51 protein-coding genes and 2 pseudogenes (2 of these 53 only partly in view) are annotated in these 57671 nt (G+C 58.2%); 28 read left to right on the forward strand and 25 right to left on the reverse strand.

Annotation, left to right across the window (positions count from 1 at the left end; translation table 11 throughout):
- The 5 genes from HP556_RS15860 to HP556_RS15880 form a co-directional block, all read right to left on the reverse strand.
- Positions 1–883, reverse strand: partial view of an ABC transporter substrate-binding protein gene (locus HP556_RS15860; protein WP_175367880.1) — the 5' portion only. The gene continues 425 nt to the left of window position 1, outside the view; only the first 883 of its 1308 coding nucleotides appear in the window; it begins with the start codon at positions 881–883; the stop codon falls past the left edge of the window.
- Positions 884–1088: 205 nt separating this feature from the next.
- Positions 1089–1490 carry a nuclear transport factor 2 family protein gene (locus tag HP556_RS15865; RefSeq protein ID WP_175367692.1) on the reverse strand — a complete coding sequence of 134 codons (402 nt, stop codon included), beginning with the start codon at positions 1488–1490 and terminating at the stop codon, positions 1089–1091.
- Between the two features lies 1 nt (position 1491).
- Positions 1492–2385, reverse strand: coding sequence for an MBL fold metallo-hydrolase (locus tag HP556_RS15870; protein WP_175367693.1), 894 nt, complete (start codon positions 2383–2385; stop codon positions 1492–1494).
- 75 nt (positions 2386–2460) lie between these two features.
- The gene (locus HP556_RS15875; RefSeq protein ID WP_175367694.1) at positions 2461–3063 is read right to left on the reverse strand and encodes a nitroreductase family protein; all 603 of its coding nucleotides are present in this window, start codon (positions 3061–3063) and stop codon (positions 2461–2463) included.
- A gap of 64 nt (positions 3064–3127) precedes the next feature.
- Positions 3128–3784 (reverse strand): DsbA family protein, encoded by a 657-nt coding sequence (locus HP556_RS15880; RefSeq protein WP_246297756.1) that lies wholly within the window; start codon positions 3782–3784, stop codon positions 3128–3130.
- A gap of 139 nt (positions 3785–3923) precedes the next feature.
- Here HP556_RS15880 and HP556_RS15885 point away from each other — a divergent pair, with 139 nt between their 5' ends.
- On the forward strand, positions 3924–4313 hold the full coding sequence (locus HP556_RS15885; RefSeq protein WP_338117576.1) for a winged helix-turn-helix transcriptional regulator: 390 nt from the start codon (positions 3924–3926) through the stop codon (positions 4311–4313).
- A gap of 169 nt (positions 4314–4482) precedes the next feature.
- Here the strand turns inward: HP556_RS15885 and HP556_RS15890 are convergent, their stop codons facing one another.
- The gene (locus HP556_RS15890) at positions 4483–6072 is read right to left on the reverse strand and encodes a GMC family oxidoreductase (RefSeq protein WP_175367695.1); all 1590 of its coding nucleotides are present in this window, start codon (positions 6070–6072) and stop codon (positions 4483–4485) included.
- A 179-nt stretch (positions 6073–6251) separates the two neighbouring features.
- Here HP556_RS15890 and HP556_RS15895 point away from each other — a divergent pair, with 179 nt between their 5' ends.
- The 7 genes from HP556_RS15895 (at position 6252) to HP556_RS15925 (ending at position 13577) form a co-directional block, all read left to right on the forward strand.
- Positions 6252–6584, forward strand: a complete 333-nt coding sequence (locus tag HP556_RS15895) for an NIPSNAP family protein (RefSeq protein ID WP_175367696.1) — start codon at positions 6252–6254, stop codon at positions 6582–6584.
- Between the two features lie 129 nt (positions 6585–6713).
- Positions 6714–8150, forward strand: coding sequence for an NAD-dependent succinate-semialdehyde dehydrogenase (locus HP556_RS15900; protein WP_175367697.1), 1437 nt, complete (start codon positions 6714–6716; stop codon positions 8148–8150).
- 125 nt (positions 8151–8275) lie between these two features.
- Positions 8276–8983 carry a GntR family transcriptional regulator gene (locus HP556_RS15905; RefSeq protein ID WP_175367698.1) on the forward strand — a complete coding sequence of 236 codons (708 nt, stop codon included), beginning with the start codon at positions 8276–8278 and terminating at the stop codon, positions 8981–8983.
- A 352-nt stretch (positions 8984–9335) separates the two neighbouring features.
- Positions 9336–10640, forward strand: a complete 1305-nt coding sequence (locus tag HP556_RS15910; RefSeq protein WP_175367699.1) for an ABC transporter substrate-binding protein — start codon at positions 9336–9338, stop codon at positions 10638–10640.
- A 27-nt stretch (positions 10641–10667) separates the two neighbouring features.
- Entirely contained in the window at positions 10668–11642 is a 975-nt protein-coding gene (locus tag HP556_RS15915) for a carbohydrate ABC transporter permease (protein WP_175367700.1), read from the forward strand.
- On the forward strand, positions 11639–12478 hold the full coding sequence (locus HP556_RS15920; protein ID WP_210269209.1) for a carbohydrate ABC transporter permease: 840 nt from the start codon (positions 11639–11641) through the stop codon (positions 12476–12478). The genes HP556_RS15915 and HP556_RS15920 overlap by 4 nt, the downstream gene beginning before the upstream one ends.
- Positions 12479–12482: 4 nt before the next feature.
- Positions 12483–13577 (forward strand): ABC transporter ATP-binding protein, encoded by a 1095-nt coding sequence (locus HP556_RS15925; RefSeq protein WP_175367702.1) that lies wholly within the window; start codon positions 12483–12485, stop codon positions 13575–13577.
- A gap of 596 nt (positions 13578–14173) precedes the next feature.
- Here HP556_RS15925 and HP556_RS15935 read toward each other — a convergent pair.
- Positions 14174–14806, reverse strand: a complete 633-nt coding sequence (locus tag HP556_RS15935; protein WP_175367704.1) for a TetR/AcrR family transcriptional regulator — start codon at positions 14804–14806, stop codon at positions 14174–14176.
- 173 nt (positions 14807–14979) lie between these two features.
- Between HP556_RS15935 and HP556_RS15940 the strand changes: the two genes are divergently transcribed.
- From HP556_RS15940 to HP556_RS15950, 3 genes are read left to right on the forward strand one after another with little or no spacing between them, the layout of a single operon-like run.
- Positions 14980–16152, forward strand: coding sequence for an ABC transporter substrate-binding protein (locus HP556_RS15940; protein WP_175367705.1), 1173 nt, complete (start codon positions 14980–14982; stop codon positions 16150–16152).
- A gap of 50 nt (positions 16153–16202) precedes the next feature.
- The gene (locus tag HP556_RS15945) at positions 16203–17777 is read left to right on the forward strand and encodes a linalool dehydratase/isomerase domain-containing protein (protein ID WP_175367706.1); all 1575 of its coding nucleotides are present in this window, start codon (positions 16203–16205) and stop codon (positions 17775–17777) included.
- A 4-nt stretch (positions 17778–17781) separates the two neighbouring features.
- Entirely contained in the window at positions 17782–18348 is a 567-nt protein-coding gene (locus tag HP556_RS15950; protein ID WP_246297758.1) for an SCO family protein, read from the forward strand.
- A 42-nt stretch (positions 18349–18390) separates the two neighbouring features.
- Here the strand turns inward: HP556_RS15950 and HP556_RS30395 are convergent.
- Positions 18391–18702 (reverse strand): annotated as a pseudogene (locus HP556_RS30395) (NAD(P)H-dependent oxidoreductase); the annotation flags it as partial.
- Between the two features lie 83 nt (positions 18703–18785).
- Positions 18786–19721, reverse strand: coding sequence for an alpha/beta hydrolase (locus HP556_RS15955; RefSeq protein ID WP_175367707.1), 936 nt, complete (start codon positions 19719–19721; stop codon positions 18786–18788).
- Positions 19722–19818: 97 nt separating this feature from the next.
- Between HP556_RS15955 and HP556_RS15960 the strand changes: the two genes are divergently transcribed.
- Positions 19819–20706, forward strand: a complete 888-nt coding sequence (locus HP556_RS15960; RefSeq protein WP_175367708.1) for a LysR family transcriptional regulator — start codon at positions 19819–19821, stop codon at positions 20704–20706.
- Positions 20707–21404: 698 nt separating this feature from the next.
- Here the strand turns inward: HP556_RS15960 and HP556_RS15965 are convergent.
- Genes HP556_RS15965 through HP556_RS15990 form a run of 6 tightly spaced genes read right to left on the reverse strand, consistent with a single transcriptional unit; the run spans position 21405 to position 29086 of the window.
- The gene (locus HP556_RS15965) at positions 21405–23723 is read right to left on the reverse strand and encodes a LamG domain-containing protein (RefSeq protein ID WP_175367709.1); all 2319 of its coding nucleotides are present in this window, start codon (positions 23721–23723) and stop codon (positions 21405–21407) included.
- A gap of 36 nt (positions 23724–23759) precedes the next feature.
- Positions 23760–25409: a branched-chain amino acid ABC transporter permease gene (locus HP556_RS15970; protein WP_175367710.1), complete on the reverse strand. Its 1650-nt coding sequence runs from the start codon at positions 25407–25409 to the stop codon at positions 23760–23762.
- Positions 25410–25412: 3 nt separating this feature from the next.
- Positions 25413–26294 (reverse strand): branched-chain amino acid ABC transporter permease, encoded by an 882-nt coding sequence (locus HP556_RS15975; protein WP_175367711.1) that lies wholly within the window; start codon positions 26292–26294, stop codon positions 25413–25415.
- The gene (locus tag HP556_RS15980) at positions 26291–27031 is read right to left on the reverse strand and encodes an ABC transporter ATP-binding protein (RefSeq protein WP_175367712.1); all 741 of its coding nucleotides are present in this window, start codon (positions 27029–27031) and stop codon (positions 26291–26293) included. The genes HP556_RS15975 and HP556_RS15980 overlap by 4 nt, the downstream gene beginning before the upstream one ends.
- Positions 27031–27768, reverse strand: a complete 738-nt coding sequence (locus HP556_RS15985; RefSeq protein WP_175367713.1) for an ABC transporter ATP-binding protein — start codon at positions 27766–27768, stop codon at positions 27031–27033. The genes HP556_RS15980 and HP556_RS15985 overlap by 1 nt, the downstream gene beginning before the upstream one ends.
- Before the next feature lie 22 nt (positions 27769–27790).
- Positions 27791–29086 carry an ABC transporter substrate-binding protein gene (locus HP556_RS15990; RefSeq protein WP_175367714.1) on the reverse strand — a complete coding sequence of 432 codons (1296 nt, stop codon included), beginning with the start codon at positions 29084–29086 and terminating at the stop codon, positions 27791–27793.
- 229 nt (positions 29087–29315) lie between these two features.
- Here HP556_RS15990 and HP556_RS15995 point away from each other — a divergent pair, with 229 nt between their 5' ends.
- Positions 29316–30257: an AraC family transcriptional regulator gene (locus HP556_RS15995; RefSeq protein ID WP_175367715.1), complete on the forward strand. Its 942-nt coding sequence runs from the start codon at positions 29316–29318 to the stop codon at positions 30255–30257.
- On the opposite strand, the gene HP556_RS16000 is transcribed toward HP556_RS15995, so the two are convergent.
- The 5 genes and pseudogenes from HP556_RS16000 to HP556_RS16015 form a co-directional block, all read right to left on the reverse strand.
- A complete protein-coding gene (locus HP556_RS16000; RefSeq protein ID WP_175367716.1) occupies positions 30212–30676 on the reverse strand; it encodes a hypothetical protein in 465 nt (154 codons plus the stop codon). The two genes, HP556_RS15995 and HP556_RS16000, sit on opposite strands and share 46 nt — an antisense overlap.
- A 326-nt stretch (positions 30677–31002) precedes the next feature.
- The gene (locus HP556_RS30590; RefSeq protein WP_210269219.1) at positions 31003–31131 is read right to left on the reverse strand and encodes an autotransporter outer membrane beta-barrel domain-containing protein; all 129 of its coding nucleotides are present in this window, start codon (positions 31129–31131) and stop codon (positions 31003–31005) included.
- A gap of 68 nt (positions 31132–31199) precedes the next feature.
- Positions 31200–33252, reverse strand: a pseudogene (locus tag HP556_RS16005) (efflux RND transporter permease subunit); the annotation flags it as partial.
- A 162-nt stretch (positions 33253–33414) separates the two neighbouring features.
- Positions 33415–33951 carry a DUF1269 domain-containing protein gene (locus tag HP556_RS16010; protein ID WP_175367717.1) on the reverse strand — a complete coding sequence of 179 codons (537 nt, stop codon included), beginning with the start codon at positions 33949–33951 and terminating at the stop codon, positions 33415–33417.
- Between the two features lie 70 nt (positions 33952–34021).
- Entirely contained in the window at positions 34022–34585 is a 564-nt protein-coding gene (locus tag HP556_RS16015; RefSeq protein WP_175367718.1) for an HdeD family acid-resistance protein, read from the reverse strand.
- Between the two features lie 1030 nt (positions 34586–35615).
- Between HP556_RS16015 and HP556_RS16020 the strand changes: the two genes are divergently transcribed.
- Positions 35616–37442 carry a metallophosphoesterase family protein gene (locus HP556_RS16020; protein ID WP_175367719.1) on the forward strand — a complete coding sequence of 609 codons (1827 nt, stop codon included), beginning with the start codon at positions 35616–35618 and terminating at the stop codon, positions 37440–37442.
- Positions 37443–37618: 176 nt separating this feature from the next.
- Positions 37619–38089 (forward strand): DUF992 domain-containing protein, encoded by a 471-nt coding sequence (locus HP556_RS16025; RefSeq protein WP_175367720.1) that lies wholly within the window; start codon positions 37619–37621, stop codon positions 38087–38089.
- Between the two features lie 502 nt (positions 38090–38591).
- Here HP556_RS16025 and HP556_RS16030 read toward each other — a convergent pair.
- Positions 38592–39275 (reverse strand): hypothetical protein, encoded by a 684-nt coding sequence (locus HP556_RS16030; protein WP_246297760.1) that lies wholly within the window; start codon positions 39273–39275, stop codon positions 38592–38594.
- A gap of 1063 nt (positions 39276–40338) precedes the next feature.
- On the opposite strand from HP556_RS16030, the gene HP556_RS16035 reads away from it, so the two are divergent.
- On the forward strand, positions 40339–41778 hold the full coding sequence (locus HP556_RS16035; protein WP_175367721.1) for a basic amino acid/polyamine antiporter: 1440 nt from the start codon (positions 40339–40341) through the stop codon (positions 41776–41778).
- 16 nt (positions 41779–41794) lie between these two features.
- Here HP556_RS16035 and HP556_RS16040 read toward each other — a convergent pair whose 3' ends face one another.
- The 4 genes from HP556_RS16040 to HP556_RS16055 all read right to left on the reverse strand — a co-directional run bounded on the left by HP556_RS16040 (position 41795) and on the right by HP556_RS16055 (position 45250).
- Positions 41795–42895: an AI-2E family transporter gene (locus HP556_RS16040; RefSeq protein ID WP_338117577.1), complete on the reverse strand. Its 1101-nt coding sequence runs from the start codon at positions 42893–42895 to the stop codon at positions 41795–41797.
- Positions 42896–42934: 39 nt separating this feature from the next.
- Entirely contained in the window at positions 42935–43570 is a 636-nt protein-coding gene (locus HP556_RS16045; protein WP_175367723.1) for a response regulator, read from the reverse strand.
- Positions 43571–43701: 131 nt separating this feature from the next.
- Positions 43702–44331, reverse strand: coding sequence for a response regulator transcription factor (locus HP556_RS16050; RefSeq protein WP_175367724.1), 630 nt, complete (start codon positions 44329–44331; stop codon positions 43702–43704).
- Between the two features lie 121 nt (positions 44332–44452).
- Complete coding sequence (locus tag HP556_RS16055; RefSeq protein ID WP_338117578.1) at positions 44453–45250, reverse strand: sensor histidine kinase; 798 nt, start codon at positions 45248–45250, stop codon at positions 44453–44455.
- A 525-nt stretch (positions 45251–45775) separates the two neighbouring features.
- On the opposite strand from HP556_RS16055, the gene HP556_RS16060 reads away from it, so the two are divergent.
- The 12 genes from HP556_RS16060 to HP556_RS16115 form a co-directional block, all read left to right on the forward strand.
- A complete protein-coding gene (locus HP556_RS16060) occupies positions 45776–46897 on the forward strand; it encodes an efflux RND transporter periplasmic adaptor subunit (protein WP_175367726.1) in 1122 nt (373 codons plus the stop codon).
- Positions 46894–49959, forward strand: coding sequence for an efflux RND transporter permease subunit (locus tag HP556_RS16065; protein WP_175367727.1), 3066 nt, complete (start codon positions 46894–46896; stop codon positions 49957–49959). Before HP556_RS16060 ends, HP556_RS16065 begins: the two co-directional genes overlap by 4 nt.
- Before the next feature lie 362 nt (positions 49960–50321).
- Complete coding sequence (locus tag HP556_RS16070; protein ID WP_068729654.1) at positions 50322–51752, forward strand: basic amino acid/polyamine antiporter; 1431 nt, start codon at positions 50322–50324, stop codon at positions 51750–51752.
- A gap of 20 nt (positions 51753–51772) precedes the next feature.
- The gene (arcA, locus tag HP556_RS16075) at positions 51773–53026 is read left to right on the forward strand and encodes an arginine deiminase (RefSeq protein WP_068730411.1); all 1254 of its coding nucleotides are present in this window, start codon (positions 51773–51775) and stop codon (positions 53024–53026) included.
- A 210-nt stretch (positions 53027–53236) separates the two neighbouring features.
- Complete coding sequence (locus tag HP556_RS16080; RefSeq protein WP_246297763.1) at positions 53237–53941, forward strand: outer membrane beta-barrel protein; 705 nt, start codon at positions 53237–53239, stop codon at positions 53939–53941.
- 23 nt (positions 53942–53964) lie between these two features.
- Positions 53965–54213 carry a hypothetical protein gene (locus tag HP556_RS16085; protein ID WP_089263537.1) on the forward strand — a complete coding sequence of 83 codons (249 nt, stop codon included), beginning with the start codon at positions 53965–53967 and terminating at the stop codon, positions 54211–54213.
- A gap of 10 nt (positions 54214–54223) precedes the next feature.
- Entirely contained in the window at positions 54224–54763 is a 540-nt protein-coding gene (locus HP556_RS16090) for a Na+/H+ antiporter subunit E (protein WP_175367728.1), read from the forward strand.
- Entirely contained in the window at positions 54756–55031 is a 276-nt protein-coding gene (locus tag HP556_RS16095) for an MrpF/PhaF family protein (protein ID WP_175367729.1), read from the forward strand. Before HP556_RS16090 ends, HP556_RS16095 begins: the two co-directional genes overlap by 8 nt.
- A gap of 7 nt (positions 55032–55038) precedes the next feature.
- Positions 55039–55332 carry a cation:proton antiporter gene (locus HP556_RS16100; protein ID WP_175367730.1) on the forward strand — a complete coding sequence of 98 codons (294 nt, stop codon included), beginning with the start codon at positions 55039–55041 and terminating at the stop codon, positions 55330–55332.
- Positions 55329–56270, forward strand: a complete 942-nt coding sequence (locus tag HP556_RS16105) for an MnhB domain-containing protein (protein ID WP_175367731.1) — start codon at positions 55329–55331, stop codon at positions 56268–56270. The genes HP556_RS16100 and HP556_RS16105 overlap by 4 nt, the downstream gene beginning before the upstream one ends.
- Entirely contained in the window at positions 56267–56599 is a 333-nt protein-coding gene (locus tag HP556_RS16110; protein WP_175367732.1) for an NADH-quinone oxidoreductase subunit K, read from the forward strand. Before HP556_RS16105 ends, HP556_RS16110 begins: the two co-directional genes overlap by 4 nt.
- On the forward strand, positions 56599–57671 hold the 5' portion of the coding sequence (locus HP556_RS16115) for a complex I subunit 5 family protein (protein WP_246297765.1). The gene runs 451 nt beyond the window's last position; 1073 of the gene's 1524 nt are visible here — the first part of the coding sequence; it begins with the start codon at positions 56599–56601; the stop codon falls past the right edge of the window. The genes HP556_RS16110 and HP556_RS16115 overlap by 1 nt, the downstream gene beginning before the upstream one ends.

Here is a 57671-nt window from a genome sequence, read left to right on the forward strand (position 1 = left end):
CACCGCGTGCGCCGATGATGGTGCCGTCAGGCATTTTTTCGCCGAGCGGCGGCAACACGTGGTCGGCGGCACTGAACACGAGCTGGCTGCGCTTCGGCAGCCCACGTGGGGCCGATTGCAGGACGAATGCCTGCAGATCGCCGCCCCATAGGCTCGAATAGACCACGTCCGAGCCTGCCCCAACCAGCGCAGAGATTTCGGTGCCGTATTGACCAGCGCCGAACTTGGGCAGCAAGTCGGTCTGAATCTTGACGTTGGGATAGAGCTGCTGGGCGGCGGCGATGAAGTCGGCCCGGCTGTCCTGCCCCCAAGCATAGTCCTGGTTGATAGCCGACAACGTGTCCATCTTGACGTTTTTGGCCTTCATGTACCTGATGAGGCCAACGTTATCCATCGTCGCGTGGGCGGCGGTGCGAAACACATAATTGTATTTGGCTTCCTCGAAGATGCGCGGTGTGCCGCAATCCATCAGGACCAGCATCTTTTTCAACTCTTCTGCGATAGGCGCTACCGCCAGGCAGTCGCCTGAGCCGATATAGCCGAGCACGACGTCAACATTGTCGCGTTGATAAAGGTTACGCAGTTCCTGCACCTGCTTGGTGGCGCCACCGTTCTCGTCGATGATCACGGGCTCGATCTTGATGCCGCCGAAACCTGCCTTTTCGTAAGGTGAAGGAGCGGCGCCCTTGTTCAATTGATCGATGACGAATTGAGCGCTGTTGCGGGCGGGAACGCCAAAACTGTCTGCGGCCGGTCCGGAGAGGAACGTCACGATACCGAGCTTGAAGGATTCTTGCGCAGATGCCGGCCCCGCCGGGGCGAGTGATGTTGCAGCGACAGATGCAGCCAAGACAGCCCAATGAGCCCGCCAAGAATGGTCCATTATTTCCTCCCCATATATCGGCGGCTTTTCCGCTCGATTATTCCGCGCCATTTGATTGTAACCGGCGTCGGCCGTCATTGTCGCGAGTCTAGGCAATCTTCCGGAGCGCGTCTATACGCGCTCGCCGAGAACAGAGGACTGGGAGCCGTGCCCGATTGTCCGGCTGTACATGTTTGCGCCTTGACGCAACTCCCGTAAGCACCGGTTATAGATTCAGCGTCAGGGCCTGCTGTACCATCAGCGTATCGACATATTGCGTCATGCGCACGATCTTTCCGTCCCTCATCGCGTAGAGATGAGCAAAGTTGGCGCGCATGGATTTGCCCGTGGCCTTGTAGGTGCCGGAATAGACGCCGAAGGCGGCGACGCGGTCGCCGTCTTCGAGGTAGGTGTGCACGTCGGCGCGGTAGCGGGTCCACTCGGTGGCGAGGCGCCGAAAGACGCCTGCCACGATGGCCTCCGGCCCGACATAGGTTCCAGCATAAGGGAATCCCTCCGCTTCGGTCCACTCCGCATTGGGTGCGAGAACGGCCAGCAGGTTGCGGCCGTTCTCGTCCGATGATGACCCTTCATAGGTGGCGCGGATCAGATCGAGATTGGCGCCCATCTCAGCCCCACTTCATCTCGCCGGTCGCAACCTTGGAACCAATGTCGAGCGCAACGCCCATCCCCAGGCCAGGGAAGCGGGCTGCCATGGCGCTCTTGAGCGTGGCCGAGTCCTTGGCCTTCGCCAGTTCTTCCTCAAAGGCAACAAGGTAAGCCTTGGTGTGCGCAACGCCCGAAAGGTCGGTGGGAGACTCCGGCGTCATGTGGCCGGGCACGACGATCGCCGGCTTGCGAGCGGCAATCTTGTCGAGGTTAGCGACCCACGCGGCACGCTGTTCCTTTGTCGGTGTATCCGCAGTCCAGACATACACGCCCGCAAAGATCATGACCCCGCCAAACACCGCGTTGAGCGACGGCACGAACAGATAGCGCCGGTTAGTGAGGCCTTCAGCATCGACGATCTCGATGGTCTCACCATCGACGCTGAACGTCTTCTTGTCGAAGACATCGGGGACGACGACGTCGGCGAGCGTCTGCGGGCCATTCTCCTTGAGCTGCGGACCCCAGACGGCGAGCTTTTTTTCCACACTGCTCTTGATGGTGGCCACCGTCTCCGGTGCGGCAATCACCTGCACCTCGGGGAAAGCGGTCTTGATCGGCTTGAGGCTGAAGTAATAGTCCGGGTCGGATTGGCTCACATAGATGGTGGTGAGCTTCTTGCCGGTGGCCTTGATCGCGTCGGCTACGGCCCGGCCGTCGGGGTAAGTAAAGCCGCCATCGATCAGGACAGCCTCGGAAGCGCCGGAGATGAGCACAGGGGCGCGAAAAAAGCCCTTTTCGCCGGCGGGAATATGTTTCCAGGAAAGCCCACCGGCTGCATGGAGCTCCTCGGGAGCAAAGACAGCAGCCGTTCCGGCAGCGAGGGTGGTCTTCATGATGTCTCTCCGCGTGAACATAGATATCTCCTGTTGATGAATGGATAAGTTCAGGCCGCCTTCAGTCCCGCGAACAGGACCTCCTTGTTGATCATCTCAAGCGTTCGCAAAGCGACCCTCCGATATGAGTTCTGACAGAGGCTTGCGCGAACTCGGCTGCTCACGCGCCTGCAGAGGCTCCGGAAGCTGCGATTTATCGCCCGGGCGGCCGATCGCAATGGCGGCTTCGATCCGATACCCCGCAGGCACGTTGAGTTCCTTCACAGCTCTTTCGAAATCGACGCCAACCATCCCATGGGCCTGCCAGCCCGAGCGGGCGGCCTGCAATGCGAGAGAGCCCCAGGCGGCTCCGGTATCGAAAGAGTGGCTGCGCGATGGGATATCCTGTTCAGCGCCGGGCGGACGCATCATGGGATTGGAGACGGCGAACACCAGTGCAGCTGCATTCTTCGCCCAGCTCTGGTTGAAGGGGTTCAGAAGACCGACAAAAACGTCCCAGTGGGCAGAACCGCGCTGGGCATAAATAAACCGCCAAGGCTGCGAGTTGTAGGAGGACGGCGCCCAGCGCGCGGCCTCGAACAACGTCAAAAGGTCGGTCTCGGAGATCGCCTCGTCAGTGAACGCGCGAGGGGACCAGCGATCGAGAAACAACGGGTCGATGGCGTGGCCGGCAGCGCGGGAATTGGCAATCGTGGTCATAAGAAACCTTTCATCCGGCTATGTTGGTAACGGAGTGCGTTCGTTCTGGCTGATGCTGGAGAGCTCAGGCCGCTTTGACTTGCGCCAGCAGCGCGTCGAGGTCTCCGAACAAAGAACCCGCTGCGATGGCGCGCGTCCCTCTTTCGTCGGACAGAACCAGGGCCGGCACGCCATTAATACCGATGGTCGTCATCAACCGACGTCCCCGCGCGATTCGATCTTCATTGGCAGATAGCAGTGCCGGATCAGGCGCTTGGAGACGGGAGGCAGCACCTGCAAACCCAGCTCCGGCCAACACGCTGGTCACCAGCGGTAGCGAGGCGACATCTCGGCCATCGACATATCGGGCCTCCTGAATCAGGCTTAGGGCGTCGAGTTCCCGCGCTTCGTCCTCCAGGGCGACGGCGGTGAGCGCCAGGGTGGCCGGTCCGGAATCGAAGCGCGATCCAGCAATTAGTACCTTGTGCCGATAGGCTTCCGTGAAGCGCTGTCCTGATAGGCGGGCGATCTTTTGGTCATTTGACCAGGCATAAGCGGCAAATTGATCATCCATGGTCCGGGCACCGTGGTCGGCAAAGAGGCCGGTGGGGACCGGCGTGACCACGAGGCCTGCATCGCGCAGCCGGCGGGTTGCGGGGGTGGCGCCGTAACACCAACCGCAGAGCGGGTCGAAAAGGTATACGGCCGATTGCATCGCCATTGGCTTGCCTGCCTGGTTCATATCGAGACCAAAACTGATTGTCAGACTTGGTTCGCTCGTCGATATGCAATAGCCATTGAGAGTAACTGCGCAAGAAGTCACCAAAAAATGCCTTAGTCACCGCGGTGTGACTTGTTGGCTGCAAATGGGAGCGCCAGGTGTGAGAGACAACTTTGAACATCAGGAAGACCTGCAAGGCGCGCAGGGGTGTCCGATCCGGGATGTGCTCAACCGCATCGGAGATCAATGGACTCTGCTGGTGCTGGGCGCGTTATCGAAGAAGACGCTGCGCTTCAACGAATTGAAGCGGGAGATTGGCGATGTCTCCCAGCACATGCTGGCGAGAACCTTGAAGCGGCTCGAAGAGGATGGCTTGGTGTCGCGGACATTGTTTCCAGTTATCCCACCGAGAGTCGACTATGCCCTGACGCCGCTTGGACAATCGTTGCTCCAGCCACTCGATATTTTGATCGCTTGGGCAAATGCCCATCATCGAGTGATATTAGATGCTCGGCGCAACTATGGCCGGGGTCATGTCGAGGGGGCCTGATCAACGAGGAATGTCTGCTCCAGCGCAGCACCAGCTTGGTCCTTTTCCGGATTTCGCCTGACGATCCTTCAAAGGATTCTTGAAGGCTTGGGAGAGGTGCGCGCTTGAGGAGAAGACACGGGCGAGGGCTATTCAATAGTCGTAATTCGAGAGCAATAGCTGCGACTATCTACCTTTGATCCTCGCGTATAAGTTCGGCCGCTTTCTCGGCAATCATCAGCACGGCTGCCATGGTGTTTCCGGAGACCTGAGTTGGCATGATGGAAGCATCGACAACACGAAGCCCGGTAATTCCACGAACCTTTAGACGCTCGTCAACAACGGCATCCGCCCCATGACCCATTCGGCAAGTGCCGACCGGATGATAAATGGTCTGCCCGTTGGACCGGGTGAAGGATAGCCAATCGTCGTCTGTCTGCACTTCGGGGCCGGGACTCGTTTCAAAGGAGATAAATTTTTTGATCGGGTCTTGGTCCATAATTTTCCGAACAAATTTCATTCCATCGATCAGAACCTGCTGATCCACCCGCGAAGCCAAGAAATTTGGACTGATCTTCGGCGGCTGCATTGGGTCGGGAGATTTGATGTGAATAGTGCCAACCGATTCCGGGCGTAACTGAGTGACACCGACTGTCATTCCAGGCCGGTGATCCAGAACACGATCGGCAGCGTTCGCGTAGCTCGCGTGCATAAAGAAGTACTGCACGTCAGGTGAGACCAGTTCAGGGCGCGTCCGAACAAAGCCGTATGCAAGCGCGGTCGCCAGGGACAAGATGCCTTTTCTGGTAAGAAAATACTTCGCGACTGCGCGAGCGAGAGGTAGGCCGCGGGTCTGCTCGTTTAGCGTAATCGGCTGATTTATACGCCAGTTCATCCGTGTGCAGAAATGATCGGCATAGTTCGCGCCGACTCCAGGCAAGGCATGCAAAACATCGATTCCTGCTTTCTTCAGGACGACCGGATCACCGATACCTGATAGCTCCAATATCTGCGGAGTTTGGACAGCGCCTGCGGATAAGATGGTTTCGCGGCTATGAACACACTCTGTGATTCCACCACGAATGAATTCGACGCCGGTTACCTGATTTCCAGATATAAGAAGCCGCTTTACATGAGCCCCTGTAAAGACCGTTAGATTTTTCCGTTGCCGGGCCGGCTTGAGATATGCCGAAGAGGCACTCCAGCGACGTCCGTTCTTCTGATTCGTCTGGTAGTATCCGAAGCCCTCCTGGGATGCTCCGTTGTAGTCGGCGTTTCGAGCGTAGCCGGCGTTTGTCGCCGCAGTGATAAACGCTTCTGCAAGAGCTGGCCGTTCGCTCAGTTCGACGACGTTGAGCGGGCCGCCGTTTCCGCGAAACTCGTCTTCGCGGTGAAAGTTTTCGAGCTTCTTAAAATACGGCAGTACGTCAGGAAAGCTCCAACCGCGATTGCCGAGTTGCGCCCAAGTGTCGAAATCTTCTGCTTGGCCTCGGACGTAAAGCATGCCGTTGATCAGGGTGGATCCGCCTAGACCCTTGCCTCTCGGAATAACGATAGAGCGATTATTTGTCGAAGATTCCGGCTCGGTGCTAAAGCGCCAGTTGAACTTGGCGTTTGTCAGTAGTTTGCCGAACCCGGCTGGAATGTTGAGCCAGAAGCCACGGTCCTCGCCTCCCGCTTCAAGCAGAAGAACCCGGATTTTTGGGTCTTCGGTGAGTCGATTTGCCAGCACGCATCCGGCCGTACCGCCGCCGACAACGATGTAATCGAACTCATCCATTGCTAATCCTTGCGCAGCTAAGCATGTTATTTGTTATAACACATTACAAAAAAATGAGTTTGCCGTCAACGGAGCTCGCGCGGCGGCTCGCTCTAACGGCAGAGGCCTATTGACAGAGGCGGAAATCAAGTTTTATTTGTTATAACACATAACATCAAGCTGCGCGGGGGTGATTGTTGATGCTTTTTGATCTCAGAACCTACGGAGTAAGGCCAGGTACGATTTCAAATCAGCTGGCCCTCTACCAAGCGAATGGCTTTGAGGTGCAGCGCAAATACCTGGGCGATCCACTTTTTTACGGAGTTGTGGAGACCGGTGATGTCAACTCTTACGTTCATCTCTGGCGTTACAAGGACGCAGCCGATCGAGAAGCACGTCGGTCCGCGCTTTATCTCGACCCGGCCTGGCTATCTTATCGACAAGCAAGTGCAGCTGCTGGATTCCAGACTGCTCAGACCAATACTTTGCTGAAGCCCGCATCTTTTTGGCTGCCTGGTGAAGGTGAGGCCTAACCTCACGACCGCGGGCAAAGACAGCTCGATGTTTTCGTAGCTCTTGCGAATGGGCGGCGATCCACAGCTTCGCACACTAACATTTTTAGCAGAATTTCGGCCAGAGTGCCGCCGCCTGGAGAGCAAGCAATGAACTACGGAACACCGCAGCTATTGATCGGCGGCAAATGGTCTGATGGATCTTCAGGCCAAGGGCAAGCTGTGATCAATCCGGCTAATGAAGAAGTCTTGGCGCGGGTTCCGCATGCCGATATCGGCGATATGGACCGAGCGCTAACGGCAGCACAAACAGGTTTCACTGTCTGGTCTTCGATGACTGCGTACCAGCGGCAAGAGATTATGGAGAGAGCGGCGCGCCTCATTGAAGAAAGGCGCGAGCAGTTTGCGACCGTATGCAGTCTTGAGATGGGCAAGCCTATCCGCGAAAGTCGTATGGAAGCTGATTTCGTCGCCGGTGTTACTCGATGGTACGGCGAAGAGGGCAAGCGGGCTTACGGCAGAGTGATCCCCAGTCGTATTCCAGGCGCCCGACAGCTTGTTCTCAAAGAACCCGTGGGTCCGGTCGCTGCATTCACCGCGTGGAATTTCCCGGGAACAAACGCGATCCGCAAAATTGCCGGCGCTCTTGGAGCCGGGTGCTCGATCATCATCAAGCCGTCGGAAGAAACGCCGATGACTGCTGTCCTGATCGCAAAAGCGTTTCAAGATGCGGGATTGCCTGATGGTGTGATCAACATCATTTTCGGCGAACCTGACTTGGTATCGCGTCATCTTATTGCATCTCCGATTACGCGAAAGCTAACGTTCACCGGGTCCGTTCAGGTTGGCAGGCACCTTCAGAAGCTGGCAGCGGAAAGCCTTATGCGCTGCACTTTGGAGCTCGGCGGCCACGCACCGGTCCTGATCTTTGATGACGCTGATATCGAGCTTGCTGCTAGTCAAATGGTTGCATCAAAGTTTCGCAACGCGGGCCAAGTCTGCATTTCGCCGACGCGCTTCTACATCCAACGCAAAGTATATTCAGATTTCGTGGATGTATTTGTCGAGAAGGTCAGAACCCTCAAAGTCGACGATGGTATGAAAGACGATACCGACATGGGTCCCCTCGTAGCCGAGCGCCGGCTTGGCGTAATGGACCGTCTGGTCCAGGATGCCGTAAGCCGAGGGGCGACGGTCGCGACCGGCGGCGAGCGTATTGGAAATCGCGGCTTCTATTACAAGCCGACGGTGCTGAGAGACGTTCCGGAAAACGCGGCGATTATGAATGACGAGCCCTTTGGGCCGCTGGCTCCGATGACGCCTTTTGACGAAGTGGACGAAGCCATTAGCAAAGCCAACCGCCTGAGCGTCGGTTTGGCCGCTTATGCGTACACTCGCAACAACGCGACCGCCGAGAAACTGACCAATCGCATTAATGCTGGTGTTCTTGGAATCAACAATTTCGCGGTCGCGCTCCCGGAAACGCCCTTCGGTGGGGTCGACGAGTCGGGCTACGGATCTGAAGGCGGAATCGAGGGTTTGGAGGCATACCTGCGAACCCGCTTTGTTACGGAGGTTCGGACCTGACCATGGTTCGCCGCTTCTAGCCACCTTCGGCTTGGCCAAGCGGCGTGATCGCGAGTGTGCTATTCTTAAATGGTTAAAGTCCACCGCCGGTCGAATCATAGCGGTGCCATGGGAGCTGCACCGTAATGTCAATGCAATCAGATACCCCCATCGACTTGCGCCCGACTTGGGATTCCAAGCTTACGAAGGAAAACCTGAGTGAACTAGCCTATGTGGCGTTGCGCGAGGCTTTGATGCGGGGGAATCTGCTTCCGGGAGAGCGGTTGTTGCTGCGTCCCATGTCGAAGCGTTTCGGCATCAGCGCGACGCCGATGCGTGAAGCGTTCTTGCGGTTAGTCTCGATAAACGCTCTTCGACTCGATGCCCGGGGCACGGTGTACGTGCCGACCCTTTCGCGTGCCGAGTTGATTGAAATTCGGAACATCCGGATGGATCTGGAGGGTAGGGGGGCTGCTGAAGCTGCGCGAATTGCAACCGCAACGGAGATTGACGCCTTAGAAGCGATCCATGCCAGAATTTCGGCTTGTCATAAGACAGAGTCTTTTGCTGAAGCTGTAGAATACAACACTCAGTTTCATGTTGAACTATGCCGAATGGCTCGGCTGCCGATCCTCCAGGATATCATTGAAAATCTTTGGGTCCGCTGTGGTCCGATTTTATCTCACCTCTACGACGGCGGCTTACCGGACTGGAACCCACATCCGCACGAAAACGTGCTGCTTACGCTCCGTTCGCGAGATCCTGAAGGATGTAGAGCAGCGATTCAGAAAGACATCGAGAACAGTGGGCACGGACTTCTGCAATACGTATCCAATGCTGACTCCGCTTCCTGAACTTTTGCGTTCGGTTTGCTGAAGAGCCAAGCCTAACGCCGCCCCGCGATCTGTTGCGCAAAGGGAAAGCACCGGCAAAGCCACCGTTTTTCTCTGCGCGGAACCATGATCAGGCGTGAGCGATCGACGTAAATCGTCCGTATCGCGTCCCGAACTGACAGAAGCGCACGCAGATATGCAGCATTCCCCGGAATGTAGTGCCGCCGACTAGCCATCCCGCCAAAACCGCCGAACTCAGTAGGTAGCAATTGACATGACGTAACTTATGTTTTATTTGTTATAACACATAACGTGGACTGAGGTCGTATTGGCTCGCAGGTCCCACAAAAACATTCAGAGGGAGGGTATATCAATGGATCGTCGTCAATTTTTACAGTCCTCTGCCGCCGCTGCTGGACTATTGGCGTGGGGCACTGAGACGGTTTCAGCCCAGCAAGCTGCCTTGCGTTTTTCGACGCCCGAAGCAGATCCGCAGCAAATCAAGACCTGGGAAGCCATTTTCGCAGACTTCAAAACAGCGAAAGGCATCGAGACCAAGGGTGAGTATGGGCTCTGGGATGATCTCGTAAAAAAAATCTCATCTGATCTCGTGGCCGGCACGCCCCCTGACATCATCGCTGGAGGAAGCAAGCCTGGATTCGTGCAGGATCTGGCAAAGCGTGGACTTACGGTTGACCTGCGCGAGTTGGTTGACGAAATCGGGCGTTCAGATTTCGATCCTGCCGCGCTCGCGCAGTGGCAGTACAAAGGTCAACAAGTCGCTATTCCCTATGGACGTCAAACGTGCGTGCTCTGGTGTCGCACCGACTTGTTTGCCGAGGCCGGAATTAGCAAGCTCCCGGTTACGTGGGACGACTACATGGCCGCAGCAGAAAAACTGCATAAGCCTGAGAAGGGCATTTACGGTGCTGTGTTTCCTGCCGGCCGTACTTGGAATACCCACATCCAATTTATAGGCCACATGTGGAGCGCTGGCGGTTTCTTCTTCAACGAGAAGCTTGAGGTGGTGCTTGACAGTCCTGAAACGGTACGCGCGGCCAAATACTATACGGAGATGGTCAAGCGCTTCTCGCCACCCGACGCCACAACCTATGGATTTCGGGAGGCGGCCGCTGCCTACACAACCGGTAAAGCTGCAACGACGTTCTACTTCGGGCGTGTTCTGACTCATCTTTATCAGCAAAATCCGGCCCTGTTAAAGGTTAGTGAGACGGTCCACATTCCTCGGGACAAGCAAAACCGAGTCTGGGATGGTCAAGACGAATTTGTTGTTATGAAAACTCCAAAATCGTCTCGGTCGATCGATCTGGTCCGGTTTATCATGTCAGATCCGAACCAGCTTTACCGCGTATTCGGCCCGGTGATCAGCCATGTGGTTCCCACGCGCAAGTCGGTGGTACCGAAACTCCAAGAACACGAATGGGTTCGTGACAATCCAAAGATCGTTAATACACTTATTCAGCCGCATGATTATGCGGTTTCCGATGTTCTCGAGAGCAGCAAGCACCCATTCAACTACAAAATGGATGCGATGATATCCAAGAACGTGTTGCCTGACATGATCCAGCGGATCGTCGTCGGTGGGGATTCAGTCGAGAAGGCCGTGTCTGCTGCGCACAAGACCGCAGTCGAGATCGCAAAAGACATCAAATCCTAATTCGCGTCGCAAAGAGGCAGAGTAAGCATGACGCGAATTTATGATCGAAACGTAGCCGAACCGGCAGAGGAGCACCGTGCGTCACCGAGAGCTGTTGGCGGAGTTGGCCCAACGATAATCCCGGACCGCTGGCTCGGTGCGGCAATGTTAGCGCCGAGCGTGTTGGTCTTTCTCGCACTGTTGATCTTCCCGTTGGGGTACGGAATTTACACAAGTTTCTTCCGGATCGACACGCTTGATCTTTCTACCGGCGGGACATTTGTCGGCTTTGAAAATTACCTATGGCTGCTCGGAAACGAGCAGTTCTGGCACGCGCTCAAAACGTCGACAATGTTTTCAGTTGTCGTCGTCTCGCTACAAATCGTTCTCGGGACGGCTGTCGCGCTGCTTCTCAATTCGTCATTCAAAGGGCGCACACTAGTTCGTGGTCTGATTTTGTTTCCATACATGATGCCCGTTGTTGCCGTGGTGTTGGTGTGGCTGCTTTTGTACAATGCAATCTTTGGCGTCATTAATTACCTGATCTTTTCGGTCGGATTTATTCCGCGCGTTGACAGTATTGCCTGGCTCGCCAATCCGACGAGTGCCTTCATCGGCGTGGTGCTGGTCGCCGTCTGGAAATATTTTCCGTTTGTAGTCGTGATCGTTCTGGCGCGACTGCAGGTCATTCCGCAAGATCTATACGAGGCTGCCAAGATCGACGGGGCCGGTCCCATAAGCCGGTTCTTCGACATCACGCTGCGCGAACTGCGCGATGTTCTTCTCGTCGTTGCGCTGTTGCGGACGATCTTCATTTTCAACAATTTTGAGATTGTCTACCTGATGACGCATGGCGGACCGATGCAGGCCACGTTAACGCTCCCGATCCTGGTGTATGAAACTGCATTGGATGGTGACCGCTCCTTCGGCAGAGGTTCTGCGATCGCCGTAGTAATGTTCGCCATACTTATGTGTGTCATGACGGTCTACTTCCGCTTTCTCCGCAAGGAGGACCAAAAATGATATCTCTGTCGATGCGAAAGAGGTTCACGTCAGTACGGACCTACTTGCTTGTTGCGCTTCTTCTTATGTTTGTTGGCTTTCCGCTTTACTGGATGCTGATGAGCTCCTTGAAAAATTCGTCCGATATCGTTCGCCTGCCGCCGGTATGGTGGCCTCTCCCCACTTGGGAACATTATGATGAGCTTTTCTCGGTAACAAAGTTTGGCCGTTGGTTCCTCAACAGCCTGATAGTCTGTTCAATGTCCACCGTGATTGCTGTGTTTTTGGGAGTCATTGGGGCGTACTCTCTGGTGCGGCTCAAGGTTCCTGGAAAAGAAGTGCTCGCTCGCTCCGTGCTGCTCGCCTACATGTTCCCTGGCGTTCTTCTGGTGATACCCCTCGTGCTGGTGTTTTCGCACTTGGGGCTGATCAACTCCCAATTCGGGTTGTCGTTGGCATACCTCACGTTTGCCTTGCCCTTTGTTATGTGGGTGATGCGAGATTTCTTCGGATCGGTACCGGTTGATCTGGAGGAGGCGGCAATGATTGACGGTGCTTCGCGGCTGGAGGCTCTTCGCGACGTCGTCATACCTCAGGCGTATCCTGGCATTATCGCTACTTCAATTTTCGCTTTCCTCTTTGCGTGGAACGAATACCTGTTCTCCGCGATTCTGGTGCGAGACCATGATTTGATGACGCTCCCGCCCGCGATGGCCAATTTTGCATCGGCTATGGATACTCGTTGGGGGTTGGTGATGGCAGCATCCACTGTTGCAACGCTACCGATGGCAATGGCATTCGCCTTTCTTCAGAAATATCTCGTTACCGGCATTGGTGCTGGTGGTGTCAAAGGGTAGTAACATGGCTAGCGTGAAGTTTGATAAGCTGCGCAAGGTTTATGGCAAGGACGTAGTCGCCGTCGCGGGGCTAGACTTCGAAATTCCTGATGGCCTTTTCGTGTCATTGGTAGGGCCGTCGGGCTGTGGGAAGTCTACCGCGTTGCGCATGATAGCCGGACTAGAAGAACCGACATCTGGCCGCCTGATCTTTGGGGATCAGGATGTAACAGACCGGGAGCCACGCAATCGCGATATCGCGATGGTGTTTCAGTCTTATGCGCTTTATCCCCACATGACCGTAAGCGAGAATCTTCAGTACGGTCTCAAGAAGCGCGGCGTTTCATCGGAAGAAAGGTCGATCAGTGTAAAGCGCATCGCGCATATGCTGCATATCGAGACGTTTCTTGACCGTAAGCCCAGGCAACTTTCAGGTGGTCAGCGTCAGCGAGTGGCCCTTGGCCGTGCGCTCATTCGTGACCCGGAGGTTTTCTTGCTCGACGAACCTTTGTCGAACCTGGACGCTAAGCTGCGAGTTCACATGCGCGCCGAACTGGCAACGCTTCACCAGCGGCTGCGCAAGACGATGATCTATGTGACACACGATCAGTTAGAGGCGATGACGCTTTCAGATCGAATCGTTGTAATGAACCACGGTGTGGTTCAACAGATTGGAAGTCCGGCCGAGATATACAATTCCCCGTCAAACCGCTTTGTGGCCGAGTTCATGGGCACACCGTCTATGAACATGATACCGTGTACGCTGAAGCAGGAGAACGGTGAACCTCGCTTGATCGCCAAAAACCTGTCGATCCCGTTGTCTAAGCAAGTCGCCTCTCTCGCCAGTCGTACTGAAGTCGCGCTTGGTGTTCGTTCTGAGGATTTTGAAATTGGTGCACCGGGTATCGTTGGAGGGGTGGATGCCCGCGTCCTGGTTGCGGAATTAACTGGAGCTGAGAAATACATATATCTCGAACTAGCTGACGCTAAAGTTATTGCGCGGGCACCGGCTGACTCGCCTATCTGTGCCGGAGATAACGTGTCTCTATCATTCAAACCGCACCAGATGCACGTGTTTGATGGTCGGGGAGACGAGGCGGCAGCGTTGCGAGCGGCGTAATGGCCACATGGAATTAGGGGCAAGGGAAAAACGACGCGGTTGTTGGCGAGTCTAACCAGACGCTGGTCACCATGCTGAAATGGGACTCTCTGCCGGATCGCGACCGGAAATGGTCAGCTTTCCAGCGCGATCCCAATTGGGTCTTGAAGCGAACGGAAAGCGGGCAGCGGGGCAGATCGTGCAGAACATCCGCAGCAGCATCCTCGCGCGCGTTGAGATGCAGTAGTGATGGGCGGTGGCAGCTGAAACAACGCACCCTGATCACCCATCCGATTGTGTGAAGGGAAATAGATGAAGTCCATTTCGGGCCGAACGGCAGTCTGGGCGATACTGGCTGATCCGATCGTAAAACCCTTCAGATTTTGAAGGGTCCGCAAACCAACTACGGCGTCGTTGAATCTGTCCAAGCTAGGTACAACGGCACCATAACGCCATCGACGTCACGTTTCCGCTGATCTCCTTGACTACCGCCATGGCGTCCTCCTTCAATATTGAAATGCGCTAGTGGGATTTTGCGCTTTGTCCGGAACCGAAGCCGGTCAGGGCTCGGACCTGAAGTATGGTGAAACGTTCTTCGCTGGTCGATTCCCTCGCGGTCAGCGCGGTGCCGAGCCAACCGGCGAAGAATCCGGTCGGAATACTGATGATGCCGGACCGCCGTCGGGCAGAGGTGCTGCGCTAAGGCGCCTCGCCTCGCTGCTGGCGACGCCGAGCGCGAGCAGCAGCATGCGGCACAGTGAGTCTGCGTAAGTCGCATCCCTCTCCTCCTCAAGCAGCGCCCGCAGCCCGCCTCTCATCGTCCCGACGACAAGATCCACGGCCGCCTTCTCGTCATCGTATTTGAAACGCCCGGTCCGCTTTGCTTCCCGGAGGTCTGGCACCGGGTAGGCGCGAAGGTCTTCCGTCAGCGTCGCTTCGCTCGCAGAAAGAGCGACGACCAGCCACCCCCATGTCGAATCTCCGAGAGCCCGCCTGAGGACCATTCGGGACGTCGCCGCGAACCGCGCCGCAGGGCATTCAATCCGGCCTGCGATTGTCCCGATATCACGGAACGGATCCCTACCTGCGATGCGCCACAATTCATCGAGCAGCGCCTGACGGCTTTCGAAATGATTGTAGAACGTGCCGCGCGAAGCGCCAGCGGCGATGATGAAATCGTCGATTGTGGTGCGATCTGTACCGTTCCGGCCGATCACTTGGGCGGCCGCCTGCAGAATGCGGGCGCGCATGCGAAGGCGACGGCTCGCGCCGATCTCGTCCCTCCGAAGCGCCCGGGACGGTGTTGACCTAAGCCCCTTCGCCGCAATCTTTGAATTGGGCATAATCAATCCATATTGACATTACATGACCATTTTGAGCAGATATCTGTCTAAATCAAGAGCAATCTAAACGGGAAACGAAAATGCCCATCAAGGTGCGATATGTGATCGCGGCAACCGGCTTGATCCTGGCGGTGAATACGCCGGTCTGCGCGCATGCGGAAGACGCCTTGAAGATCGGATTGATCGCGCCGATGACGGGTATTGCCGCATCAACCGGTCGGCAGATCGACAATGCCGTCAGGCTCTACATGCGTCAGCACGGCGACACGGTTGCCGGACGGAAGATCGAGATCATCCTGCGCGACGATGCCGCGATCGCGGAAAACACCAGACGCGTCGCACAAGAACTCATCGTCAATGACAAGGTCGATATTCTCGCCGGCTTCGGCCTTACGCCCGGCACCCTCGCTACCGCCCCGCTCGCGACTCAGGCGAAGATTCCCATGGTTGTGATGGCGGCCGGAACATCCATCATCACCGATAAATCTTCCTACATCGTCCGCACGAGCTTCACGTTGCCGCAGTCGGCATCTGTGATCGGCGCCTGGGCGTCAAGGAACGGCATCAAGACTGCCACCGCTATGATCTCCGACTACGCGCCAGGAGTGGACGCGCTTACCTTTTTCAAGAAAGGTTTCGAAGCTGGCGGCGGGAGGATGATCGAGGAAGTCAGGGTCCCGATGAGCAACCCTGACTTTGCACCGTTTCTGCAGCGCATGAAAGATGCCAAGCCCGACGCCATTTTCGTCTTTGTACCTGCCGGACAGGGCGGAGCATTCATGAAGCAATATGTCGAACGCGGGCTCAATAGCTCGGGGATCAAGGTGATCGGAACAGGCGACATCATGGACGACGATCTGCTTGCCGACATGGGGGATGCCACCCTGGGCATGGTGACCGCGCACATCTACTCCGCCGCGCACCCTTCCGCGAAGAACGAGGAATTCGTCGCTGCCTACCGACAGGCATTTAAGGCGCGTCCCGGCTTCATGGCGGTCGGCGCCTACGACGGAATGCACCTCATCTACGAGGCACTTAAAAAAACCGGCGGCGCGAGCGGCGCCGCTCTGGTGACGGCGATGAAAGGGATGGCCTGGGAAAGCCCGCGTGGGCCGGTCGCGATCGATCCGGACACGCGCGACATCGTGCAAAACGTTTACGTCCGTAAGGTCGAGAAGGTGAACGGAGAGCCGTACAATGTGGAATTCGACGTTGTGCAGGCCGTCAAGGATCCCGGCAAAAACAAGGACTAACAGGCCGTCACGGAGCGGCGCCGCCGGCGGCAGCAATTGAGGACGAATCGATGACCAACCCTGCCGAACCCTGCCGAAACGGTGGCTCCTGCTATCCGTCGACAGGCCTGGACCGCCTCCAAGTCGGTCATCTCCGGCATTTCGCGAATCTGTCCCGTCAGCCGCCGAACCAATGGGATTTGATGAAGGGCAAGGGATACGGGCAGGAAGATTTCGGCGGATACCGTTTCCAGCTGGCCTATATGGCCTATGCGCTTGCCCTTACTCACCGGCACAGGCTGCCGGCCGCTCCAGGCGTGTTCAAGCCGATCTTCGAACGGTTGATCGGCAAGATGCTGCTGCCCGAAGTGTGGATGTACTGGCGCGATGTCAGCCGGGGCGGCAGCATCTTCAACGCGCATCTCAGTCCCGGATATGTCGAGCAATGGGACCCGGTGATCCGAGATAACATCATGTACAGCGCATACCTTCAGTCGACGGCGCTGATGTACCACTATCTGTTCGACGACGCCCGCTACGCGCAGCCCGGCGCGCTTGCGCTTCGGTTCTGGTCGTATTTCTGGGGCGGCGAGGAGAAGCGCTTCGTCTATGACGAGAAATCGCTCAACACGCATATTTACTGGCAGATGGTCGAAAGCGGATATCTGGGGGTCGCCTGCGAACCGAACTGCACGTTCCAGATTTGCAATCAGCCGGCGATCCTCGGCTTCCGACTCCATGATTTCGTCTACGGCGGATCGATCGCAACCGATGTCGTCAGTGGATACGAACAAGCCTGGAGGGATTTCGGGCGGATCGGCGACAACGGCCATTACAACATCATGCTTGCTCAAGATACTAAATCCGTGCGGCCGAACGTCGGCAAGGCGGCTTGGGCCGACGCATGGTGCGGAACGCTGATGAATATGTGGAACCGGGATTTCGTCCACGCGCACTACGCCGGGCAGGCAAAGGATTTCCTGAAGCCGGGGCCTGATGGCACGCTCTCGGTGATTGCAGGTGAACGCCCCCTCGTCATGGGACAGACCATCGTCAGCGACAGCTGCGATTTTGGATGGATGGCCGCATGGGCTTCCGAGATGGGCGACAACGCAACGCTTTGCGGTCTGTTCAAGCACGCCGAACGGCACATGTCGCCACGTTGGAGTGACGGGGGTCTGTATTACCCGCGCAACGACAACGCGACGGACGCGGACGGAAACGCCACGATGATCGAGCCGATGTCTGGCAACGTGCTGATGGGATACGCAAGGCTCAACGTTCCCGACGGCCTGTGGCGATTCTACAACGAACCTTGGAACGCGTCGCGCTTCGCCGAGCCCGCCTTGACGCGCGTATCGGACGACCTCGACGTATCGAAGGCCTGGTTCGACGCGACCGCCAACCGGCTGGAGTTTGCACTGGACGGACGGGGCATCGCTTCCGACGGTGCGGTGGTGCTCGGCAATTTGCGATCGCGGGGACGCTGGATCATGCATCGGGACGGCGCAGAGATCGCGCGCGGAAACGCGAACATTTCGGAATACACGGTCGGCGACGTGGAGCTGCGGCAATCCGAAGACGGACTCTTGCTCAGACATGTCGATCCGCGACCTGCGGCTTATGCCATGACTTTCGAGGCGTGATCGCATGACCGTACCCATGTTCTCCGAAATGCCGATGGTCAACGGCACCTTCCATTTGACGGATCACAACGATCGCAAGGTTAACACCGAAACCTTCCGTGGCAGCTTTGTGCTCGTCTTCTTTGGCTTTACGCATTGCCAGGTCGTATGCCCGCGGGCCCTTACAAAGCTCTCAGCTGCACTAGATGCGATTGGCGACGCCCCGATACCGGTAACGGGGTTGTACATCACGGTCGATCCGGCTCGAGACAGTCCGCAGGTCATGCGCGACTTCCTGCGGTCCTATCCTCGCTTTCTCGGATTGACGGGGTCGCAGACAGAAATAGAGAACGCTAAAAGGAGTTTTCGCGTTTTCGCCACGCGCAGCGCTTCGTCACTCGACGACGGAGGCTACGACGTGCCCCATACCGCGTTCACATATCTATTGGACCCCGCAGGACAGTTCATCGCGCACTTCGGCGACGCAATCAGCTTGAGCGAACTGGTCGAGCGGCTTAGGCGATGTTTCATCAGCAGCAGTGCGACTGGAAAAACGATCAATGACCGATTGCCCGCGCATGGCGGATGCTGAATTCCGGACGAAGCGCTTTGCCTTGTTGGAATCCAGATAGCCGCGTTTGGCGTAGGTAGCGCCGCCGGCTCCGCCCAGTGCGATCAGTTGCACCTTCAGTCGACCGAGCTTCTTGACGAGGCCGTTGTCAGCGTCCTCCTGGAAGGCCCATCCGGAGATGAACACCCGGTCAATCCAGCCTTTGAGCTGCGCTGGCCACCAATACACCGGATAGACCAGGATCAGATGATTGGCTCGGTCAAGGGCGATGTAATCAGCGATGCTGCTTACGGCGGCGGCGACGCGAGCGAGCGGCAGTTTACACGCGAGTATGGCGGCATGTTTGGGAAACCCCCAGCACGCGATATCCGGCAGGCGCGCGCCCTGACGGACGCTGCCGCATAGTTGCTAACCAAAGAAATGCGCCACGCCTGATCAATGCGTGGCGCGTTGCTTACCTATCTGGCGGAAGCCGTCTTGACGGCCTGATCCAGGAAGGCCGTCGCATTTGCGATCGCTTCACGACCTTCGGCCAGCTCGGCATGAAACATATGCCAGACGTGGAACATGCCCGGCCACACCTCCAGCGAGACACGGACCCGATTCTCACCCAAATGCGACGCGAGACGAATGGCGTCGCTCAACATCAGTTCACCTTCGCCGATCTGTACCAGGATCGGCGGCAGGCCACGGACATCGGCAAAGACCGGTGACGCCTCGGGGCTGCTCGGCAGCGCACCACCCAGAAACGTCCTAGCCATTAGGTCGAGGCCGGCTTTGGTGTTCAATCTGTCCAGTCCCTCGCGATTGAACATCGAGGCGCCGGTATGCTCGAGGTTCGCCCAAGGCGAGAGCGCAGCCCCGCCAACTGGTAGTGGTACGCCGGCATTGCGCGCCATGACCATCACCGAGACGACCATTGCCCCGCCCGCGGAGTCCCCGGCGAACGTCACCGATTTCGGATTCTGCCCCTGGTCGATCAGCCAACGGTAGGCTGCAAACGTATCTTCGATCGGAACGGGGAATGCATGCTCCGGCGCCAGTCGGTAGTCCGGCAGGTAGACACGCGCCTTCAGCGCCTTTGCGAACGCCGCAGCCAGCCCGTGATAGCCGCCCGGCCCACCGACGATGTACGCACCGCCGTGGATGTAGAAGAGTACGCGGTCGCCCTCGACGTCTTCTGGGGTGACGACCGTCGCAGGTACGCCGCCCATATCGACCTGCTCGACACGCACGTCGGCTGGCGTCGGATGCTCGGCCATCTTGCGGACGTAGGATTGGCGGATTTCGTCGATCGTCACATCCGTGTTTTCGCCGAGGATGACGGGACCGAGGTCTTGCAGGCTTTCAGCCCATTGGTTGAGACGATGCGTCACCATGTCGTTGAAGGCCATTTCATTTGCTCCTGATGCCGGTAACCTGTTCATATCCTCGATATAGTTCATCGATTGGCGAACGGGCGTCGACACTGCGAAGGAGCTGGAGCGCCTCATGGCACCGGGAAATATCAACGACATCGTCGCCTTCGTTGCGGTAGCCGAAGCGGGAAGCTTCGTAGGGGCAGCACGCGCGCGCTCGATGACGCGATCGGGCATCGCCAAGAGCGTCGCCCGCCTGGAGGATCGGTTGGGCGTCCGGCTGTTCCACCGGACGACGCGCAGCCTCGGGCTGACCGATGACGGCCTTGTCTTCCTCGATCGCTGCACGCAGATTCTCGCCGACCTTGAAGAGGCCGAATTATCGATGTCCGATGGGGGCGGAGAGCCGCGGGGTCTGTTTCGGATGACCGCGCCGATGACGTTCGGACGCGTCATGGTCCTGCCGCTGCTAAACGATTTTCTCGCATCGTGGCCCAAGCTCAAGGCGGATGTGAGCTTCACGGACCGGGTCAGCGACATCATCGAAGACGGTATCGATCTCGCAATACGAATTGGTGAGACCCGCGAAAACAGCAGCCTCATCATCAGGACGTTGACCCATCAGCACGACCTGATCGTCGCGAACCCCGCCTATCTGTCGGTCAATCCGGCACCGCAGCATCCCGACGATCTACTGGGCCACACTTGCCTGAATTACGTGAGCGCCGGCCAGAAGCGCGCTTGGCGTTTCGCGATCGAAGGCAAGACCGTCCTGGTCAAACCGCGAGCGCGCCTCTCGCTCGACAGCGGAGAAGCGCTCCGCGATGCGGCGATCTCGGGAGCAGGATTGGCGTTCCTGCCCAGCTACGTCGTCGACCGCGACTTGGCCGACGGCCGCCTCGTCGCGCTGTTGACGGATTATGCCGCCCCCCCGGTACCGATCAGCGTGATCTATCCAAGTCGTCGCCACCTCTCTCCGAAGGTCCGTCGCTTCATCGATCTACTGATCCAGAATATCTAATTGGTTTCAGAGCATCGCGGCGGCCTTCACGACCGTCTTTTGCGTCAGAAGCAGCCGTTCCGCTGTTCATCAGACCCGGCCATTCTCGAAAAGGCATCCTTTTTCGAGAAAGCCGGCGACGCTCGACAACGGCAACCATGGCCACCTGCGTTCCTAAAAAACCGCCTGGGCCTCCACCCCAACTCCGCCATTCAGCAAATGGCCAACCGTAGATGAACTGCGCTAACTTGCGCCGTCAATAGGTCCGCACACCTGATCGCGAACACCGCAATGCTCTATTAACCGATGCTAGAGGCGGCATTAGAGGGCTATAGCATAGACGTAGTGCTCATCAACTTCGGGCACGGCCCGCCAAACTCAATTGAAATCATTGGATTTTTTAAGATTTCGAGGCTGTATCCCTGCCTAGAACCCTACCGCGGAAAAAGCAACTTAAACCCGCGCCCTGCAAAAGGCCTGTAGGAAGCCCGTACAGCGCGCCGCCAGCGGGTTGGGGCGATGCAGCGCGACGGTCGGAATAACGCGCCCTTGGCGGCCGGGTGGCGGCCCGCTTGCACACGTTACGCGGTCGTCCGAAGGTCGCCGCAGTAGCATCAGCGCCGCCGGGCCATGCGGTCTAAATATCGAGCTGATGGGCCGGGTATGGGCCACTACTGAACACAGTGTTGCCCACGCCGAGAAGGCGAGGGGAGAAACCATTATCGCCACTGCTTTTCTTCCGCAGACCACGCCCAGCCTGGCAATTTACCCGGCTTGCTGAATGCCGTCACGATGTTGGCGAGCAAGCGCGAGACGTTGTTGTCGAAATTCTCGTAGGGCAACGACTGGCTGAACGCGATCGATCCGGTCGAGAAGACGGCGCCGTCTTGCGGCGACGTGAAATAGACCATGTCCGCGCGAACACGATAATCGTGAGAGCCGGACAGGCCAGGATAAGGATACAGCACCTCTTCGACGACAGTCTGATAATTGTCACTATGCCCCCCCGACGACGCAACGATGAGTGCATGCGGCGGCGTGCCGAGCGTCAGGTCGTAACGATCGATTTCAATGCCGCCAGCGGCACCTTGCGCGAGTCCGAAATCGCCGATGATCTCGCCTTCGATGCCGTCCAGTATCCATGATGCGCGACGATGCCAGCTGTCGGGCATGCGCCGGAACGGCCGCGCCGAATCGAAGCCTTCGGAAATGAAGCCGACACCGAACACCTTCTGTGGTGGGCGACCGAGATCCTTCCAAAGTCCGCTCTTCTGGCCCGTGGTAGCAAGATAATACTCGCCGGGCCGCGCCTGCCACGCCCGCATGCCGGAGTTCAGCTTGCGGACCTCCATACACCACGGATCATCGCTGTGGTAGCCGACGTTCCAATAGAAGCCGTTGCCGCCGAGATATATGAACCGTCCGCCCTGTGCGATATAATCTTCGGTTGCATCGAGCATCGTCTCGGAGACGTATTCCGGATGCGTGCCGCTGAGCACGACGTTATAAGGTTCAAGGGCTGCGAGGCCTTCGCGGTGAAGGTCTTCATCGGTCGTGACATCGTAGTCGTACCCCATATGCTCAAGCCAGGCGATGATCGACAGGTCCGCTGGAAACTGCCAGGTCACGCCCATCGACGACATGCGAGCCTTTGGCCGCATGTTCAAGATCGGGCGACGATAGGTGCTGTAACAGACGCCGGCACCGTCCGCGTGATGATCGTACAGCGACAATCCGAATTCGGCCGTCTGGTACAACTCGATATCGACCTCCGACAGGATCGGCGACTGCCCGGCGAGCGGCTGCATGATTTCGGCATCGAAACTCAGATGCTCGTTGGCGTAAGCAAGATAGCTTCCTGTCGGAACCAGAAACAATATCGATGCGGTCGGTTTCGATGCCCGGACGAAGAACACGATATATTCTTCGCGCAGGCCTTTGGCATCGCCGGTTCGCAGCCGATAGGCATAGGCCCCGCTTTTCAGGTCGGGCACCTTGATCGTTCGGGTCAGTTCCCACTTGCAATCGATGATTGCGTCGTCGTGGAATTCGATGCCGCCAAATTGCTCAGGCGCGAGACGGAAGCAATCGTCGCGACCCTGCCAGTTATATCCGGTCTGCGCGCGCACCGGACGATTGTAGCCTTCGGCATCAAGGCCGTTGGGACCGCGGTCGATGACCCGATCGCCGATTCCGCGTTCGGTATAGCCGCAAGCGGTGTCCCAATACGCTATCAAACCTTCGGCCGGTGCCGTGGCTGTGTCGCGATAGCGATCGAGTTCGTCGCGCGTCAGCACGCGTCCGAATACGGCCGGGCGATCAAGCTTGCCGTTGAGGCATTGCGTTACGAAAGTGCCGCGCAGTGTGTGACGATCCTGCGCACCCGCCATCAGGAACGGCAGATCGGGCGGATTCAGCGGACGAAAGCGCATCGTTTCGCGCACATGCGACCGGAAGTCGACATTCGCGACCTTGCTGAGCAGGCTGTTGTACCGCGTCGAGACGCCCTCCTGATACAGCGTGGCCACACCGCTGCGTGCATCGAAGGTCGCAGCAACAAAATACCAGTTGTTCCTCAGTACAGGCACTTCCGCGTCGACGTAATCAACCTCGTTGCCATCGCCAAATCCGAATTCGAGAGAGCCATCGGGGTTGAGCCAAAGGCCATAGCCGCGATTGCCGAATGCATCCCAGCGGCCGAGCAGACACTGCCGACGCCCGCCGCCCGGGTTCGTCGGGAAGATGAAGGTGCACAGGCTGAAGCTGCCATCTAGAGCGAGATGGCCGCTCGGGTCCGCAACGGTCAGAAAGGCGCCGACCTGCGTGAACTGCTTGCGGACATCCCACATACCGTCGGCGACGCAGGCTATCTCTTCCTCACGATAGCCGGGACCTGCCGGATGCGCGTCGCCGTGGATCAACCGTACCAGCTGCGCGTCTACCGATCTCGTGCCATCGGCATGGACGTAGAAACCGATATCGTCGCCCGGCTTGACCGAAATCTTGTCTGCGTATCCGAAAACTTTTTTCTCGGCCATGAGGGTAACTACTCCAAAGACATAGATGTTGTGGGGTCAGGTCTCGAGCAGATCCTGAACGCGGCGCAGGAACAGGGCGTGATAGGCCTGGTCAGGCGTCTCGTAATTGCGGTCTTCCACGACGCGTGGCGCGGTCCCGCGATGTCCCGATAAAGCGACGATGCGGTAGGCCTTGAATTCCTCGAGCACCAGGATCGCATATTTGTCGATCTGGCCCTGCCTGCGGAAATAGATCAGCAGACGTTCGAGCGCCTCGCTGTGCTGGCCGAGTGGCCGAGATTGGTGCTCGGCGATGACGGCGTCGGATACAAGGCGCTTCAGGAAGTCACGCTGCATCTTGTCGAAGCGGCGGAAGTAAACCTGGTCCTTGTCTTCCATTTCGGTCGCCTCTTCCGGTAGCATCTCTCCACCTTTCTCGGCGCGCGTTGCACGCCTCTCGCTCTTCTTCTTGTCACGCCAGGTTCGGAACTGATCCTTGATGCCGAACAGCCCACCGCGCAGAAACAGCGCCACGCTCAGCATGATCGTGCCGATCAGCACGTAGCGCAGCGGGCCGAGATCGATCAGCACGCGGTCGATGAAGACGACGATCAAGGTGCCGAGAACGGCGCCCTCGGCGCGGCCGATGCCGCCGATCACCAGCATCGCCAACGACAACAGCAAGGTGTCGAACGAGAACAGATTGGGCGATGCGCCGCCGAAATGAATGGCGTAGAACCCGCCGATAAAACCGAGTGCCGCCGACGAGGCCAGAAACACCATGATCCGCGCGCGAATGAAATCGACGCCACAGGCCTGTGCGAAGCCTTCCTTCTTCTCCTGCGCCATGCGCAGCAGACGGCCGAGACGTTTGCCGTCAATGAAACGATAGATGAAGAGCGCGAAGATCATCAGCAACACGGAGGCATAATAGCTGAACAGTAGCCGGTTGGATTGCGACAGGCCGTCGGGCAGATAGCTCGGCGCGCCATAGAGGCCGCCGGTCGCCGATCCGAGCTGACGCGACTGGACGACAAAAACGCGGCACAATTCGACGACGCCCAACGTCAGCAGCGCGTAATAGAAGCCGTCGAGCCGCATCGCCGGCAGGGCGATCATGACACCGAAGACTAGGCCGATCAGCGTTCCGGCGAATGGCAGAACCCACCATGGCAGACCCAGCATGATCGCCAGATAGGTTGCACCATAGGCCGCCGCGCCGACGACGGCATAGGTTGCCAGCGAGAAGATGCCCGCCGTGCCGACGATCAGCATCCAGCACAGATTGATCGCAGCATAGATGGCGAACACGGAAGCCGCGCTCATCACCGTATTTCGGAAACCTTCCGGAACGAAAAGCGGCATAGTAAAAAGGGCAGCCAATGCCAATGCCCACCAGATCGGCCGCTTGTCGACGATCGTCTTTTCGCGACGCATTGTTTTCAGATTATAATCGCCGTGGATGTTGAGCACGCGGCGACGCGTCGGCCAGTATCGCAGGCGCGACCACAGACGCCCGCCATGGCCGGGCCATTTATAGTAATAGCGCAGCCGTCCGACCGGATACATCTTCGGCGTGAAGCGCGTGGTCTCGTCCCACGTCACCTGATGCGAGAGGAAGGAGTTGGTGACGGCCTCGCGGCCCGGCTTCTCGGGAAATTGCGAATCGATCGGATCGATCCAGATCGGCGCGGATGAATCCGTCATAGTCTATGCCTCGCGCGCTTTGTCTAGAATGCCGGAGATGCCACGCGGGCGGATCAGCAGAACGATGATGATGAGCAGGAATTGCGTGATCAGAACATATTGACCACCCAGCAGCGAGGACGTCAGCGCTTCGTTCACACCGAGCATGATCGCGCCGATGATCGCACCGGGAATGCTGCCGAGACCTCCGACCAGCGCGATGCTCAGGCCTTTGATCATGGGCGTGATGCCGCTGAACGGCGCGACGTAATAGGTCTGCGCCAGAAGCACCGAGGCCAATCCGGCCAGAGATCCCGTCAGGGCCATCACATAGATGCCGGTCCTGCGAACACCGATGCCGACGATAGATGCGGCGTGCGGATTCATCATCATCGCGCGAATCTCCAGCCCGCGACGGCTCGACCGCATCCACAAGAGAATCATCGTTAACAGAACGATGGCGGAGAGCGATGCACCGAGCTTGTCCGACGTGACGACGATGCCGAAGATATCGGCATTCCAGTTTCCGAACAGGCGAGGCAACGACTTGGCGCGCGGGCCGAACCACCACAGCAGAATCTGATTGCCGACCAGGCTGATCGCCAGCGTCGCGATCAGTGCGCGCAATTGAAAATTCGGCTTGTCGTGAATCGGAATGAAAGCGAGCAGACAGACGATCAACCCGCCGGCCGCACCTGTGAGAATTCCCGCAACCATGACAACGGCCGGGTTTGGCGCGATGTAAACGCTGGCGAGCCAGGCGCCATATCCCGACAGCGCGAAAATGAACCCATAGGCCATGTTGATCAGGCCGAGGCTTGACCATGTGACCGATATGCCGATCGCAAGCGTGCCGTAGATGCAGGCCAGCGTAATCGCATTGGTGATGATGAAGCCCCAGTTCATCGCTCGCGCTCCGCGGACATGGCTCTCGACGCGGAGGCCTCGCCTTTGAGTTTTCCGGCATGCATGCCGATGATGCGGTCGACACTGCCTTCGAGCAGCGCGACGTTCTGCTCGGCGATCACCATCGCGGAGCCGCCAAGTTCGACCGCCATAAGGGCTTCGACCACGGCTTTTCCGATCTTTGGCGCCAAGCCCAATGAAGGTTCATCAACAAGAAACAGTTCGGCGTCCGACATCAGGCCCCGCCCGATCGACACCATGCGGCGCTCACCGCCGGACAACCGTCCGACCGCCGTCTTCATCAGTTTTTCCAAAGGCGGAAAAATCAGCAGAATCTTCGTCTTGCGGATCCCGCGTTCGGACCACGCGCGCTTGGTGAATGCACCGCTGTCGAGGTGTTCCTCGACGGTCAAGCCGTGAAAGATTTCGTCGCCTTGCGGGATGAAGGCGAGGCCCCGGCGCACGATCAGATGGGTGTAGCGGCCCGGCCCCTGGCTGCGCGTACGCCCCACCTCTTCGCCGTTCAGCTTGATCGAACCGCGCTGCCAGCCGGTCAATCCGGCGATTGCCTGAAACAACGTGGACTTGCCGTGGCCGTTCAGGCCGACCAGGCCAATGCGCTCGCCTGCGAAGACGGTAAGATCGAGATCGTGAATGACACGCATCGGCCCCCAGCCGGCGGACAGGCCCTTGACGTCGAGAACGGCCGGACGAACGCCATGGTCGGAGACGTTCATCAGTGTAGCCCTTCACCGGACTCGGTTTCGAAATAGGCCGCTTTGACGCGCGGATTTTTCAGAGTCTCCGCGAATGAGCCCTCGGCGATCGTCTCGCCGGCATCCATCACGAGCACACGATCCGCGATCGTATCGAGCAGTTCCATGCGGTGTTCGATCAGGACGATCGCGATATTCAGCTCTTTCGCCAGGACGCGCATGATGTCGTCGAGTTCGTCGATCTCGGAATTGATCAGCCCGGCGGCGGGCTCATCCATCAGCAACACGGAGGGGCGGCGCATCAACAGGCACGCGATCAGAAGCTTGCGACGGTTCAGCGTATCAAGCCGGTCCGCCATCATTGCCCCGGGAATACGGAAGTCGACGAGGCCCGCCCCCCATTCGGAATCGTCGGGCGTCAGATAGGGCTTATACGCCTGACGCGCCGCCTTCAGAACCTGCGCAACGGTCATGTCTTCCGGAACGATCGGGGTCTGATAGGTCCGGCCGATCCCGAGGCGTGCCCGCTTGTGCAGCGGAAGCGCCGTGATATCGCGGCCCGCGAACGACACCTTGCCGGCCTTTGGCGAGATCCGGCCGGACAGCACTTCAAACAGGCTGGTCTTGCCGGCGCCGTTCGGCCCGATGATGCCCATCACCTCCCCGGATTTCACACCGAATGAAATGCCGCGCAGGATCGAGCGACCGCCGAGGTCGAGCGTGATGTCGACGCAAGAGAAAAGTGGAGACGCGGTCATCGCCGTCGATCCGTCGCCAGCATCACCACCATGGCGCTTTCTGCAGTTTCGACTCGGTGAGCACGTCCGGATATATGATCTTGTGCTCGTTGTTCTGAACCTGAAAGAACAGTTGAGCCATTCCCTTGTCGAGGTCGGCGGCGCCGATCGCATCGCCTGTATCGGGAAAATGCGCGCATTCCTGATAGGGATTATCCATGCTCATGAAGCCGCAGACACCACGATAGGAGTTCTTGCGAATCCAGTCGCTGACGCCCTTGAAGTTATTGGGATCGCCGACGGCTTCCCATGCGGCCTTCAGATAGTGCGTCGTGTCGTAGCCGTTGCCCGTGTAACAAAGCCCCATGATGCCGGGAAACCGCTTTTTGTATTTCGCACGGAATGCCTTTCCTTTTTCATCGGCATAAACGCCGAGCACCGTGCTCCAAACGAAACCTTCGGCGGCGGGGCCGGACAGTTCGAGAAATTCCGGTTGCGACGGGCCGTACTGCAGATAGACGAGCGCCCCCTTCAGCGGATCTGCGCTGTACTGCTTGACGAAGGCGGCATATTCGGCGGCGACCCAGTGATCGATCATCACGGCGCCCGCGCCGATTTTCTTGATCTCCTGAAGCACCGATCCCCAGTCTTGCACCGGGTATTGAATGTCGGTGATCCCCGCGAGTTTGAACTCGCTCTTGGGCAGAGAGGCCTGCAAAGCCTTGGAAATGGTCTGGTTGTAGGCAATCTGCTCCTGAACGATATGCACGCCGTTATTCAACGGCTTCCAAGTGCCTTGGTCTTTCATGGCTTTCAGGAAGACCGGGAAGGTATGCCCGTAATGGACTTCAGACGGGTCGGTCTGAAAGACGTGCGAGTATTTGTCCGGTTGTTTGACAACGAGGTCGGTCATGTTGCGCTGCGTCAGCCCCCACAACAGCGGGGCCTTGTAGCGCGCCGAAACTTCGGCCACCGGAATTGGCGTGAAGACGAACGCGCATGACATCGCATGCACCTTGGCGTCGATCAGCTTGTTGATTGCAACCTGTCCGCTCTCCGGAGACAGCGGATCGATATCCACGACAACGGCCTTGACCTGCCGGCCAAGAACGCCGCCAGCCGCATTGATTTCCTCTAACGCGAGCGTGGTGCCGTTCAGATAGTCCTGGTGATCGGCGACGCCTGCCTGGGCCGTCTGCGCCGTCGGCACGCCGAGCAGGATCGGCTCGTTGGAGGCGGCGCGCGTCGATCCCGACACGAAAGGCGAAGACAATGCTGCGGCGGCTGTGCCTGCCGAGGCGACTTGCAGAAGCTTACGACGCGTGACCTTGCCGCTCATGAGATATCTCCCCTGCCGATCGTTTCGGATGACTTTCACCTGAAAGCACGCAAGCCTAGGAGCGCGGCGGCCCGGGCGTCTTTCACTGGGGGGAACAGTCTTTTGTGCTAGGGCGCACTGATTGAGCCTTGCGGACCTTCGTAAAGTCGCGCAGCATCTGGCACGGATTTTGCTAGACTCTTGACGCCTGTTTTCAGAGCATTATCGCCGAATTTTCGGGTTACCAGTCATGTTGCACCATTATTCGACAGCCGACGTGCCGGATGCCAAGAGCGTCGATGCGTGGCGCCAGGCCATGGCTGAGGTGTACTATCGGCTCGATATCAAATGTTCGAACAACGGCCGCTTGAACGGCGAAATCACCGACGCTCATTTCGAGACGATGGGCATTTCAACTTTCAAGGCCGATGCACAGCGCGTCATCCGTCATCGGGATGCGGCGAAGATCGATCGATCGGAAGACCTGGTTTTTCTTTTTCCGACCCGAAAGGTCATGTGCTTCGAGCAGCGCGGACGATCGGGCGTTATCACGCCTGGCGATGTCTTTCTGTTGAACTCGGCTGAGGACTATATCGTTGACGTCCCCGACGGGTCGGCGAACATCACGATCAAGATCGATCGCGACTTGCTGGTCGATCGGGTGGGCGGCATCGACGAGATGTGCGCGAAGACGCACATCGCCAATCCCTATCTTATTCCCGCCGTCACAACTCTGGCTGAACAATTGTCGAAATTTCAAACCAGTCAGAATGTCGACAGGATTCAGAAATCTGTTATCGATCTGATCTGCCTCATGCTCGAAACGCGACAGCGGAACGATCTGGATAGTCCTGTTCGGCAGACCCTCGCGATGCTTCTGTTCGATCGCTGTCTCGTCTTTTTGCGCGACAATCTGCATAGGCGGGATCTTTCACCTGACATCGCCGCGCAACATCTCCGGATTTCCGTTCGATATCTGCACAAGATATTCCAGCACAACCAGCTGTCGTTCGGTCAAAAGCTCCTCGAAATGCGCCTGCAAAAAGCGCAGAATTTAGTTGTTATGAAATGCGATCGCGGCCGCATCAATCTTGGGGAGGTTGCATTCAACTGCGGCTTCTCGAGCCAGTCGTATTTCTCCGCGTGTTATCGGCGACATTTCGGAATGTCGCCGAGCGACGCCGGGCGCTGATAGATGCGCGTTTCGCCAAGATCATTTGAAATCCGACCCTGCCAATGCCGCCGCGATGTGGCATCACGCCTTAAGACTTGCCCGGCTCTGTTGCGGGACGTCCAAAATCTGCGAGGTTGGAGTACGTCATCATCGCCCGAGACCAAAACGAGGTCCGAAAACGCTGTTTTGGTGGAGTGGCGCACCCGACACGATTCGAACGTGTGGCCTTCGCCTTCGGAGGGCAACGCTAAGCGACCGCCTGAAACAGCAATTTGAGATGGTTGCATGTCCCCGCAACCAAACATATTATTGATGTAGTTGGACAAAATGAGAAAGCCGCCCTCCGGGGCGGCTTTCTCATTTGAGAGAATCGCCACCGAGTCGCCACCGCAACCGAAATAGCTGACCGGGATCAGCGCGACTTCGGTTCCCCACATTTGGAAGGCGTCCTAGCATTCGGCACAAGTCTCTGGGTGGCGGACTGAGCTACGAAAAGCCGCCCATTCCCCGAAAGTCTCCGGCCGACGGTCTCGAAATTCCCCGTTTTGGGGGATTGTGCGGGCAGAGACTAATAGGCTGCACAAGCAACCACTAGCCAAGCGGCAATGAGCGAGGGTGAGCCGTCCAAAAGTGAAGGAGCGCGGGCTGGAGCGGAGCGACGACAGGGGCTTTTGCCTTTCGCCCGAAGGGTTGCCTTCGCCCGGAGTTTTTGCGCGAGTGATCGTCACCGAATGGTCGAGACAAACGTTCCGCATTTTGCTTGTCACCAAGTGAAGCGGGCTCCGATTTTGCCGTCGTAGGCGTAGCTTTTTCCTTCGAAGCGAGATTGATAGGAAACGTTGGCGAATAGGGTGGCATTGGAATTCACTTGGCCGCTAACGCCCGCGCTCAATTCGCCCCACGTACCATTGAGTGTGGCGTGGAACGGGGTGAAGCCGGTATCGGACGAGAACTCGGTAAGATGATGTCGGCCACACCGGGCGTTGCTCTCATTACGCCAACAACGTCCTGAAGGACGGCCTCCGTCCGTTGCAGGGATGCGGCGTTCGGGAGCTGCACGTTCACGAACATATAACCTAGGTCTTCCGATGGAATGAAGCCTGACGGCAGGATACGAAATAAGCCGTAGACGCCGCCGAGCAACGTCAGAAACGCGAACGAGGTGACAACGACGCGGCGCGATGCACCGATCATGCCGGCGAGATACCAACGGCGGGAGATATCGAGGGCGGCGTTGAAACCGCGAAACCCGGCGAATGAGGGTGGCTCCCGCCGTCGCAAAATGAGTGCGCACAGCGCGGGGCTCAATGTCAGGGCGTTGATCGTCGAGAACGTGATGGTGACGAGAATGGTCAGGGCAAATTGTCGATAGAGCTGTCCGGTAATCCCGCTCAGGAAGGCAATTGGCACGAACAATGCGCCCAACACCAGGGTGGTGGTGACGATCGGCCCGGTGACCTGCTCCATTGTGCGGCGTGCGGCCTTAGCGGTCGTGATGTCGTCGTGCTCTGCCATCACGCGCTGGACGTTCTCGACGACGACAATGGCGTCGTCCACAACGAGGCTGATGGCCAGAATAATCCCGAACAATGTGATCGTGTTGGCGGAGTAACCGAACAGGTAGAGAACCGCGAAGCTGCCAATCAGAGAAACAGGGATCGTCAGTGTGGGGATGAGTGTGGCGCGCCAGTCCTGAAGGAAGAGATAGGTAACGAGGACCACGAGAAGGAATGTGATCAACAGCGCGATCATGATTTCGCGGATCGTTTCGATGACGAAGGACGTGTTGTCGAACACGACACGATAGGCAAGATCTTCGGGAAAACTCGCGGAAATACGCGTCAGTTCGGTTCGGATGGTTTGCGCCACAGCGAGGGCATTGGCGTCGGGGGCCTGATAGACAACCAGTGTTGCGCTGGGTAGTCCATTGAAGCGCGACTGCGCGGGCGACGTCGCGGATGCGAACGATCGCGCCGTCGCTGTTCGTTCGCATCACGACGTTCTCAAATTCGCGAGGTGTGCCCAAGCGTCGACGTGCCGTGATCGTCAGTTGAAGCTATTGTCCCTTTTGTGCGGGGGCGGAGCCGATCTGGCCGACGGATGCCTGCGCATTCTGCACCTGGACGGCGCTCGTCAGATCTGCGGCCGTGATCCCAAGCGCAGTCATGCGGTCCGGGTTCATCCAGATACGCATACTGTAGGCCGGTCCGAAGACACCCGCATCGCCCACGCCACGGACGCGCGCGATCGCATCGCGCACATTGATGGAGACAAAGTTGCTGATGAAGATATCGTCCCTTGTTCCCTTGGGAGAGTAGACCGCGACGCCCATCAGCATGCTAGTCGATCGGCTGCGCACCGACACGCCGGTCTGCGTGACGGTCGGCGGTAGGCGGGCCGTCGCCATGGCCACGCGGTTCTGGACATTCACCTGGGCAATCGACGGATCGGTGCCGACGGCGAAGGTGACCGTCAGCGAATAGGTGCCGCTGTTGGTGCTGGTCGACGACATATAGAGCATGTGCTCGACGCCATTGACCTGCTCCTCAATCGCGGCTCCGACGCTGTCCATCACAACGCTGGCATTAGCGCCGGGATAGCTGGCCGTGACCTGGACTTCCGGCGGCGTAATTGGAGGAAACTGGGCGAGCTGCAGCCGTCCGCATCCTGCAGCGTCGCCAAGCCGAGCCTGGGCGGCCGTGAGAACGATTTCCAGCACGGCCCTTTCGATTGCAAAGAGGTCTTGCCCCTCAGCGACGATCTGTCCTTCGTTGAACAGCCGCTTTTCGAGGAAGCCATCGACGCGGGCGCGAATATCAACGGCATTCTTGGCTTCAACGCCGATGAATTCGCTATTGAGCGAGGTGTCCGACACCACAATGGTCGTCACGCTAACGACCGGGAGCGGCATTTCGGCCAAAGCCTCCGACCCGGCTGACAGAGTTGCCATGACTATCGCCACGGAGACGCCGAATGAGCGCGATCTTTGGCGTCTTGGACCCGCAAGGCACATTGCGTGACTCCACTAACGATCTTGACCAAACGCGCACACAAGAATGATCCGCTTGATCTGTTTGAGATCAAGCGGACTTGTTGTCGGCAAAGAGGCGGACAGATGCACTCGGGGCAATTTTCTACGTTGCGTTCCTGTTGCACTTATACGTCGGTGCCGCGCTCAGGCAGCGGGCTTGGATGCCGCTGGTGTTGCCTGAGCCTGGGGCTCGGTTGTGGCCTTGGCGAGCGCGTTCCTGAGCGCCTGCTCCTTGGCATCGTCCAGGGACGTCTTCAGCACAGTGCCGCCGGCGTCCTGGATTTCCTTGAGCACCTTGTCTGCAGTGATGCTCTTGATGAGAACGAACAGCGCCGCATTTCCCGGCTGAAGGTTTGCCGATAGCTCCTTCATGAAGTCGTCATTGATGCCGTAATCCGTCAGTGCGCCGCCCAATGCACCGGATGCGGCGCCCAGTGCCACGCCCAGAAGGGGATTCAGGAACAGTACGCCGATCAATAATCCCCAGAAGCTGCCGGAGGCCGCACCGGCCATGGTGGTGTTCATCAACTGGTTCAGCTTCACGGGGCCGGCTTCGGTTTTCACCGCGATAACGGCATCGCTGATCGTGATCAGATATTCCTTCTGCAGCTTGAACAGACGCTGCCGCACCTCTTCGGCTTTTGCCTCGGATGGATAGATGATCGCAACGAGATCTGACATTTCTATTCCTCCTGACTGAGAGATTTTTATGGTGCCACGTGGCCTTCGTCGTTGATGGTTCCTTCTGCCGCTATGCTGCCTTGGTTCTCAGCTGCCACGCGTAAGCGAGCCACGCCAGACCGTGGGAGATCATGTCGACGGCCAGCAGAGAGCCGAGGACCCACAGGCCCGTCCTGGGAAAACCTGTCAGAATAACCAGACCTGCCAGAACGCCGAACAGTCCTGAAGCCAGCATGATCCAGCCCCCGTTGCTCCAGCGGCTAAATCCAAGCAGCACGCGAATGACGCCGGAAACCAGCAGCAATATACCGAGGACATAGGTGAGGATGATCGCGCTGGCGACGGGTTGCTGCACCAGTACGATGCCGAATGCGATGTAGAGAATGGCGAGGAGGATTTGCCACAGAAATCCTCCCCATCCCTTGGTCCAGAACGCATGGATCATTTCGAACACGCCAGCGGCAATGGCCGTCCAGCCGATGAATAGCGTGCTGATGACAGTAGCGAGAACGACATCGCCGAGGATCAGGAGCCCGGCCAAAATCAGAACGATGCCAAGCAGTACGCATATCCAGAACGGCGGTGAAGACAAGCCGGTGACGCTTACCGAGGAACTATTGCCATACGTCGTCATCTTGTCCTCCCGCTCCTGCGCTGCTTTTGCGCTATGATTTGAGGTCGCCCGTGTCACAGCGCATGCGCTTCACACCATCAGCGCCAAGCGCAGACGCGGCGACCATGGCGCCACCAACACACACGGCGACGACGTCGCCACGATCGATGCGGATGGTGAAGGACCCTGCGTGGCGGCCGGCCTGCCACAACCACCTGGGCGTTTTCGGTGAGGGGCTCCAGCTTGTTGGCAAGGTCTTTCTGCAGCGGGATTGGCGCGGCCTTGGCAGTCGTCAGAAAGACGCTCGTGCCAAGGCCCGTGGCGACCGCGCTGAACAGAAGGCCCTGCAAGAGGTTTCGCCGATCCATCGCTTCCATAGAACTTCTCCTTTCAAGAATAGAAAAGGAACGTCAGGGATATAAGGAGGAACCGGAACTGCACGGCAGAGCCGATAATCGTAGCGACTCCGAATGGCGACGGCATCGCAAGATCAACGGTGAGGCGCGGACGTGCATGGGCCCGCAAATGGCGGCCGCGAATGATAGTTCACCCATGAAAGCTGTTGTGAAGCGGCGATGGGTTTCAGGCGCCAGCCCTTGAACAGTCTCCGACCAGGTCGATTGCCCAGTCGGGACATCAGGCCGTTCAGCCTGTGTTGCGATCGATTGCGAGTCCATGGGACTCCGTTCCGGCTTTTTATCAGCCTGATTTTTGATATCGCACGGGGCGAATGGATATTACCAAAGGCGTAGTCCGTCAATCAGAACGGGAAGATGCGCTCCATATGGGTATGCCTCGCTGTCTCAATTTTCAGGAGTCTTGAACCGCCTAATCAGATCTGCATGCCTGCCGCAACATGTTCGAGAAATTGAGTGATATTTTCAGTGACCTGTCTCTATTTGCCGCGCTCATCTCTCGCCATGCTTCGGTAATTACATCATACGAGCGGTGATGTTGCATCGGGTCAAACCCTGACGCGCGCGGATGTCGTCGAAGATGTGATAGCGTCACTCTGGTGACAGGAACATGCCTGCTCACAAGAGGCGGTGCCATGAAGAGAGGGGATGCGGGAGACGACGAGCCAACGAAGGAGTGGAACAGGGAAACGATCGACCCGCGTAGGGGCGATATCGAGGACGATGCCGCCAGCCCTGAACAGCGAACTCTGCTCTCGATGGCCGGGAGCCTGCTTGTTGAAGTCAGTCTGCCGAAGCTCCTGTTTGCCTGGACAGTATCGTTGTTACTGCCGGCGGTGTCGTTGGGTCTCGCGGCATTGGTTGCTTCTGCCTGGCTCTCAACTCTGTCGGACAAGGTTCTCGTCCTGACCGAGATCGGCGCGCTGCTGGTGGCAATCGGGATTGTCGCGCTGGGGTGGATCGGCTGGAAGCCTCTGTTTCGGTTCGCCGAGGTCAACTTCTGGTCTCTTAACGCGCTTGCTATCCAGCCGGGATATGTCTTCGGCCGTGAAGGGCTACAGCATCTGACGGAGAAGGTGCTGGGAAGACATCTGACCGTGCATGGAAGGGCGCGGCTCCGCGCGGTGAATTCGGCCGCGGCAGGAATCGCCATCTCCATCTGCGCTGTGGCGGTCGCGATGTGGGCCTGGCCAGCCTCGCGCTGGACAGGAAGTCTGGAATATCTTGGTGTTCCTCATCGTTTGATCATTCCGACGCTGGCAAATGCCGCAGTCTTGATATGCGGCTATCTTGCCGGCGCATCGCTTGTCTGGGGCCTGGCCGATGCCCGTATGGCGCAGCCGGTTGATCTTGTCGCGTTCGATGCAGCACCGACACACACCAGGATCTGGCGCGTAGCTCACTTGTCGGACCTCCATGTGGTTGGCGAACGTTATGGTTTTCGCATTGAAAGCGGGCGCGCCGGGGCGCAGGGAAACGAGCGTCTGCAGCAGGTGATGGCGCGGCTGGCCGCCATTCACGCTGTTGATCCGCTCGACCATGTGCTGATCAGCGGCGATATGACCGATGCCGGACGGTCGACCGAATGGGCGGAGTTTCTGGACGTCCTGTCACACTATCCGGACCTCGTCGCGCGCACCTTCGTGCTGCCCGGAAATCACGACATCAATATCGTGGACCGGGCGAATCCGGCACGGCTGGATCTCCCGTTCAGTCCGGGCAAACGGTTGCGACAGGTCCGCACGCTTTCGACCATCGCTGCCATTCAGGGCGATCGTGCGTTTGTTGTGAAAGACGGGAAAGGCCATACAACAACACTGAACGACGCGTTGGTGCCGTATCGCCGTCAGATGGCCGATTTCGCAGATCTCGGTGGCCTACAGCGTGCAGCGCGACTGCGTGGGGTCTTCGATGACTTGTATCCGATGGTGGTTCCGCCTCTGGAGGAGAATGGACTCGGCATAGCGCTTCTCAATTCCAATGCTGAAACACATTTCTCCTTCACCAATGCACTTGGCCTCGTCTCGATCGAGCAGACCCGCCGGCTGGAGGCATTTATCGCTCAGTTCCCGAAGGCACGCTGGATAATCGCATTGCACCATCACTTGATGGAGTATCCGATGCCAGTAACCGCGTTTGCTGAACGCATCGGCACGGCTGTGATCAACGGCAGCTGGTTTGTACGTCGGCTGGAGGCGTTTGCCGATCGGGCCGTCGTCATGCACGGACATCGCCATATCGACTGGATCGGTACCTTTGGTTCGTTGAAGGTCATTTCGGCTCCGTCACCGGTCATGGCCGCTGCTGATGTGGCCTGCACGCACTTCTATATTCACAGGCTTGCGGCCGGGTCGGATGAGCAGCTTTGCTTGCTTGAGCCGGAGCGGATCGACGTGCTGGCGGGCGCGCGTGACCGAGCGGATGCGGCGGAGGATACGACCGCCAGATCATCGATCGCGTAATGCTATCACTCGCAATCGTCGGTAGAAATGGCTCGACCAGAAGAACCGCGTCGAGCGGCATCGCATCGTAACTATTCGAATCGAAATCGAGTCAGCTTGTGCGTTGTGCCCGACGTGGCGATCTTGCGGCGCTGAATAGCCACTGCCATATTCTCGCGCAGAAAGTGGAGGCTCCCATGATCAAGAAGGTCCTGCTTGGACTTTTCGGCGCATCTCTTTTGCTTTGCGTCTCATCGCTGCCGGCTTCCTCTGCCGCATTCAGAGCGGGAACGCTGACATGTATGAGCAATCCCCGGATTGGCCTGATTATCGGCTCGCGTCAGACGCTGCGATGCGTGTTCAGGGTGCGAAATGCGTCACGGCAGTACATCTATGAGGGAACGGTACGCCGTATCGGTCTGGATCTCGGGGTGACTCCGTCGAGCGCGCTGGTCTGGCGGGTCTTCGCCCGAAACTCACAGGTCGGTCGGGGTACGCTCCGTGGAAATTACGTCGGCGCGAGCGGCAGCATCGCGTTTGGCCCGGGTCTGGGCGCGAATGTTCTGATCGGGGGATCTCGCAGGACCGTGATGCTCCAGCCACTGTCGCTTGAGCGCCAGATCGGCGTGAGCCTTGCCGCGGGAATAGCGACGCTGACGTTACGCTAGTGGTGGCGTCAGCTATCTTCATAGTTCCGTGGAGCCAAGCCAACGACATCACGCGATGCAGGATCGTGGTCCGCCAGCCGTGGAAACCGCTAGTTTAATCCTGTCACTCAACTGATTTCTGTTGCCGGCGCAGCCGCATTTGTCGCTCGCTCGGAGGTCGCGGCATGGCGTGCAAACGTGGTCGCCCTCTGCGGTGCAGTGTCTGTCCTTGAGGTTGCCGCGGTTGTTCTACGTTGAGCGGTGACGCTGGTGTCTTCAGGCGGTTGGTGCGGACATCGTCCCGAATTGCTTCAGAATCCAGCCTTTGACCACGCTCGACGGCGTCGCGAGGGTCTGCAGTCGCGGAGAACGCAGCGCACAAGAAAATCAACCCTGAACCTGCCGCAGCAATAAAGCGCTTCATGATATCTCCTGTTGAGGATCGCTCCGAACGAAAACTCTTAAACGAGAAAGCTGCACATCTCCATGCGGCCTAACGCAGCTTCCTGGTTTGTCAGACCCGCTAATCGTCGCTTAGCCCAAGGCGCCGGCGAGCTGCTTCGATGTCCGATGTATCTTCGTCCGATGTGTCTTTGTGATTGGCAACCGGATCGCCCGGCGAGGCGGGCCGTGAAGACGCCGTTCGCGCAGATCGACGCGCATCCGTCCGGAGCGACCAGAAAGCCATGGCAAGGCCGATCACGAAGACCACAACCAAAATCAGAAAGAGCGCCGATTGCTTGATCCAGGAGATCGCGGGAACTGCCAGAGCCATCGACAGGCCGAGAAATCCCATTTGCAGGGACATAAGGTTCAGCCCGGCGAGAAAGGTGCCGAGTGCCAGCAACATCAGAAGCACGAGACTCGTCGCAGGCGCGGGCAGAAGCTGTTGAACGCCCGCCAGCAGCATGATGTTCATCGTAACAAGAACCGCGATCCAGTGAAGCGCTTGCGTCCATACCAGTCGAACCCGAGCCTGCCTGTCGTCGAGCTCGGTCCATTCAGTTACAACGCATACAACGCCAATTGCGAGGGCAAGGAACTCCCAATAGCCAATGAGCGGTTTGCCTGAAAAATTCGTATAGGCCACGCCCGCGATTGCGAGCGCGAGAATGGCAAGAAAGGGGAGCTGCCTGAGGACAATGCTTCTCGTTCTGAAGTGACGGTCTTCAGCATGTCGACCCTGTGGCAGATCCAGTTCACTCATCGACGATCCAGTCGTAATCGCGCCTGTTGTCGCGAATTCCAAACGTCACGTCCTCCTTCAAAAGGCTAGCCTAGGCTTCCGTGAGGCCGATGCGATATCGGATGATCACCTTAGTGGACTTAGGGGATTTCCCGATGAGCTCGCAGGTGCCATTCGTTTCCAGCCTGGGTGAGGCGTCGCCGGACGCAACGAATGTGGTGCGATCGGCGTTCCCTAATCTGGATCCTGCATCTCGCCCTAGGGGAAACACCTGATTGTATTGGTGGTAGCGTCAATGATCTGCTGGGATTTCTCGGCTCGTCGGACATTCCCTGCGACCGCCGCGCCGGCACGCTTCGTTGCTCGAAGACGATCGAGAAAGGCTTATGAGAAACCGTTCGACCGAAGTGGCACAAGTCGGGCGAATAGAAATGAAGCTTCGCAAGGTATCGCAGCTCTTCGATACGCTCGATCCGTCTCCGTTCCGCGAGACTGATCTCGCGCTACAGGCTGAAGATTATACGTTGATCGCGCGCTGGAGTTTTCCGACCGTGTCCCAATTGAAATCGTCATCTATCTGCCGCCTGACGAACTGCGGAAAACGCATCTATCCGATATCGCAGCCGCGGTCAGATACTACTTTGGCCTTCGAAGTCAGGCCGTCTCACGTGAACTGAGCGAGTTATTCAAGACCGGCCGACTGTCGCTCGTCGTCGGAATGGTAATTCTTTTTATCTGCCTCTTGCTCGGCTGGGTCTTCGCTCAGCGAATGACGGAGGGACCGTTTTCAAGGGTTCTGTCTGAGAGCTTTCTTATTCTCGGCTGGGTTGCGATCTGGAAGCCTTCGGAAATCTTTCTTTACGCCTGGCCACCCGTTGCAGCTCGCAGAAAACTCTTTGACCGGCTTTCCAGGGCGGCTGTTCTGCTCGATGAGGACGACACCGTGTCGCCGATTGCAGAAGGTGCGAACGGATAGCCGGAACGATCTCGGAGGGACCCGGAAACGGTGCCCTCCTATTGCTGCGCCAATACCGGTCCTTCTTCATTCGACCGATCGTCTTCGAGCGTCAGGTTCAATAGAAAAATGGGAACATCATCCAATTCATCCGATCAGAAGCTCTCGCGCGGTGCGTTGATTGCGCTCGTGGTCGGCTCGATGGTCGGCTCCGGGATCTTTGCATTGCCATCGGCATTCGGTCGCGCCACGGGCGGTCTCGGCGCCCTGATTGCCTGGTGCATCGCCGGCACCGGAATGCTGATGCTCGCTTTTGTCTTTCAGACGCTGTCCCGGCGTCGGCCCGATCTCGATACGGGCATTTTCGCCTATGCTGAAGCTGGCTTCGGCGACTATGCCGGCTTTGCATCTGCGGCCGGTTACTGGATCGGATGCTGCCTTGCCGATGTTGCGTGTCTTGTGCTGATCAAAGCGACACTGGGACAGTTCTTTCCGGTGTTTGGCGACGGCACCACACGCGTTGCGATCGTGGCCGCTTCGTTGCTGCTCTGGAGCGTTCACATCCTTATCCTCCGGGGCATCAAGGAAGCTGCTGCGCTCAATACGATTGCGACATTCGCGAAGATGATTCCGATACTCCTTTTCATCGTCGTTGCCGCTTTTGCGTTCAAGGCCGATGTCTTCGCGGATAATTTCTGGGGCGGTGAGGAGCCGAGCTTTGCCAGTGTGTCGAGCCAGGTTCGCAACACGATGCTCGTCACCGTATTCGTGTTCGTGGGGATCGAAGGAGCAAGCGTCTACTCGCGTTACGCAAAGGACCGCAACGATGTCGGGATCGCGACGGTTCTGGGTTTTCTCGGTGTGCTCGCTTTGCTTGTCCTGGTCACCATGCTGTCCTATGGAATTCTGCTCCGCCCAAAGCTGAGCGCGCTCGCGACGCCCTCGATGGCGGGCGTATTGGAAGCGATCGTTGGGCCTTGGGGCAAGGTATTCATCAGCATCGGCCTGCTGATCTCCGTGCTTGGAAACTATCTGTCCTGGTCATTGCTCGCCGCCGAGGTTCTGCATTCCGCGGCTGTCAATGGCACGATGCCGCGCTTCCTCACGCGCGAGAACGTCAACAAGGTACCCGCAGGGGCGCTGTGGCTTACCAACTGCCTGATCCAGCTTTTCCTGCTCGTCACCTATTTTGCTGAATATGCCTTCACGCTGGCATTGAAGATGACGAGTTCAATGACGCTCATTCCCTATCTGTTTGTCGCTGCATATGCACTTAAACTCGCATGGACCGGTGAAACATATCAGGCGGAGCCGCGCAGCCGCGCCATCGACTGGGTGCGCGGTGCGCTCGCCACGATTTACGCGGCTGTGATGATTTACGCAGGCGGTCCCACCTTCCTGCTGCTTTCGGCACTTCTCTATGCGCCGGTCACGATCCTGTTTGTGATCGCGCGGCGGGAACAGAAAGCGACGGTCTTTGCATCTGCCGAAGGAATCCTGTTCGGAGCGATCCTCGTGGCAGCGGCCGCTGGCCTCTACAATCTTGCGATGGGCAATATTTCCATCTAGTCGGAGTTTCCCGCCTTTACCTAAGGTCAGGACCGTCGTTCAGGTTATCTCCCAGGCAGTCCTCCACATAGAGTCGAAGAACGGCGACGCGCCCGATCGCGAATAGCGGCATCGCAAGCGCAATTCCCAGGACGCCGAACAGAGAGCCGAGCAGGACGATGGCGACCAGCGTCCATGCGGGCGGCAACTCCACCGCGCGCCGCTGAATAAGCGGGCCGATCACATAGCCCTCGATGGATTGAATAACGGTGTAGATCCCGATGGCCCAGATCACCATCGAGGGACCAAGCGGCATTGCCACCAATCCCACGGGGATACTGGCCAATATCGGCCCGAGATAAGGCACGAAGTTCGACAGACCGGCCTGCAGGCCAAGCAGAAAGGCGCTTGGAAGCCCGAGCAAATAGAGCGCCAGCCACACGCAGGCGGTCATCAGGACGATCCGGATCAATTGCCCCATGAGCCATGAGCGCAGCACGGCGCCCATTTCATCCAGAACAGAGCGCATGCGCTCACGCGAGGAGGGCTTGACCAGCAATACGACACCGTCGCGATAGGCCTGCGGATCGAGCGAAAAGAGAAGGCCGAGAAATATGATGACGAGCGTATTGGCAAGAAAGCTTGAGGCGGTCCCGACGGCCGATTGAGCGTGGCCAAAGAGCTTGTCGTGATCGGGAAACCAGCGGGAGAAGTCGCGCCCTCCGTCCGGGCCGAACAGATCCACGCCAAAAGCCAGAAGACGTTGTTGCAGGACATCCAGTTGTGCGTCCATGACGCGCATCAGGATCCGGGCCTGCTCGGGGATTTTTCCAATCCCCCATATTGTCCCGAGCACGATCACTGCAGTCAGGATGACGATTACGATGGTTAGCCGCCACGCGCGCCCGATCGGAATGTATCGACCAAGCGATCGAGCGCAGGCATCGAGAAGCGATGCAAGCAGGATCGCCGCAAATATGATGAGAAGGCTGGACGACGCGCGCCATGCGAGGAAGATGCCGCTGGCAACACCCAGAATAACGAGTGCTCCCCCGAGGGTCAGCCGCCGGCCGGCATTCGCTCCTGCCGTCGGAAGATCCTGACTTCGAACGTCCTTGGCTAGGATGGCTTGATCCACTCTCGGCTCAGGCATGGTCCCCCACATTTCCTATGGCAGCTAGGGTCCAATCAGTTTCATGCGAATTGCATACCGGACCAGTTCGGCAGTGGAGGAAACTCCAAGCTTGCGCATGGCGGATGCGCGGTGGGCTTCGACAGTTTTCACGCTGAGATTCAGTACCGTGCCGACGGACTTGTTGGTGTGTCCTTCGGCGATCAGCTGAACAACGTTTTGCTCGCGTAACGACAGCAGGACTTTCGATTTGTCCTTCTTGCTGGCCAGGTAGTCGTGAAGCAATTTTTCCACGACCACACCGGTGAAGTAAGGCCGGTGATTGAGTAATGCGTCGATCGCTGCAATGAGATGATGTCGCGCATCTGACTTTAACAAGAAGCCTCGTACCCCTGCCAGGAGGGATTCGGTGAGGACTTCATTGCTTTCATGCATTGTCAGGATGAGCACCTCCGTCCGGGGGTAATGCAACTTGATCTGACGGCTCACCTCCAGACCATTCAGGACGGGCATGGAATAGTCGACAATTGCTATATCGGGCTTCAACTCCCTGATCATGGCGACCGCAGCCCTGCCATCGCTCGCTTCTCCGCTCACCGCCCAGTCCGCACGACTTTCGACGATCGCGCGCAATCCGGATCGCACGACTTCATGATCGTCTGCAATCAAGATCTGCTTCACAGTGCCGTTCCCATTCGTTGGAACCACTGGCCATATCCAATTGACGAAAGCAGCTCGCTAGAACAACCGCCTCGAAATGATATGCGTCACGGCTGCCAAATCCGTGAAGGCCGTCGACCATGTTTGCGCAATCACGCTTCTACTAGATTGTTTCGTACGGCGTACCGAACCAGACCCGCAGTCGATTTTACGTTGAGCTTGCGCATCGCCGCAGCTCGGTGGGTCTCGGTCGTCTTGATACTCAAATTCAAAGTCTCGCTTACACGCTTGTTGCTGTAACCCTCGGCAACCAGTTTAACGATTGTCTTCTCGCGCGGCGAAAGCGATCGGCTTGTGCCAATATTTCCGTCGGATGATCCGACCATTGTGCCGCAAGTCTCGCCGGCATGAAACGATCTGTGATGCATCAGTGATTCAACGGCCGCCAGGAGCATTTTGTTGGCATCGGATTTTCGCAGGAATGCGCGAACGCCAACTTGAGATGCCTGTAGCTCGAGCGCGATCGAGTCGTGCATCGTGAAGATAAGCACCTCTGTTGGAAGTTTGTATTCCTTCATCCGCCTCGCAACTTCGAGGCCGGTCATGAATGGCATCGAGTAATCAACGATAGCGACATCCGGCTGCTTCTCGATGGCGCAAGCAACGGCTTCTTTACCATCGCGAGCCTCGCCAACGACCTCCCATCCGGGACGTCGTTCCAGAATTGCACGAATTCCAGCCCGCACCGCGTCATGATCATCGGCTATCATAATCTGCTTCATGGTCCTCAGTACTCCGATGTCATTTCCTTACAGGCGGCAAAATACTTTCATCGAGAAGATCTAGCCCCTGGAGTTCGTTGCCCTCGCTGAGCGTCAGATTGTTGAATCCGTTAGCTGACCTTTAGCCATGCGACGGTCGGATCTTCGTCGATCCTCGGCCGCCCTGGTGGATACCCGCTGGTTTGTTTCCTTTGCGCGAGATGGCTTGTGGAATAGTCGCGTACACCGTTGTCCCGCTACATGCCGCTGTGGATGACGAGTGGATCTCAAATGTGCCTCCCATCTGATCCAGTCTCGTTCTCATGGCCGGAATTCCAACACCAAGCGGCACTGCCTTATGGCGATCTCTCGCCTGAGAAATCGGCATTCCGCAGCCGTTATCGCTGATCCGAAGCGTGACGTTGATGTCTGTGGCCTTGATCGAGATAGTCACCTGCGTCGCTTTCGCGTGCCTGAAGACGTTCGCGAGGGCTTCCTGGATAACTCTCAGCAATGAGCGCTGCGTTTCGTTAGGCAATGCATCGACCGCAGCATCGATCTTGAGACGCGTTTCCAGCGATGTCCGCGATGAAAGCCCCACCACAAACTCCTCGATCGCCGACTTCAATCCGCCGTCGAGCAAGTTCTGGGGATGCAGGAGGTAGGTGAAAGCCCTGATTTCCCTAAGGGCCTCACAGATCGACACGTCGATCTCATCACAAATTTTTATGGCGCTGCCGATGCCAGCAACGGCGCACCTCATTCGCATCATATTCAAACTCGCGGCCAGCAGATGCTGGCAAGTCGAATCGTGAAGGTCTGATGCAATCCGCTGCTGCATATCCTCCTGAAGCGCTAAGAGCTGCTTACCAGGGCCTGATTTGCCAAGTTTCAATTTTGTTCGTGCACTAGCAGTGCCGCTGAAAGTGTCGTGAACCACGATCTTTTCCCGAACGTGAATTCGACACGAGTCGTCTACGTGAGCCTTGTGGGCCATCATGTAGTCCGATGCTTCTTGGATCGAGTGGCGAGTAACCACTAAGGTTAAATGCCATCGTTCTCTTGCGCGAAGTTATCCTTACTAAATACCCTTGATTGAATCGGCGTCAAGTAAGATGTCGCCAGATCGTCCGATGTGCGACTGACTGTACTCAGTCTCAAAATATACGAAGTAACAATAGAAGTAATTTCAGTTAATTGCCGCGTTTGCTTTGCACAAGGAACCTTGTCGTCTTCAACAGGGCGCATGAATCCCGCTACGGTTTGAGAGCGTCCAGCAGCGCGTCAGAGAATCGTTGGTACGATCAGTAGTTTCCCCGATACCGGGTAGATATCCGCCCCCCCAGAATAGTTTGAGTCATAGAAGAATTGGCGGGCAAGCGATCACGCAGGCAGAAGCCAGTTACCTGCTTTTGCAAGATGGTCGCGAATCTGGTGTGCAATTTTGCTCAGCGAGGGTTTCTTTATGCCTGCGTATGCGCGTCATGCCTACCTATGTCGAGTTACACGATATCGGACGATTATAATTATTCTAACAATTGTGCCGGCGTTTCTGCTGACGGCGTGCGGCAGAGAGTCTGATGAAGCCGCTCCTGTCGTGCGGCCCGTGCGTACAGTCACTGTTGCGAAGAGCATTGCGGGCGCGCCGCTTTCATTCACCGGCCGTATCGAAGCGGAAGACGAGGTGGCGCTGGCATTTCGTATCTCGGGTCGGCTGATCGAAAACAACGGGAAGACCGGAGATCGGGTGCAGCCCGGTCAGGTCATCGCGCGGCTTGAATCCCAGAATGAGTTGAACACGTTGCGCCAGGCCCAGGCGGCAGTCGCGGCCGCGCAGGGGCAGCTGACCCAGGCACGCAACCATTTCGATCGTCAGCAGACGTTGCTTGCACAGGGCTGGACCACCCGCGTCAATTACGACCAGGCAACGCAGGCGCAACAAACCGCTCAATCGCAGGTCGATGCCGCCGAGGCCCAGCTCAAGACGGCACATGATCTGGTGAGCTTTACCGAGCTGAAGGTAGATGCACCGGGCGTCATAACCGCTGTCGGACCTGGCGCCGGAGAAGTTGTTCAGGCTGGGCAAATGATTCTCAGGCTGGCGCGGCAAGATGGCCGCGACGCAGTCTTTGACGTACCGGCTCAATTTTTTCGATCGGCACCGAGCGATCCGCAAATAGCCGTCAGCCTGACCGACGATCCCGCGGTGACGGCTCACGGTCGTGTCCGTGAGGTCGGCGCCCAGGCCGATCCCGTCACGCGCACCTTTGAAATCAAGGTTGGCCTGACGGATCCGCCGGCGGCCATGCGGCTTGGCGCGACCGTCGTGGGGCGCATGGAAATGGATGCCGTCCCCATGATCGAGATCCCGGCATCGGCATTGACGAGGGCCAATCAACAGCCCGCAGTCTGGATTGTCGATCCCGCGAGTCGCACGGTTTCGATCCGAAACGTGGACGTCTTGCGCTTCGAGCAAGCGCAGGTCGTGGTGTCTCAGGGACTCGACACGGGGGAGGTCATCGTGACCGCGGGTGTGCAGGCGCTGCACCCCGGCCAGAAAATACGTCTTCTTGGGTCAGAGCAATGACCGGCTTCAACCTCTCGGAATGGGCACTTAAGCACCGTTCCCTGGTGGTTTATGTCATGATTGTTGCCGTTATCTTCGGTGTCCTATCCTACTTCCGCCTCGGTCGCAGCGAGGACCCGTCATTCATCATCAAGACGATGATCGTTCAGGCGGCATGGCCCGGAGCAACGGTTGAGGAGACCGTCAAACAGGTCACCGAGCGGCTCGAGCGCAAGCTGCAGGAAACACCGCATCTGGACTTCCTGCGCAGTTTCACGCGGGCAGGCGTCACCACAATCTTCGTCAACCTGCAGGGAAACGCGAACGCCAAACAAGTCTCCGACACCTGGTATCAGGTCCGCAAGAACATTGGTGACATCCGCCATACGCTGCCGGCAGGGGTGGTCGGACCCGGGTTTAACGATGATTTCGGCGATACGTTCGGAATCATCTATGGCTTCACGAGCGACGGTTTCACGCACCGCGCGCTTCGCGACTATGTGGAAGACGTCCGCTCGAAGCTTCTTCTTGTCCCCGACGTATCGAAGATCGAGTTGCTGGGAGCTCAGGACGAGCGGATCTTTGTTGAATTTTCGATGAAGGAACTGGCAAGCCTTGGCATCGACCGCACCGCACTGCTGTCCGCTCTCCAGACGCAAAATATCATAAGGCCAGCCGGCACGATTCAAACGGGCGACGAGACGCTATCGCTTCGGGTGTCGGGTGCATTTCAGTCCGAGCAGGATGTTGCTGACATCAACTTCGTTGCTGGCGGGCGCATGATCCGCCTGAGTGACATCGCCCGGATTACGCGCGGCTATTCCGATCCGCCGCAGCCCTTGTTTCGCGTCAATGGCGAACCAGCCATTGGCCTGGCCATCTCGATGCGTGACGGCGGAGACATTCTCGCGCTCGGCAAGAGTCTCAAGCGGGCGATGGCTGCGATCACGGCGAATCTTCCGATTGGCATCGAACCGAAGCTCATTGCCGATCAGGCTGTCACGGTCGAGAGCGCCATCTCCGAATTCATGATGTCGCTGCTGCAGGCAATTGCCATCATTCTCGTGGTGAGTTTTATCAGCCTCGGCGTGCGCCCGGGCCTGATCATTGCGCTGTCCATACCGCTGACACTCGCCATCGTGTTCCCGATCATGAAGCTTGCCGGAATCGATATGCAGCGCATATCGCTCGGCGCGCTCATCATCGCCCTCGCGCTCCTCGTCGATGATGCGATGACCACCACGGATGCCACCCTGAACCGGCTGGCTGAAGGCGACGACAAGGTTCAGGCTGCCAGCTTTGCCTTTCGCACCTACGCGTTCGCCATGCTGGCGGGAACACTGGTGACCATCGCGGGCTTCGTGCCTGTCGGCTTTGCCGCGAGTTCTGCGGGAGAATACACGTTCTCCCTCTTTGCCGTTGTCAGTATTGCGCTGATCGTCTCCTGGTTCGTTGCCGTGATCTTCGCTCCGCTGATGGGCGTTGTCATCCTCAAGCCGCCGAAGGAGCGCAAGACGGATGCCCCCGGCAGAGTTTTCAGGTGGTATCGCGGCTTTCTGATATTCGCCATGCGGGCGAAATGGCTGACCATCGCGCTCTCGCTGGTGCTTTTCGTCGGCTCGTTTCTTCTTCTCCCGTTCATCCCCCGGCAATTCTTCCCGTCGTCCGATCGTCCGGAATTGCTCGTCGATATCAGCCTGCCGCAAAACGCATCCATTTATGCCAGCCAGACAGCGGCACAGAAATTCGATGCTGCCCTGCAGGGTGATCCGGATGTTGCGCGCTGGAGCACCTATGTGGGCCGCGGTGCTATCCGGTTCTATCTTCCGCTCAATGTTCAGCTGCCAAATGATTTCTTTACCCAGTCAGTGGTCGTCGCAAAGGATGTCGCGGCGCGTGAACGCATCCGCGCAAAGCTGGAGACGCTTCTGGCGAATGATTTCCCCAATGCGATTACACGGGTCTCGCCTCTTGAGCTTGGGCCGCCGGTCGGCTGGCCCGTCCAATATCGCGTCAGTGGTCCTGACGCAGGCATGGTGCGCGAAATTGCGTTCAAGCTTGCTCAGGTCATCGCCGCCAATCCCCAGGCGAATGGTGTCAATTTTGACTGGATCGAGCCTGCAAGGCAGGTGCGTATTCGGGTCAATCAGGACAAGGCGCGGTTGCTGGGGCTGAGTTCTCAAGCCCTGGCAGGCGTGCTGAATACGGTCATCTCAGGCACCACGGTCACCCAGGTTCGCGATGATATCTATTTGATCGATATCGTTGCGCGCGCGGTCGATGAGCAGCGCGTCTCGTTGCCCAACTTGCGCAATTTGCAAGTTCCGCTGCCAGGCGGGCAGACGGTTTCGCTCAGCCAGTTTGCAACTTTCGAATACGAGCAGGAATATCCCCTGATCTGGCGGCGCGACCGTGTCCCGACCCTGACGGTGCAGACGGATATCACTGCCGGTGCAATTCCGGAATCCGTCGTCAACTCGCTGACGCCGGCCGTTGCCGCGTTGTCGAAGACCATTCCAGCATCCTACAGGATCGTGGTTGGGGGCACGGTCGAAGAAAGTCAGAAATCGCAAGCGTCGGTCATCGCCGTTGTGCCGGTGATGCTACTGATCATGTTTACGGTCCTCATGATCCAGCTCCAGAGCTTTCAGCGGCTGTTTCTCGTCCTGAGCGTCGCGCCCCTTGGGCTCATCGGCGTGGTCGCCGCCCTTCTGCTGTCAGGCCGGCCGCTCGGTTTCGTTGCGATCCTGGGCATTCTCGCACTGCTCGGCATGATCACGAAAAATGCGGTGATCCTGATCGGTCAGATCGATGCTGAACGTGATGAGGGGAAGAGCGTGTGGGACGCCGCGCTGGATGCCTCGAGCTCTCGTTTTCGCCCGATCATGCTGACGGCCGTGTCGACCGTGCTCGGCATGATACCGATCGCTCCGACGGTGTTCTGGGGCCCGATGGCCTTTGCGATCATGGGTGGGCTGTTGGTTGCGACGGTTCTCACTCTGATCTTTCTGCCCACATTGTATGTGGCATGGTTCGGGGGAAAAGAGAGGGCGCCGGGGCCGCTCCGATCGGCGCAAGCATAGTCAGATCGTATCTGTTTCACGCCGGACGCTTCGGCACTTAGGGTAACTCCCGGTCTTCAACCTAGGGCATCACCCGATATCGTGGTGCGTCCCGAATGTGCTCTTCTTTCCAGTAGTTGATGTTGGAAGGGGACGCCGGTGCAGGACCTGATGTTGTTTACATCTGCCCGCGCCTTGCGCGCACCGGCGTGGCTCCTGCGCCCGCCTTGTGAGGCTGCGCAACACAATCGGTGCGCACGCTCTTCGTGGCCAAACTTTCCTCAATCCCGTCGCCGCATCTTGCAGACCCCGGTCGCAGGTGGTCGCCTGCATGTCCCATTTGCTGCAGGCCGACCGCTTCTGCACATGGGAGTGCTTTGGCCATGAGCAATGCAGGCGACCAGAAATTGCCGCTTTGGACGCTCACGGCCATGGTGGTTGGCGGGATGGTCGGCGCCGGTGTGTTTTCGATACCGCGTAACTTTGCTCAGGCCACCGGCATCTATGGTGCGCTGATAGCGTGGGCCGTCGCTGGTGCCGGCATGCTGATGCTGGGATTTGTGTTTCAGACATTGGCCAACCGCAAGCCGGATCTCGATGCGGGCGTCTATGCCTATGCGCGGGAGGGGTTCGGGCCCTATGTCGGCTTCTTCTCCGCCTTTGGCTACTGGGCCAGTGCCTGCGTCGGCAACGTATCCTATTGGATTCTGATCAAGTCGACGCTCGGCGCGTTGTTCCCCGCGCTCGGTCAGGGCAATACGGTCACTGCCATCGCACTATCGTCGGTAGGTGTCTGGGCGTTCCATTTCCTTGTGCTACGCGGCGTCAAGGAAGCGGCAGCGATCAACAAGATCGTGACGATTGCCAAACTCATTCCGCTGCTGTTGTTCGTCGTCCTGTCGATCTTCTTCTTCAAACCGGATGTGTTCGTCGGAAACCTCTGGGGCGGCGCAAGCGGGGACTACGGAAATCTCTTCGCGCAGATCAAGGCGACGATGCTGGTAACGGTCTTCGTGTTTCTCGGCATCGAAGGCGCCAGCAACTACTCCCGCTTCGCGCAACGGCGCGAGGACGTCGGTATTGCGACTGTGACGGGATTTCTGGCCGTGTTGGCCTTGTTCGCGTCGGTGTCCATTCTTGCATACGGCATCCTCCCCCGCGAAGAACTGGCGCAATTGCGTCAGCCCTCGGTTGGCGGCGTGCTCGAAGCGGCCGTTGGTCATTGGGGTGCCATCTTCATCGGCATCGGCGTGATTATCTCGGTGCTCGGGGCCTATCTTGCCTGGACCCTGATGGCTGCCGAAGTACTGTCGGTTGCCGCGAAGAGGCAGGACATGCCGGCCTTCCTGGCACGTGAAAACGCAAATCAGGTCCCGTCAATGGCGCTCCTGATGAGCACGTTGCTGGTCCAGGCTGTGCTCATCGCGACGTTGTTCTCCGACGATGCCTTCACCTTCGCTCTTTCGCTGTGCAGCCACCTGTCGCTGATTCCCTATTTCCTCTCGGCGGCGTTCGCGCTGATGCTGGTCTACCGCAAGGAGACTTACGAGACCGATCCGAGCGATCTTCGCAAGGACACGATCATTGCAGTCCTGGCGACAGCCTACACGATCTTCCTGTTGTTCGCCGGCGGTATGAAATTTCTGCTGCTTGGTTTCATCATCTACGCGCCAGGCACAATCCTGTATTTCATCACACGGAGGGAGCTCAACAAGCAGCTTTTCACTCCGGCAGAATGGGTCCTGTTCGGCGTCGCTGTCGTCGGATGCGTAGTCGGCATCCACGGTCTCGCCACCGGCTATATCAGCATCTAGGAAATCGATGGGAGTTCATGATGGCCAGCGCAAAAAAAGTCCCGTTTGGTGTGCACTCCGAAGTTGGCCAGCTGCGCAAGGTCCTCGTCTGTGCCCCCGGCCTTGCCCATACACGCTTGACCCCGTCCAATTGCGATCAGTTGCTGTTTGACGATGTGCTCTGGGTCGATAATGCGAAGCGCGACCACTTCGATTTCGTCACCAAAATGCGGGACCGCGGCGTCGATGTCGTTGAGATGCATAACCTGCTCGCCGAGACGCTGGCAGTCCCGGAGGGCAAGGCCTGGATCCTCGACAATCAGGTCGTGCCGAACCAGGTTGGCCTTGGCTTCATCGACGAGCTCAAAAGCTACCTGTCCGGGCTGGAAAACCGAAAGCTCGCGGAAACGCTGATCGGTGGCCTGTCGACCCATGACTTTCCCGAAGCACATGGGGGCGCGGCACTCAGGATGGTGAAGGAGGCCGCGGGGGCGACTGAATACCTTCTCCCGCCGCTGCCGAACACGCTCTATACGCGCGACACGACCTGCTGGATCTATGGCGGTGTCACTCTCAACGCGCTGTACTGGCCGGCGCGACATGAGGAAACGATCCTCACCACAGCGATCTACAAATTTCATCCCGATTTTGCCGGCAACGTCAATGTCTGGTGGGGCGACCCGACAGAGGATCATGGACTAGCGACGCTGGAGGGGGGCGATGTGATGCCCATCGGCAAGGGCGTCGTGCTGATTGGCATGAGCGAACGCACCTCCCGTCAGGCCATCAGCCAGCTTGCGGCGACCCTCTTTAAAAAGAAGGCCGCGGAGCGTGTCATCGTCGCGGCTATGCCCAAGATCCGCGCGGCCATGCATCTCGATACTGTTTTCACATTCGCCGACCGCGACTGCGTGCTGCTCGCGCCTGACTTCATGAACCAGACACGTACCTATTCCTATCGTCCGAGCGATCATCCGAGCGGTGTCGAGTTGCATGCCGAGAAGAAGTCGTTTGTCGGCGTTGTCGAGGAAGCATTGGGCCTCAAGAAGCTCCGCGTGGTCGAAGCCGGTGGCAGTGACTACCAGCGGGAACGGACCCAATGGGATAGCGGCGCCAATCTCGTTTGCGCATCGCCAGGTGTCGTCTACGCCTATGACCGCAACACCTACACCAATACGCTGCTGCGCAAGGAAGGCATCGAGGTGATTACGATCGTGGGCGCCGAACTCGGTCGCGGCCGCGGTGGCGGTCACTGTATGACCTGTCCGATCATCCGCGATGCCGTGGACTACTAGCGCTATCGGTCATTCTTCGCTCGGGGGAGTGAGATCATGGGACTGTTACCATCGAAGCCAGCACCATCGACCGACGGAGAGTAATTGTCTGGGGAGTGTGCAATGCGTGGATCCAGAATTGTCCTGGCAGCAACAAGCTTCCTTTATGCCAGCGAGGCATCGGCTGCCGACATAGATCTGACCGAGCTCAGAAAGGTCGAATACACGTCGATGAGCCCGACATGGAGCGTTGTTGGATCCCTATCGCCCACCTACACGGCCAATGCCCTGTTTTCGCGCGACGACCGGCGGGGGGATTTTTACTATGAGCCCGATGTGAGCTTGCGGCTGGACGGCAAACTTGCGCCGGACCTGTCCTACCGTATTTTTGCACGTGCTCAGTTTGAGGCATTTTCCAGAGAACACGACGGCAATGCCGCCATTGCGCGTCTGGGCGCGCGGCTGACGAAGAATCTGTATGGCTGGAGAATAAGCGCCACCTACGAAAACAGATATGACTACGACGGCGTGTTTCGCGATCTCGCCTTCACCTCCCACGACGTCACCGGCGCTATCGCGCGTGATTTCAGCTTCGACAATGTCACGCTCTCGCCGCTCCTCCAGCTCACTTATCGTTTCTCCGATCTCGCTGAGGCCAGGCGCTGGCGTGCCGATGCGCTGCTTGGCATCGAGGTCGAGCTGAATTCGAAATGGTCGATCGTCAGCACGCCTTTCATCGAAGCGTTCTGGTTTACAGACGGCTTGAACCGCGACCGGCAGGACCAGATCTATTCGGCGTCTCTCGGCCTGAAATACAACATCGCCAGCAACGTATCGCTCACCACGAACGTCATCTACGAGGCGCGAAACTCAAACGTGGCGCTGCGTCACTATAGAGACTGGCTGATCGGCCCACGGCTCGACTTCGCGTTTTAGCGATCAGGACACAAGAGGGGATCATGCGGAATTCGATTGTGGCGGCAGGTACCGCTATTCTCTTCATCTGTACGGCATTCGCCGCCAGCGCGGAGCCACGCGATTCCGTCGAGCGAGGCGACCGGATGGACCGGGATGCCTTGCGGGACGACGTGCGCATCGATCGTCTGAAGATTCCGCAGCATCCGATCGTCGTCGAGGAGCCCCAGCAGCCCGTTTACAATACGAAGAGCAAGCAGAAATCAAAACGGAGCACGGACAGCAGTCGTTAGGGTGGCTTCAATGAATTTGATCAAGGCCGGCAATATTGGCGAGGCGAGTCCGGCGAGGTGGTCGGATGCCATCGGCAGTGCTGTGATCCGCGCTATCGGCTTTTTCTGCTTCTGGCTAATACTGACGCGCGGCGATCCCGGCGATGTGGGGCCCGGTCTGATTGCGGTTGCCGCAGCGACCTGGGCAAGCCTCAAGCTGCTGCCTGCCGAACAGTGGGGCTTCCGCCCGATCAGGTTTGCCGGGTTCGTCTTGCACTTCCTCCGTCAGTCGATTGTCGCGGGAGCGGACGTTGCGCTGCGGGCGCTTCACCCACGACTGCCGCTGCAGCCGGGCTTCGTCACCTACCGGGCGCAGCAGCCGCCGGGCAGGAAGCGAAATACGTTTTGCGCGATCATGAGCCTGATGCCGGGTACGCTTCCGTGCGGAACGTCGAATGACGGCAGTCTGGCCATTCATTGTCTCGATGTGACGCAGCCCGTCGTCGAACAATTGTCGATGGAGGAAACCCTGTGCATGGGGGCGCTCGGAGGCGCAAGATCCGATGCCTAGCCTGCTGTTGGGTGCTTCGGTCTTTGTGCTGCTGACGGTGGCGCTGGGCCTGTTCGCCATTCTTCGGCGATCGGCCGATGTGGACCGCCTGATGGCCGTCCAATTGCTGGGCACGGGAGGAGTCGCCATCCTCCTTCTGCTCGCGGTCGCAACCGAGACGCCGTCTGTCATGGATGTTGCTGTGATGCTCGCGCTGTTCGCGGCGTTTGCGGCCGTCGCATTCGTCAGAGACGCGTCCGGCGCGTCATCCGAAGTCAGAGGGGAGTGAGGGGCGCATGAGCCTCGTCATGGATATCCTGACCATTTGCGCGGTCTCCGCAGGAGCGCTGTTCTTCCTTGCGGGCACGGTGGGTCTGTTGCGTTTCCCGGATACGCTGACGCGTCTGCACGCCCTGACCAAGGTTGACAATCTCGGTCTTGGCCTGATCGTTCTGGGCTTGCTGCCGCAGACGAGCAGTGTGCTGTTCGCGGTCAAATTGGTGTTCGTCTGGCTGCTCGTCCAGCTGTCCGGGGCGGTCGTCACCCAACTGATCGCCGGTGCGGTACGCCACCACGGAGCAGACGGATGAGCATTGCCTCCGTCTTCGATGTCGCTCTCGTTGCGCTGATCCTGACGATCGGTGCTTCAGCTATCCTTGTGCGCACGGCGTTTGCTGCAGTTGTCATGTTCGTTGTCTATGGGCTGCTCTTGTCCATGGCATGGGTCCGGCTCCACGCCGTTGATGTGGCGCTGACAGAGGCCGCGATCGGCGGCGGCATGACCGGCCTGTTGCTGCTCGGCGCCGTCGCGCGTTCCCGGTCCGTGAATGTCGACAGTGTAAGGGTTGGTTATCCGCTGCGCCTTGCCGCAGGTGCATTGTGTGCGCTGGTCGCGGCGGGTCTTGCCGTTGCCATCTTCTATCCGCCGGCGCCCGTTCCGACGCTCGCGCCGATGGTGATGGAAAACCTGCCGCCGAGTGGTCTCGGCAACCCCGTTGCCGGCGTGCTGTTCGTGTTCCGGGCACTCGACACGCTGCTCGAAAAGGTGGTCCTGCTACTCGCTTTGCTCGGGGTCTGGTCGCTGGCGCCAGATCATGCCTGGGGTGGAACGCCAGGTTTGCAGGTTTACGCACGGCCCGATCCCACGCTGATCTTTCTGGCTCAGCTTTTGCCGCCGGTGGGAATCGTGTTCGGAATCTATATGTGCTGGGTCGGCGCGAAGGATCCTGGTGGCGCCTTTCAGGGTGGCACGGTGCTGGCTGCGATGTGGCTCCTTGTCATTGTCGCGGGATTGCAAAAAGCTCCTGCGATCGGTCGGCTCTGGCTACGTGTTCTGCTCGTCACCGGACCGGTGCTGTTCCTTGCCATTGGCCTTGCTGGATGGGTATTTGCCGACGCTTTTCTGGCTTACCCGGCAGGCTACGCCAAACCGCTGATTGTCGCCGTGGAAGCCGCTCTCACGCTGTCGATCGCTGTGGCGCTTGGCATGCTGGCCGCAGGACCGCCGGTACGGGCGCAGCAGCAATGAACGCGGCAACGCTGTTCGGCTTGTGTGGCGCAGCGCTGGTGGGCATCGGACTGTACGGGCTCATCACGAATCCCGAGCCGCTACGCAAGATCCTTGCATTCAATTTGCTTGGGAGTGGTGTGTTTCTCCTGTTCGGCATTATCGCCAGGCGGGCGGCAGCGGCTGGGCTCGGCGGTGACCCGGTCCCCCAGGCGATGGTGATCACCGCGATTGTCGTCGCGTTCGCGGCGACGGCCATGGCCATCGCGCTGGTGCAGCGTCTTGGCGATGAGACCGGCCAGGCCTCGATCAGTTCTGACAGTTCTGAAACCGGCGAGGAGAAATCCTGATGCCGGCTGCAACGGCGCTTGAGGCGACAACTGCCGACGGGGCGCTTCTTGTTCGGGCCATCATATTGCCGGTTGTCGGCATCCTGCTGTCGTTTGTCCTTGGCGGGCGGTACGCCGAAAGGATTGCTGCGTTCCTGTTGCCCGCAGGCCTCTGCGTGGCATGCATCGTCTTCCTGAAAATATGGCAAAGCGAAACGTCGCTGAGCTACATTGTGGGTAATTGGAAGCCCCCGCTGGGCATCACGCTGCGCGCCGACGGACTTTCAGTCGCGATGATGGTGGCCATGGCCATCGTGATCTGTCTCATCGGCGTGTTTGCGCATGCGAATTTCGACAGTCGCGTAGCGTCCGTTGAAACCCGCGCGCCGATGGTATTCTGGGTCATGCTCATGGCGATCTCGGGCGCGATGAACATGATCTTTTTCGGCGGCGATCTGTTCACCCTCTACGTTGCGCTCGAGCTGCTGACCTTCGCTGCGGTGCCGCTGGTCTGTCTCGATGGCCGCGCGGAGACCTTGCAGGCGGCATTGCGGTATCTGCTCTTCGCGCTGCTGGGCTCGATCCTCTACCTGGTCGGAACGGCCTTGCTGTATGGCAGCTATGGGACCCTCGACATCGTCCTGATGTCGCAGCGCGTGCAGATCGAGCCGGCGACGCTCGCTGCCGCGACGCTGATGACGGTGGGGCTGTTCGCCAAGACTGCGCTCTTTCCGCTGCATCTCTGGCTTCCGCCGGCGCATGCCGGCGCACCGGCGGCGGCAAGCGCGGTTCTGTCAGCCGTCGTGGTGAAGGGATCGTTCTTTCTCGTTGTGCGGCTCTGGTTCGACGCCATGCCGGGACTCTTGAGTGTGGCCGCCAGTCAATTCATCGGGGTGCTGGGGGCGTCAGCAATTATCTGCGGCAACATTGTCGCGCTCCGACAGAAGCGGCTCAAGCTGCTGATCGCCTATTCGACGGTCGCGCAGATCGGCTATCTGTTTCTGATGTTTCCGCTCGCTGCCGACCCGTTGCATCTCCAGTATGGCGATGTCCTGACGGGAGGCATGCTCCAGGCCATCTCGCACGCGACGGC

It is taken from the genome of Tardiphaga robiniae (assembly GCF_013359755.1).
GTDB classification, from domain to species: domain Bacteria; phylum Pseudomonadota; class Alphaproteobacteria; order Rhizobiales; family Xanthobacteraceae; genus Tardiphaga; species Tardiphaga robiniae.

What these genes read in the sequence shown, in the direction of transcription:
- HP556_RS15865 (WP_175367692.1), bottom strand. Translation starts at nt 1,490, where the DNA reads ATGGGCGCCAATCTCGATCTGATCCGCGCCACCTATGAAGGGTCATCA.
- HP556_RS15870 (WP_175367693.1), bottom strand. Translation starts at nt 2,385, where the DNA reads ATGTTCACGCGGAGAGACATCATGAAGACCACCCTCGCTGCCGGAACG.
- HP556_RS15875 (WP_175367694.1), bottom strand. Translation starts at nt 3,063, where the DNA reads ATGACCACGATTGCCAATTCCCGCGCTGCCGGCCACGCCATCGACCCG.
- HP556_RS15880 (WP_246297756.1), bottom strand. Translation starts at nt 3,784, where the DNA reads ATGAACCAGGCAGGCAAGCCAATGGCGATGCAATCGGCCGTATACCTT.
- HP556_RS15890 (WP_175367695.1), bottom strand. Translation starts at nt 6,072, where the DNA reads ATGGATGAGTTCGATTACATCGTTGTCGGCGGCGGTACGGCCGGATGC.
- HP556_RS15895 (WP_175367696.1), top strand. Translation starts at nt 6,252, where the DNA reads ATGCTTTTTGATCTCAGAACCTACGGAGTAAGGCCAGGTACGATTTCA.
- HP556_RS15900 (WP_175367697.1), top strand. Translation starts at nt 6,714, where the DNA reads ATGAACTACGGAACACCGCAGCTATTGATCGGCGGCAAATGGTCTGAT.
- HP556_RS15905 (WP_175367698.1), top strand. Translation starts at nt 8,276, where the DNA reads ATGTCAATGCAATCAGATACCCCCATCGACTTGCGCCCGACTTGGGAT.
- HP556_RS15910 (WP_175367699.1), top strand. Translation starts at nt 9,336, where the DNA reads ATGGATCGTCGTCAATTTTTACAGTCCTCTGCCGCCGCTGCTGGACTA.
- HP556_RS15915 (WP_175367700.1), top strand. Translation starts at nt 10,668, where the DNA reads ATGACGCGAATTTATGATCGAAACGTAGCCGAACCGGCAGAGGAGCAC.
- HP556_RS15920 (WP_210269209.1), top strand. Translation starts at nt 11,639, where the DNA reads ATGATATCTCTGTCGATGCGAAAGAGGTTCACGTCAGTACGGACCTAC.
- HP556_RS15925 (WP_175367702.1), top strand. Translation starts at nt 12,483, where the DNA reads ATGGCTAGCGTGAAGTTTGATAAGCTGCGCAAGGTTTATGGCAAGGAC.
- HP556_RS15935 (WP_175367704.1), bottom strand. Translation starts at nt 14,806, where the DNA reads ATGCGCGCCCGCATTCTGCAGGCGGCCGCCCAAGTGATCGGCCGGAAC.
- HP556_RS15940 (WP_175367705.1), top strand. Translation starts at nt 14,980, where the DNA reads ATGCCCATCAAGGTGCGATATGTGATCGCGGCAACCGGCTTGATCCTG.
- HP556_RS15945 (WP_175367706.1), top strand. Translation starts at nt 16,203, where the DNA reads ATGACCAACCCTGCCGAACCCTGCCGAAACGGTGGCTCCTGCTATCCG.
- HP556_RS15950 (WP_246297758.1), top strand. Translation starts at nt 17,782, where the DNA reads ATGACCGTACCCATGTTCTCCGAAATGCCGATGGTCAACGGCACCTTC.
- HP556_RS15955 (WP_175367707.1), bottom strand. Translation starts at nt 19,721, where the DNA reads ATGGCCTTCAACGACATGGTGACGCATCGTCTCAACCAATGGGCTGAA.
- HP556_RS15960 (WP_175367708.1), top strand. Translation starts at nt 19,819, where the DNA reads ATGGCACCGGGAAATATCAACGACATCGTCGCCTTCGTTGCGGTAGCC.
- HP556_RS15965 (WP_175367709.1), bottom strand. Translation starts at nt 23,723, where the DNA reads ATGGCCGAGAAAAAAGTTTTCGGATACGCAGACAAGATTTCGGTCAAG.
- HP556_RS15970 (WP_175367710.1), bottom strand. Translation starts at nt 25,409, where the DNA reads ATGACGGATTCATCCGCGCCGATCTGGATCGATCCGATCGATTCGCAA.
- HP556_RS15975 (WP_175367711.1), bottom strand. Translation starts at nt 26,294, where the DNA reads ATGAACTGGGGCTTCATCATCACCAATGCGATTACGCTGGCCTGCATC.
- HP556_RS15980 (WP_175367712.1), bottom strand. Translation starts at nt 27,031, where the DNA reads ATGAACGTCTCCGACCATGGCGTTCGTCCGGCCGTTCTCGACGTCAAG.
- HP556_RS15985 (WP_175367713.1), bottom strand. Translation starts at nt 27,768, where the DNA reads ATGACCGCGTCTCCACTTTTCTCTTGCGTCGACATCACGCTCGACCTC.
- HP556_RS15990 (WP_175367714.1), bottom strand. Translation starts at nt 29,086, where the DNA reads ATGAGCGGCAAGGTCACGCGTCGTAAGCTTCTGCAAGTCGCCTCGGCA.
- HP556_RS15995 (WP_175367715.1), top strand. Translation starts at nt 29,316, where the DNA reads ATGTTGCACCATTATTCGACAGCCGACGTGCCGGATGCCAAGAGCGTC.
- HP556_RS16000 (WP_175367716.1), bottom strand. Translation starts at nt 30,676, where the DNA reads ATGTGGGGAACCGAAGTCGCGCTGATCCCGGTCAGCTATTTCGGTTGC.
- HP556_RS16010 (WP_175367717.1), bottom strand. Translation starts at nt 33,951, where the DNA reads ATGTCAGATCTCGTTGCGATCATCTATCCATCCGAGGCAAAAGCCGAA.
- HP556_RS16015 (WP_175367718.1), bottom strand. Translation starts at nt 34,585, where the DNA reads ATGACGACGTATGGCAATAGTTCCTCGGTAAGCGTCACCGGCTTGTCT.
- HP556_RS16020 (WP_175367719.1), top strand. Translation starts at nt 35,616, where the DNA reads ATGAAGAGAGGGGATGCGGGAGACGACGAGCCAACGAAGGAGTGGAAC.
- HP556_RS16025 (WP_175367720.1), top strand. Translation starts at nt 37,619, where the DNA reads ATGATCAAGAAGGTCCTGCTTGGACTTTTCGGCGCATCTCTTTTGCTT.
- HP556_RS16030 (WP_246297760.1), bottom strand. Translation starts at nt 39,275, where the DNA reads ATGAGTGAACTGGATCTGCCACAGGGTCGACATGCTGAAGACCGTCAC.
- HP556_RS16035 (WP_175367721.1), top strand. Translation starts at nt 40,339, where the DNA reads ATGGGAACATCATCCAATTCATCCGATCAGAAGCTCTCGCGCGGTGCG.
- HP556_RS16050 (WP_175367724.1), bottom strand. Translation starts at nt 44,331, where the DNA reads ATGAAGCAGATTATGATAGCCGATGATCATGACGCGGTGCGGGCTGGA.
- HP556_RS16060 (WP_175367726.1), top strand. Translation starts at nt 45,776, where the DNA reads ATGCCTGCGTATGCGCGTCATGCCTACCTATGTCGAGTTACACGATAT.
- HP556_RS16065 (WP_175367727.1), top strand. Translation starts at nt 46,894, where the DNA reads ATGACCGGCTTCAACCTCTCGGAATGGGCACTTAAGCACCGTTCCCTG.
- HP556_RS16070 (WP_068729654.1), top strand. Translation starts at nt 50,322, where the DNA reads ATGAGCAATGCAGGCGACCAGAAATTGCCGCTTTGGACGCTCACGGCC.
- arcA (WP_068730411.1), top strand. Translation starts at nt 51,773, where the DNA reads ATGGCCAGCGCAAAAAAAGTCCCGTTTGGTGTGCACTCCGAAGTTGGC.
- HP556_RS16080 (WP_246297763.1), top strand. Translation starts at nt 53,237, where the DNA reads ATGAGCCCGACATGGAGCGTTGTTGGATCCCTATCGCCCACCTACACG.
- HP556_RS16085 (WP_089263537.1), top strand. Translation starts at nt 53,965, where the DNA reads ATGCGGAATTCGATTGTGGCGGCAGGTACCGCTATTCTCTTCATCTGT.
- HP556_RS16090 (WP_175367728.1), top strand. Translation starts at nt 54,224, where the DNA reads ATGAATTTGATCAAGGCCGGCAATATTGGCGAGGCGAGTCCGGCGAGG.
- HP556_RS16095 (WP_175367729.1), top strand. Translation starts at nt 54,756, where the DNA reads ATGCCTAGCCTGCTGTTGGGTGCTTCGGTCTTTGTGCTGCTGACGGTG.
- HP556_RS16100 (WP_175367730.1), top strand. Translation starts at nt 55,039, where the DNA reads ATGAGCCTCGTCATGGATATCCTGACCATTTGCGCGGTCTCCGCAGGA.
- HP556_RS16105 (WP_175367731.1), top strand. Translation starts at nt 55,329, where the DNA reads ATGAGCATTGCCTCCGTCTTCGATGTCGCTCTCGTTGCGCTGATCCTG.
- HP556_RS16110 (WP_175367732.1), top strand. Translation starts at nt 56,267, where the DNA reads ATGAACGCGGCAACGCTGTTCGGCTTGTGTGGCGCAGCGCTGGTGGGC.